At 67.2% G+C, this 55324-nt stretch carries 55 protein-coding genes (2 of these 55 running past the window's edge); 32 read left to right on the top strand and 23 right to left on the bottom strand.

The annotated features are described in order from the left end of the window. On the bottom strand, window positions 1–1173 hold the 5' portion of the coding sequence (locus ACX40Y_RS03460; RefSeq protein ID WP_459118134.1) for an ATP-binding protein. The gene continues 762 nt to the left of window position 1, outside the view; 1173 of the gene's 1935 nt are visible here — the first part of the coding sequence; the start codon lies at window positions 1171–1173; the stop codon falls past the left edge of the window. A 310-nt stretch (window positions 1174–1483) separates the two neighbouring features. Here ACX40Y_RS03460 and ACX40Y_RS03455 point away from each other — a divergent pair, with 310 nt between their 5' ends. The 5 genes from ACX40Y_RS03455 to ACX40Y_RS03435 all read left to right on the top strand — a co-directional run bounded on the left by ACX40Y_RS03455 (window position 1484) and on the right by ACX40Y_RS03435 (window position 8320). Continuing rightward, window positions 1484–2668, top strand: coding sequence for a hypothetical protein (locus ACX40Y_RS03455; RefSeq protein ID WP_459118133.1), 1185 nt, complete (start codon window positions 1484–1486; stop codon window positions 2666–2668). Further along, window positions 2665–3660: a KpsF/GutQ family sugar-phosphate isomerase gene (locus ACX40Y_RS03450; RefSeq protein WP_459118132.1), complete on the top strand. Its 996-nt coding sequence runs from the start codon at window positions 2665–2667 to the stop codon at window positions 3658–3660. The genes ACX40Y_RS03455 and ACX40Y_RS03450 overlap by 4 nt, the downstream gene beginning before the upstream one ends. After that, entirely contained in the window at window positions 3653–4981 is a 1329-nt protein-coding gene (locus ACX40Y_RS03445) for an RraA family protein (RefSeq protein WP_459118131.1), read from the top strand. Before ACX40Y_RS03450 ends, ACX40Y_RS03445 begins: the two co-directional genes overlap by 8 nt. Before the next feature lie 82 nt (window positions 4982–5063). After that, window positions 5064–7787, top strand: a complete 2724-nt coding sequence (locus ACX40Y_RS03440) for an ATP-dependent DNA helicase (RefSeq protein ID WP_459118130.1) — start codon at window positions 5064–5066, stop codon at window positions 7785–7787. Next, entirely contained in the window at window positions 7784–8320 is a 537-nt protein-coding gene (locus ACX40Y_RS03435) for a SixA phosphatase family protein (protein ID WP_459118129.1), read from the top strand. Before ACX40Y_RS03440 ends, ACX40Y_RS03435 begins: the two co-directional genes overlap by 4 nt. A 15-nt stretch (window positions 8321–8335) precedes the next feature. On the opposite strand, the gene ACX40Y_RS03430 is transcribed toward ACX40Y_RS03435, so the two are convergent. From ACX40Y_RS03430 to rpmF, 5 genes are all read right to left on the bottom strand, one after another. Next, window positions 8336–8671, bottom strand: coding sequence for a MerR family transcriptional regulator (locus ACX40Y_RS03430; RefSeq protein ID WP_459118128.1), 336 nt, complete (start codon window positions 8669–8671; stop codon window positions 8336–8338). Between the two features lie 5 nt (window positions 8672–8676). Further along, window positions 8677–8976, bottom strand: a complete 300-nt coding sequence (locus tag ACX40Y_RS03425; RefSeq protein WP_459118127.1) for an integration host factor subunit alpha — start codon at window positions 8974–8976, stop codon at window positions 8677–8679. Window positions 8977–9128: 152 nt separating this feature from the next. Then, window positions 9129–10100, bottom strand: coding sequence for a beta-ketoacyl-ACP synthase III (locus ACX40Y_RS03420; RefSeq protein WP_459118126.1), 972 nt, complete (start codon window positions 10098–10100; stop codon window positions 9129–9131). 39 nt (window positions 10101–10139) lie between these two features. Then, window positions 10140–11171, bottom strand: a complete 1032-nt coding sequence (gene plsX / locus ACX40Y_RS03415; RefSeq protein ID WP_459118125.1) for a phosphate acyltransferase PlsX — start codon at window positions 11169–11171, stop codon at window positions 10140–10142. Between the two features lie 29 nt (window positions 11172–11200). After that, complete coding sequence (gene rpmF / locus ACX40Y_RS03410; RefSeq protein ID WP_459118124.1) at window positions 11201–11380, bottom strand: 50S ribosomal protein L32; 180 nt, start codon at window positions 11378–11380, stop codon at window positions 11201–11203. Between the two features lie 204 nt (window positions 11381–11584). Here rpmF and ACX40Y_RS03405 point away from each other — a divergent pair, with 204 nt between their 5' ends. After that, complete coding sequence (locus ACX40Y_RS03405) at window positions 11585–11986, top strand: MAPEG family protein (RefSeq protein WP_459118123.1); 402 nt, start codon at window positions 11585–11587, stop codon at window positions 11984–11986. Window positions 11987–11995: 9 nt separating this feature from the next. Here the strand turns inward: ACX40Y_RS03405 and ACX40Y_RS03400 are convergent, their stop codons facing one another. After that, window positions 11996–12679 carry an MBL fold metallo-hydrolase gene (locus tag ACX40Y_RS03400; RefSeq protein ID WP_459118122.1) on the bottom strand — a complete coding sequence of 228 codons (684 nt, stop codon included), beginning with the start codon at window positions 12677–12679 and terminating at the stop codon, window positions 11996–11998. Between the two features lie 80 nt (window positions 12680–12759). Between ACX40Y_RS03400 and pabB the strand changes: the two genes are divergently transcribed. Genes pabB through msrA form a run of 3 tightly spaced genes read left to right on the top strand, consistent with a single transcriptional unit; the run spans window position 12760 to window position 16467 of the window. After that, window positions 12760–14526, top strand: a complete 1767-nt coding sequence (gene pabB / locus ACX40Y_RS03395) for an aminodeoxychorismate synthase component I (protein ID WP_459118391.1) — start codon at window positions 12760–12762, stop codon at window positions 14524–14526. A gap of 35 nt (window positions 14527–14561) precedes the next feature. Further along, window positions 14562–15761, top strand: a complete 1200-nt coding sequence (locus tag ACX40Y_RS03390; protein ID WP_459118121.1) for a pyridoxal phosphate-dependent aminotransferase — start codon at window positions 14562–14564, stop codon at window positions 15759–15761. A 40-nt stretch (window positions 15762–15801) separates the two neighbouring features. Then, entirely contained in the window at window positions 15802–16467 is a 666-nt protein-coding gene (msrA, locus tag ACX40Y_RS03385; protein ID WP_459118120.1) for a peptide-methionine (S)-S-oxide reductase MsrA, read from the top strand. A gap of 42 nt (window positions 16468–16509) precedes the next feature. Here the strand turns inward: msrA and ACX40Y_RS03380 are convergent, their stop codons facing one another. From ACX40Y_RS03380 to mgtE, 3 genes are all read right to left on the bottom strand, one after another. Next, entirely contained in the window at window positions 16510–17190 is a 681-nt protein-coding gene (locus ACX40Y_RS03380) for a PEPxxWA-CTERM sorting domain-containing protein (RefSeq protein ID WP_459118119.1), read from the bottom strand. Window positions 17191–17333: 143 nt separating this feature from the next. Then, window positions 17334–17735, bottom strand: coding sequence for a DUF1489 family protein (locus tag ACX40Y_RS03375; protein ID WP_459118118.1), 402 nt, complete (start codon window positions 17733–17735; stop codon window positions 17334–17336). 36 nt (window positions 17736–17771) lie between these two features. Beyond that, window positions 17772–19175: a magnesium transporter gene (mgtE, locus tag ACX40Y_RS03370; RefSeq protein ID WP_459118117.1), complete on the bottom strand. Its 1404-nt coding sequence runs from the start codon at window positions 19173–19175 to the stop codon at window positions 17772–17774. A 158-nt stretch (window positions 19176–19333) separates the two neighbouring features. On the opposite strand from mgtE, the gene ACX40Y_RS03365 reads away from it, so the two are divergent. Further along, entirely contained in the window at window positions 19334–19789 is a 456-nt protein-coding gene (locus ACX40Y_RS03365; protein ID WP_459118116.1) for a peptidylprolyl isomerase, read from the top strand. 43 nt (window positions 19790–19832) lie between these two features. On the opposite strand, the gene ACX40Y_RS03360 is transcribed toward ACX40Y_RS03365, so the two are convergent. Then, complete coding sequence (locus tag ACX40Y_RS03360) at window positions 19833–20723, bottom strand: LysR substrate-binding domain-containing protein (protein ID WP_459118115.1); 891 nt, start codon at window positions 20721–20723, stop codon at window positions 19833–19835. Window positions 20724–21022: 299 nt separating this feature from the next. Here ACX40Y_RS03360 and ACX40Y_RS03355 point away from each other — a divergent pair, with 299 nt between their 5' ends. Next, on the top strand, window positions 21023–23308 hold the full coding sequence (locus ACX40Y_RS03355; RefSeq protein ID WP_459118114.1) for a CDC48 family AAA ATPase: 2286 nt from the start codon (window positions 21023–21025) through the stop codon (window positions 23306–23308). A gap of 17 nt (window positions 23309–23325) precedes the next feature. Here the strand turns inward: ACX40Y_RS03355 and ACX40Y_RS03350 are convergent, their stop codons facing one another. Together ACX40Y_RS03350 and ACX40Y_RS03345 are read right to left on the bottom strand one after the other, a co-directional pair. Next, window positions 23326–24606 (bottom strand): MFS transporter, encoded by a 1281-nt coding sequence (locus ACX40Y_RS03350; RefSeq protein ID WP_459118113.1) that lies wholly within the window; start codon window positions 24604–24606, stop codon window positions 23326–23328. Continuing rightward, on the bottom strand, window positions 24603–24926 hold the full coding sequence (locus tag ACX40Y_RS03345) for an antibiotic biosynthesis monooxygenase family protein (protein ID WP_459118112.1): 324 nt from the start codon (window positions 24924–24926) through the stop codon (window positions 24603–24605). The genes ACX40Y_RS03350 and ACX40Y_RS03345 overlap by 4 nt, the downstream gene beginning before the upstream one ends. A gap of 85 nt (window positions 24927–25011) precedes the next feature. On the opposite strand from ACX40Y_RS03345, the gene ACX40Y_RS03340 reads away from it, so the two are divergent. Continuing rightward, window positions 25012–25764, top strand: a complete 753-nt coding sequence (locus ACX40Y_RS03340) for a sulfite exporter TauE/SafE family protein (RefSeq protein ID WP_459118111.1) — start codon at window positions 25012–25014, stop codon at window positions 25762–25764. A 29-nt stretch (window positions 25765–25793) separates the two neighbouring features. Here the strand turns inward: ACX40Y_RS03340 and ACX40Y_RS03335 are convergent, their stop codons facing one another. Further along, window positions 25794–26729 carry a ribose-phosphate pyrophosphokinase gene (locus ACX40Y_RS03335; protein WP_459118110.1) on the bottom strand — a complete coding sequence of 312 codons (936 nt, stop codon included), beginning with the start codon at window positions 26727–26729 and terminating at the stop codon, window positions 25794–25796. Between the two features lie 114 nt (window positions 26730–26843). On the opposite strand from ACX40Y_RS03335, the gene gltX reads away from it, so the two are divergent. From gltX to ACX40Y_RS03295, 8 genes are all read left to right on the top strand, one after another. After that, on the top strand, window positions 26844–28178 hold the full coding sequence (gene gltX, locus ACX40Y_RS03330; protein WP_459118109.1) for a glutamate--tRNA ligase: 1335 nt from the start codon (window positions 26844–26846) through the stop codon (window positions 28176–28178). Window positions 28179–28286: 108 nt separating this feature from the next. Next, window positions 28287–28952 (top strand): energy transducer TonB, encoded by a 666-nt coding sequence (locus ACX40Y_RS03325; RefSeq protein WP_459118108.1) that lies wholly within the window; start codon window positions 28287–28289, stop codon window positions 28950–28952. A 59-nt stretch (window positions 28953–29011) separates the two neighbouring features. Further along, the gene (locus tag ACX40Y_RS03320; RefSeq protein WP_459118107.1) at window positions 29012–29359 is read left to right on the top strand and encodes a hypothetical protein; all 348 of its coding nucleotides are present in this window, start codon (window positions 29012–29014) and stop codon (window positions 29357–29359) included. Between the two features lie 14 nt (window positions 29360–29373). Further along, window positions 29374–30321: a bifunctional diaminohydroxyphosphoribosylaminopyrimidine deaminase/5-amino-6-(5-phosphoribosylamino)uracil reductase RibD gene (ribD, locus tag ACX40Y_RS03315; RefSeq protein WP_459118390.1), complete on the top strand. Its 948-nt coding sequence runs from the start codon at window positions 29374–29376 to the stop codon at window positions 30319–30321. Continuing rightward, the gene (locus tag ACX40Y_RS03310) at window positions 30321–30929 is read left to right on the top strand and encodes a riboflavin synthase (protein WP_459118106.1); all 609 of its coding nucleotides are present in this window, start codon (window positions 30321–30323) and stop codon (window positions 30927–30929) included. The genes ribD and ACX40Y_RS03310 overlap by 1 nt, the downstream gene beginning before the upstream one ends. Next, window positions 30916–32052 (top strand): 3,4-dihydroxy-2-butanone-4-phosphate synthase, encoded by a 1137-nt coding sequence (gene ribB, locus ACX40Y_RS03305; RefSeq protein ID WP_459118105.1) that lies wholly within the window; start codon window positions 30916–30918, stop codon window positions 32050–32052. The genes ACX40Y_RS03310 and ribB overlap by 14 nt, the downstream gene beginning before the upstream one ends. Then, complete coding sequence (gene ribH, locus ACX40Y_RS03300; protein WP_459118104.1) at window positions 32052–32471, top strand: 6,7-dimethyl-8-ribityllumazine synthase; 420 nt, start codon at window positions 32052–32054, stop codon at window positions 32469–32471. The genes ribB and ribH overlap by 1 nt, the downstream gene beginning before the upstream one ends. Window positions 32472–32481: 10 nt before the next feature. Beyond that, window positions 32482–32937, top strand: coding sequence for a hypothetical protein (locus ACX40Y_RS03295; RefSeq protein WP_459118103.1), 456 nt, complete (start codon window positions 32482–32484; stop codon window positions 32935–32937). Here the strand turns inward: ACX40Y_RS03295 and ACX40Y_RS03290 are convergent. After that, a complete protein-coding gene (locus ACX40Y_RS03290) occupies window positions 32925–34040 on the bottom strand; it encodes an alkene reductase (protein WP_459118102.1) in 1116 nt (371 codons plus the stop codon). The two genes, ACX40Y_RS03295 and ACX40Y_RS03290, sit on opposite strands and share 13 nt — an antisense overlap. 54 nt (window positions 34041–34094) lie before the next feature. Between ACX40Y_RS03290 and ACX40Y_RS03285 the strand changes: the two genes are divergently transcribed. The 4 genes from ACX40Y_RS03285 to feoB all read left to right on the top strand — a co-directional run bounded on the left by ACX40Y_RS03285 (window position 34095) and on the right by feoB (window position 37947). After that, entirely contained in the window at window positions 34095–35033 is a 939-nt protein-coding gene (locus ACX40Y_RS03285) for a DMT family transporter (protein ID WP_459118101.1), read from the top strand. Window positions 35034–35083: 50 nt separating this feature from the next. Next, window positions 35084–35743, top strand: a complete 660-nt coding sequence (locus tag ACX40Y_RS03280; RefSeq protein WP_459118100.1) for a COQ9 family protein — start codon at window positions 35084–35086, stop codon at window positions 35741–35743. Between the two features lie 72 nt (window positions 35744–35815). Then, window positions 35816–36094, top strand: a complete 279-nt coding sequence (locus ACX40Y_RS03275) for a FeoA family protein (RefSeq protein WP_459118099.1) — start codon at window positions 35816–35818, stop codon at window positions 36092–36094. Further along, on the top strand, window positions 36091–37947 hold the full coding sequence (gene feoB, locus ACX40Y_RS03270; RefSeq protein WP_459118098.1) for a ferrous iron transporter B: 1857 nt from the start codon (window positions 36091–36093) through the stop codon (window positions 37945–37947). Before ACX40Y_RS03275 ends, feoB begins: the two co-directional genes overlap by 4 nt. A gap of 4 nt (window positions 37948–37951) precedes the next feature. On the opposite strand, the gene ACX40Y_RS03265 is transcribed toward feoB, so the two are convergent. Continuing rightward, a complete protein-coding gene (locus ACX40Y_RS03265) occupies window positions 37952–38140 on the bottom strand; it encodes a DUF4169 family protein (protein WP_459118097.1) in 189 nt (62 codons plus the stop codon). Window positions 38141–38197: 57 nt separating this feature from the next. Here ACX40Y_RS03265 and ssb point away from each other — a divergent pair, with 57 nt between their 5' ends. Further along, window positions 38198–38752 (top strand): single-stranded DNA-binding protein, encoded by a 555-nt coding sequence (ssb, locus tag ACX40Y_RS03260; RefSeq protein ID WP_459118096.1) that lies wholly within the window; start codon window positions 38198–38200, stop codon window positions 38750–38752. 27 nt (window positions 38753–38779) lie between these two features. Here ssb and ACX40Y_RS03255 read toward each other — a convergent pair whose 3' ends face one another. From ACX40Y_RS03255 to ACX40Y_RS03245, 3 genes are read right to left on the bottom strand one after another with little or no spacing between them, the layout of a single operon-like run. Continuing rightward, window positions 38780–39328, bottom strand: coding sequence for a chemotaxis protein CheB (locus ACX40Y_RS03255; protein WP_459118095.1), 549 nt, complete (start codon window positions 39326–39328; stop codon window positions 38780–38782). Between the two features lie 5 nt (window positions 39329–39333). After that, window positions 39334–40173 (bottom strand): CheR family methyltransferase, encoded by an 840-nt coding sequence (locus tag ACX40Y_RS03250; protein WP_459118094.1) that lies wholly within the window; start codon window positions 40171–40173, stop codon window positions 39334–39336. After that, entirely contained in the window at window positions 40170–43613 is a 3444-nt protein-coding gene (locus tag ACX40Y_RS03245) for a response regulator (RefSeq protein ID WP_459118093.1), read from the bottom strand. Before ACX40Y_RS03245 ends, ACX40Y_RS03250 begins: the two co-directional genes overlap by 4 nt. A gap of 261 nt (window positions 43614–43874) precedes the next feature. Here ACX40Y_RS03245 and ACX40Y_RS03240 point away from each other — a divergent pair, with 261 nt between their 5' ends. From ACX40Y_RS03240 to ACX40Y_RS03230, 3 genes are all read left to right on the top strand, one after another. Continuing rightward, window positions 43875–46631, top strand: a complete 2757-nt coding sequence (locus ACX40Y_RS03240) for a TonB-dependent receptor (protein WP_459118092.1) — start codon at window positions 43875–43877, stop codon at window positions 46629–46631. Further along, complete coding sequence (locus tag ACX40Y_RS03235; RefSeq protein ID WP_459118091.1) at window positions 46631–47710, top strand: phytase; 1080 nt, start codon at window positions 46631–46633, stop codon at window positions 47708–47710. Before ACX40Y_RS03240 ends, ACX40Y_RS03235 begins: the two co-directional genes overlap by 1 nt. A gap of 78 nt (window positions 47711–47788) precedes the next feature. Then, complete coding sequence (locus ACX40Y_RS03230) at window positions 47789–48274, top strand: hypothetical protein (RefSeq protein ID WP_459118090.1); 486 nt, start codon at window positions 47789–47791, stop codon at window positions 48272–48274. Here ACX40Y_RS03230 and ACX40Y_RS03225 read toward each other — a convergent pair. Genes ACX40Y_RS03225 through metX form a run of 3 tightly spaced genes read right to left on the bottom strand, consistent with a single transcriptional unit; the run spans window position 48271 to window position 50884 of the window. Beyond that, entirely contained in the window at window positions 48271–49134 is an 864-nt protein-coding gene (locus ACX40Y_RS03225) for a pirin family protein (RefSeq protein ID WP_459118089.1), read from the bottom strand. The genes ACX40Y_RS03230 and ACX40Y_RS03225 overlap by 4 nt on opposite strands. Further along, on the bottom strand, window positions 49131–49766 hold the full coding sequence (metW, locus tag ACX40Y_RS03220) for a methionine biosynthesis protein MetW (protein ID WP_459118088.1): 636 nt from the start codon (window positions 49764–49766) through the stop codon (window positions 49131–49133). Before metW ends, ACX40Y_RS03225 begins: the two co-directional genes overlap by 4 nt. Continuing rightward, window positions 49763–50884: a homoserine O-acetyltransferase MetX gene (gene metX / locus ACX40Y_RS03215; RefSeq protein WP_459118087.1), complete on the bottom strand. Its 1122-nt coding sequence runs from the start codon at window positions 50882–50884 to the stop codon at window positions 49763–49765. Before metX ends, metW begins: the two co-directional genes overlap by 4 nt. Window positions 50885–50974: 90 nt before the next feature. Here metX and hisC point away from each other — a divergent pair, with 90 nt between their 5' ends. Together hisC and ACX40Y_RS03205 are read left to right on the top strand one after the other, a co-directional pair. Next, on the top strand, window positions 50975–52069 hold the full coding sequence (gene hisC, locus ACX40Y_RS03210; protein ID WP_459118086.1) for a histidinol-phosphate transaminase: 1095 nt from the start codon (window positions 50975–50977) through the stop codon (window positions 52067–52069). Beyond that, window positions 52069–52977 carry a prephenate/arogenate dehydrogenase family protein gene (locus ACX40Y_RS03205; protein WP_459118085.1) on the top strand — a complete coding sequence of 303 codons (909 nt, stop codon included), beginning with the start codon at window positions 52069–52071 and terminating at the stop codon, window positions 52975–52977. The genes hisC and ACX40Y_RS03205 overlap by 1 nt, the downstream gene beginning before the upstream one ends. Before the next feature lie 3 nt (window positions 52978–52980). Here the strand turns inward: ACX40Y_RS03205 and ACX40Y_RS03200 are convergent, their stop codons facing one another. Continuing rightward, window positions 52981–53217 carry a hypothetical protein gene (locus ACX40Y_RS03200; RefSeq protein ID WP_459118084.1) on the bottom strand — a complete coding sequence of 79 codons (237 nt, stop codon included), beginning with the start codon at window positions 53215–53217 and terminating at the stop codon, window positions 52981–52983. Between the two features lie 89 nt (window positions 53218–53306). On the opposite strand from ACX40Y_RS03200, the gene ACX40Y_RS03195 reads away from it, so the two are divergent. Further along, complete coding sequence (locus ACX40Y_RS03195; RefSeq protein WP_459118083.1) at window positions 53307–55127, top strand: ABCB family ABC transporter ATP-binding protein/permease; 1821 nt, start codon at window positions 53307–53309, stop codon at window positions 55125–55127. 125 nt (window positions 55128–55252) lie between these two features. Next, a protein-coding gene (locus ACX40Y_RS03190) for a hypothetical protein (protein ID WP_459118082.1) crosses the window boundary here: on the top strand, window positions 55253–55324 show its start. It continues 822 nt past the right edge of the window; the window shows 72 of its 894 coding nt (coding positions 1–72); it begins with the start codon at window positions 55253–55255; its stop codon lies off the right edge, out of view.

The following is a 55324-nucleotide window of genomic DNA, read 5'->3' as shown; positions in this document are numbered from 1 at the left end:
GGCGAGAATGGGCGGCGCGGGATTCAGCGTGACGATGCACGGGATCGCCGCGCCGGCGGATCGCTCGAGAAGGTCGCGTAGATCGTCGAACATTATCGCTGGATCGATCGCCTCGGGCGCGAGCGTCTGGCGCCGCGAATAGGCGAGCAGCCGCGCCACCAGACTGCGCGCACGCTCCGCGCTCACCACCGCGTTGTCGATGTATCGAAGGGCCTTGGTGTCGTCCGGGCATCGCTTGCGGAGCAGATCGAGCCCGCCCAAGATCGGTGTCAACAGATTGTTCAGGTCATGCGCCACGCCGCCCGTCAGCCGCCCCAGCGCCTCCAGCCGCTGCGCCTGCACGGTCGCCGCCTGTCTGTCACGATAGCGCCCCAGCTCGCGCCGAAGCAGCAAGACCAGCGCCACGAACAACAGCAGCGCGATCAGTGCGCCCAGGATCAGCACCATGCGTGCCTGCCGCGTCAGCGCGGCGAACGCGCCGCCGGGCACCGCGAACTCCACCCGCCAGGCGGTTCCCGGCACGACACTCGTCGCCGAACGGAGCGGCCCCGGGCCGCCGCTGCCGACCGCCGCGACAAGCGCCCCACGATCATCGAACAGCCGAACGCGGCTAGCACCGGGGATCGCCTCAGCGAGCAGAAGCTGCGCCATCCCTCGCGCCGGCAGGACGGCGGAAACGACATAGCGCGCCGTGCCATCCCGCATCGCCGGCGCGCGGATCGCGAACACATATTCGTCCAGCGGCCCGCGCACGACATGGCCCACCTGCGGCTTGCCCGTTTCAAAGGCCGCGATCAGGCTCTGACGATCGATAACCTTACCGGCGAGCACCGCATCGACCGGCGGGACGACGAGCAGGCGATTGCCCGCACGATCGCTGACGCCAAGACGCCGCCATGTCGGGCGAACGTCGATCAGCCGCTTTGCCAGGACGTTGAATCGATCGCGGTCGAGTGTGCCATCGAAGGAGGGCGATTGGGCGAGCATCGCCACTGCATCGATATTGGCGGAAAGCTCGCGGCCGATCAGCCGGGCCGAGGCGCGGCTTGCGATCAGCGCCTGGCGATCGAGCGCCGCGCGCTGCTCCTGCAACGACACATAGCCATAGGCCGCGCCGAGGACCACGATCGGCAAAATGCCCGTGAGGCCCATGAGGATCAGCGAACGTTTCAAAGCGGGGTGCCCCTGCTGTCACCCGGACCGATCGAAGGTCCGGTAACAAAGTGCAATTATTTCAATGCGAAAGTCAAACGACAATCGCTCAGCGGCCACTAGCGCAGAGGCCCGGCCGAGTCTGCCGCCGCCCGCGACTAGGCAAGATTTTCCCAGCGTGCGCCGCCGTCCACAACCGGCCCATCCTATAAGGGGTTGGTAAAGGCGAGCAATTCGCCCCGCCAATCCGTGGAGCAGTCATGGCCACAATCGACGCTGTCCGCCCATCGCACGGTGTCCGCGCAGCGAATCCCCAGCCTGGGTCGCGCGCGTGAAGATATTGTTCTACCTGCCGGCGGTGACGCCCTGGTGGTTCGAAAACATCATCGAACCGCTGATCCGCCGAATCGTCGACATTGCCGAGGTGCATGTGCTGGCGCCGCCGATGTGGCGCAACACGGGTATCGGGCCGGACCAGCTCGCTCTTTGTGCCGATCTGCCGCAGCTGCAATGGGCGATTGCCGATGGCGGCGACCATCCGACCCTGCGGACAGCCCCTGCCGACCCGGCCGGGTTGATCGACTATGTCCGCGGGTTGTCGCCGGACATCGTGCTGTGCCGGAGCGCCGACTTCGAAACGCCCCGTCATTTTCCCGGCGTCGTGCGCCACATCATGGAAGCGGTGACCAGCCCGTTCGACGTCGCATCCGCGGCGGCGACGGTCTATTTCACTGATGCGCCTTATGCCAATGGCGTCATGCCGCCGCTCGATGCCGCCGCCACGGCGCGGATCGACGCCGCAATCGCGCCGCTATGGGAAGACATGAAAGCGTTCTGGGCGGCGCAGCCTTTCGAGCGCGGGCATCTGTTCGATCATCTCGGCATCCCGGGTGATCGGCCGATCATCATGTTGCCGCTCGAATATGCACATGAAGAGAATTTCTTCCCGCAGCACCGCCCGGGCCAGCGCGACAATGCAGCGTTGATTGCCCATGCCGCGCGGCACGTGACGCCGCGCTGCACGCTGGTCATCACCGATCATCCGCTGAACGCGCTGCACCTTGACGAGAAAGATCTTCTCGCGACCATCGCGGGGCTGGGCTCCCGGGTCGTCTATGCCGGGAGCAGCGTTTACGGCCAGTCGGCGACGATGGCGCTGCTGCCATTCACCGATGGCGTGTTGCTCAACGATTCGAAGACATTCGCGTCGGTGGCCGCATTGGGCCGGCCGATGCTGCGGGACACCCGCTTTGCGAGCGGCGAATGGCTGAATGCGGAAACCGATATCGCCCGCTTCGTCGAGGCGGTGCGTACCTGTCGGGCCGCGGGTCCGGATGCGGAAGGCGCGCGGCGCTGGTTCGGCTATCATTTCGCCAACGAAGCCTTTTGCGCCGGCGATCCCGCGCTGACCGGCGCGATGGTGATCGATCGGGCCTGCAACGCAATCAACATGGATCGCTGGGATGCGGGTATCGCGCGTGTCCGGCCGCGCCTGACGCTGGAGCAAGCCGCATGAAGATGGGTGCGATCCGGCGGGCCATGCCGCATGCGACGCCCGCGCTCGAATGGGCGGGCGAGGTGATCGCCAGCGAACGCCGCGCGCTTGCCCGGTTCGAAGCCGACCTGCCGCTTTCGATCAGCGATGCCGTGGCCGCGATCGTTGGGCAGACGAGCCCGCTGACGTGCCTCGGCATGGGCAAGTCGGGGCTGATCGCGGCGAAAGTGGCGGCGACCTTCTCCAGCCTGGGTACGCCCGCCTTTGCGCTCAATGCCGCCGAGGCGGCGCATGGCGATCTGGGCGCGGTGCAGGATGGCAATGTCGTGCTGCTTTTCTCGAACAGCGGCACCACCGACGAGATCCTGCGGATCCTGCCGCTGCTCAAGGCGCGGGCCTGCATTCTGATCGGCGTGGTCGGCCGCGCCGATTCGCCGCTGGGCCGGGCCGTGGACGTGCTGATCCCGGCGACGATCACCGGCGAGGCCGATCATATCGGCATGGCGCCGACCGCGAGCACGACGTTGCAGGTGGCGATCGGCGATGCGCTGGCGGTGGCGGTCAGCCGCGCTCGCGGCTTCACGCGCGAGGATTTCCTGCGGCACCATCCGGCGGGCCTGCTAGGCCGGCAATGCATTCCGGTTCGCACGCTGATGCGCATGGGTGACGAACTGCCCAGGGTGCTGCCCAATGCCCCGGTGGCCGAGCTGCTGGCGGTGATGTCGTCGTGCCGGATGGGCGCGGCGTGCGTCGTCGATGCTGCCGGCGGGCTGATGGGACTGGTGGTGGATGGCGATGTCCGCCGTCACTTCCAGTCGCGTCATGACGTCTACGACACCCCGGCGAGCAGCCTGATGCAGGCGCATCCGCAGGTGATCGATGTCGATGCGACGCTGGGAGATGCGCTGCTGATGCTGCGCGAACGCGAAGGGGGATTGCTCGTACTGCCCGTGACCGACGGCGAGGGACGTCTGCACGGCATGCTCCATGCCAAGGACATGATGAATGCCTGAACCGCTCAAGATCGTCGCCTTCGTGCCTGCCAAGGGGCAGAGCGAGCGCGTTTCCGAAAAGAACACCCGCGTGCTCGACGGCGAGCATCTGTTCCGGCGCAAGCTGATCCAGGCGCTCGACTGCCCGGCGATCGGCGAGGTCTGCCTCGACACCGAAAGCGATCTGCTCGCCTCGCTGGCCAGCGATCTGGCGATCACGCACCTTAAGCGTCCGGCCGCACTGGCGACCAACGCCACCGATGGCCACGGCATGTTCGCCTGGGAATGCGCCCAGCGGCCCGATGCCGATATCTGGGTCCAGCTGTTGTGCACCGCACCGTTCGTGACGGCCGACACGATCAGCCGCGCCATTGCCGCGCTGCTCGCCGATCCGACGGCGGACAGCCTGGTGGCGGTGACGCGGGCCAAACAATATTGCTGGGACGGGCAGGTGCCTGCCTATGGCACCGGGCGCATCCCGAACAGCGTCGAGCTGCCGGAAACGGTGGTCGAGGCGATGAGCCTCTATATCGTCCGGCGCACCGGCGACGGCCCGGCGACGCGACGGTTCGGTACCCGGCCGATCCTGTTCGATCTTGATCCGATCGAACAGATCGACATCAACCAGCATCACGATCTGGTGATCGCCGAAACCGTCGCGGCCGGTTTTCGCCAGGCGGAGGTGACGCGATTCCGCGCGATGCTGCCGCATCTTTCCTCGCCCGTTCTCTCCGACATTCTCAAGGAGCGCGGCCATCGCGCCGTCCTGCCCAAGGTGCTGCGCCCGACCAGCGGCGGCAAGTTCCTGGGCCGCGCCAAGACGATCGAGTTGTGTGCGCTGCCCGAGCGGCCGGACCGCTCGCCCGACGGGCCGTGGCACGGCATCTATGGCGCGCTGCAATCCTATCGCTTCGTCCGCCCCGGCGACGTCATCATGGTGGCGACCGACGTGCCCGAATATGCCTATTTCGGTGATCTCAACGCCAATCTGGCGATCCGGTCGGGCGCGGTGGGCGCGGTGATCGACGGTGCGACGCGCGACACGGCCGATGTGCGCGCGCTGGGCTTGCCCGTCTATGCGCGCGGCCAGACCTGCGACGACATCAAATATGAGGGCACGCTCAAGGCGATGAACCGGCCGATCGTGATGGGGGACGTGACGATCGCGAATGGCGACGTCGTGTTCGCCGATGCCGACGGCATCGTCGCGATCCCGCGCGCGCTGTGGCCGGAGATCGAAGAGGCGGCATGGAACGTGCTGTCGAACGAGGCACGCATTCGCATGCAGGCCGCGCGCGGCCGCGACGTCGAGGCGATCCTGGCTGAATGCGGCGCGTTCTGATGCGCCGCTGACCGGCAGGGCAGGGGGCGGCACGACTGCCCCCTGTTCAATCGGAACACAGCGTGTACAACGCCCGGTGCCGATGCCGCCGCTCCCGTATCCCGCGCTGCACGCCAGCCATTCGGGCGTCTGGATCGCCACCGCTGATCAGACGCGCGCGATCGGGCGGGGCGAGGCGATCCGCATCGCCGCCGACACGCCCGTGATCCTGCTCAACGCACCGCTGATCGGGCAACGGCTGGGCCATCCCGAACTGAACGGGCTCGATCTGCTCGAGCTGTTCGCGTTTCTCTATCCCGCCCGTTTCATGGTGCCGACGCCCAAGGGCGTGGCCCGCGCCTGTGGGCTGACGCCGCCGGGCGAGGAATCGGCGATCGCCGGCTTCCTTCGCGATGCGGCGGAGACGATGCTGGCGGCAGCCGAGGGCGATTGGCCCGAGCGCGAGGGCGCGTGGCATGGGCTGCAATCGCTCGGCCGCCTGCGCTGGCCCTGGGTGGCGGCGCTCGGCCAGCGGATCGTCAAGCCCGAACGGGCCGAACGTTGGCTGTTTGCCCGGCTACCCGAATGGGAGGAGGGTGTTCCGCGTCCCGCGCCGCGTACCGTTACCATCGAGGGCGAAGCGGTGGCCGATCGACTCGCGCGGTTGACCGGATCCGGCGCCGAGCGGCGGCAGGGCCAGCGCGACTATGCGGCGGCCGCAGCACAGGCCTTCGCGCCGCGCAGCGTGGCGGACAGCCCCAATCTGGTGCTGGCGGAAGCTGGGACGGGAATCGGCAAGACGCTCGGCTATTTGGCACCCGCGTCGCTCTGGGCCGAGCGATCGGGCGGCGCAGTGTGGGTTTCGACCTTCACCAAGGCGTTGCAGCGGCAGCTGGGCAATGAAGGCGAACGGCTGTTCCCCGATGCGGCCGAGCGGCGCCGGCGGATCGTGACGCGCAAGGGGCGCGAGAATTATGCGTGCCTGCTCAACCTCGAGGACGCATTGCAGGGGGGATTTGCCGGGCGGGCGGCGATCCTGGCGCAGCTGGTCGCGCGCTGGGCGGCCTATACCGCCGACGGCGACATGGTGGGGGGCGATCTGCCAGGCTGGCTGCCGACGCTGTTTCGACGCAACGGATCGACCGCGCTGACCGACCGGCGCGGCGAGTGCATCTATGCCGGCTGCCCGCATTACCGCAAATGCTTCATCGAACGCGCCGCCAGGGCGAGCGTCGACGCCGATATCGTCATCGCCAACCATGCGCTGGTGATGGTCAATGCCGCGCGCGGACGCGAGGCGCAGGCGCGGCCGACCCGTTATGTGTTCGACGAGGGGCATCATCTGTTCGATGCCGCCGATGCGATGTTCTCGGTCGCGCTCACCGGGCAGGAGGCGATCGAGCTGCGGCGCTGGGTCACCGGCCCCGATTCGGGATCGCGCGGGCGCCGGCGCGGCCTCGCGGCGCGGCTGTCCGACGTGGCGAGCTATGACGATGCGGGCGCGGCAGCGATCGCCGAAACGGTCGACGCGGCGCGTGCGCTGCCGAGCGACGGCTGGCTGCAGCGACTGCACGAGGGCGAACCGTTCGGCCCGATCGAGGCGCTGCTCGCGGCGGTGCGCGGCCTCGTCTACGCACGCGACAGCCAGGGCGCGGCGGATGCCGGCTACGGGCTCGAGACCGAACTGACCGCGCCCGACCCGGCCCTGGTCGACGCCGCGGGCGCGGCCGGCGAGGCGCTGGATGCGCTGCTGCGGCCGATGGTGGCACTCGGGCGGCGGCTGGAAGCCGTGCTCAACGACGCACCCGACTGGATGGACGGGCCGGCACGGGCGCGGATCGAAGGCGCGATCGCCTCGCTCGGCTGGCGCGCGGAGACGGTGGGGGCATGGCTCGCGCTGATCGCGCGGGTGGGCGGGCCGGCCGATGCCGCGTTCGTCGACTGGCTGGCGGTCGAGCGGGTCGAGGGGCGCGAATATGATGTCGGGCTGCACCGCCACTGGCTCGATCCGGCGCAGCCGCTGGCGGAAGTGGTGCTGAAGCCTGCGCACGGCGTGCTCGTCACCTCGGCAACGCTGCGCGCCGGTGGCGACTGGGCCGTGGCGGAGGCGCGATCGGGCGCCAGGCACCTGATGCGCCCGGCGCACCGCTTCGAGGCGGCGAGCCCGTTCGACTATGCCGCCCAGGCCGAGGCGCTGATCGTCACCGATGTCAAGCGCGGTGACGTGGCGGCGCTGGCCAATGCCTATGCCCGGCTAATCGTCGCGGCGGGCGGCGGCACGCTGGGGCTGTTCACGGCGATCCGCCGGCTGCGCGCGGTGCATGCGCGGATCGCCGACCGGCTGGCGCGCGAAGGGCTGCCGCTGCTCGCACAGCATGTGGATCCGGTCGATACCGGCACGCTGGTCGACATCTTCCGCGACGATCCGCGCGCCTCGCTGATCGGCACCGATGCACTGCGCGACGGGGTGGACGTGCCTGGCGAATCGCTGCGGCTGGTGGTGATGGAGGGTGTGCCCTGGCCCAAGCCGAGCGTGCTGCACGCGGCGCGGCGGCTGGCGGGCGGCGGCAGCGCCTATGACGACCGGATCGTGCGCGCGCGGCTCGCGCAGGCGTTCGGCCGCCTGATCCGCCGCGCCGACGATCGCGGCTGCTTCGTGCTGCTGTCGGCGGCGAGCCCGTCGCGGCTGCTCGATGCCTTTCCTCCCGGCACGCGGATCAGCCGGGTGCCGCTCGACGAGGCGGTGGCACGGGTGCGGCTTTCCTTGGCGCCGCGCATCGGGCATGACGTAGCGGCAACCGTCGGCACCACCCCAGGAACCCCATGAAGACGCTGCTCGTGCTCCGCCACGCCAAATCGGGATGGGACGATCCTGTTGCGCGCGATTTCGATCGATCGCTGAACGCCAAGGGGCATCGCGCGGCGCGGACGGTCGGCCGCTATCTGCGCGACGAGGCGCTTGATTTCGGCCTCGTCGCGGCATCGCCGGCGCAGCGGGTCAAGGAAACGCTGGATGAGGTCGCCAGTGGCTATGGCGCCCGGATGATGCCGCAATGGGACCAGCGCATCTATCTCGCCTCGGCGGCGACGCTGCTCGACCTGATCCAGGAATGGCCCGACAGCGTCGATACGGTGCTGCTGGCCGGCCACAATCCCGGTCTGGAGGAACTGGTGCTCGCGCTCAGCGCCGAAGGCGGATCGCTTCGCGATGCCGTCGAGCAGAAATTCCCGACCGCTGCGCTCGCCGAACTTCATCTCGCGATCGACCATTGGGCCGATGCGTCCGAGTCATGTGCCACGCTCATCCGGTTCGTGCGGCCGCGCGACCTCGATCCCAGCCTTGGGCCCGACGGTCACTGAATCGGCTGCTATTGATCAGGCAGGCGTGTCCTGGGTCAGCGCGTCGGCAAGATCGTCGCGGATCGCCTGGAGCGCGGCCGACCGGCCCTTGCCCCGCGCGGCCTTTTCCGCGGCAAGCAGCCGCTGGACGCCGCGGATCGTATAGCCTTCATCGCTGAGAAGATGGTGGATTCGCCGCACCAGCGCGACGTCGTCCGGCCGGTAATAGCGTCGATTGCCCGCCCGGGTGAGGGGCTTGAGCTGGGGAAAGCGGGTTTCCCAGTATCGCAGAATGTGCTGGGGCCGGCCGATCTCTTCGGCAAGCTCGCCGATCGTACGCAACGCGCCAGCGGCCTTTTCGGTCGCCGGCATGGGACTTACCTCGCCTCGACGATGCGGTCGCGCATCATCTGGCTGGCGCGGAAGGTGAGCACCCGCCGCGGTGCGATCGGCACTTCGACGCCGGTCTTGGGATTGCGGCCGATCCGCTCGCCCTTGTCGCGAAGCACGAAGCTGCCGAAGCCGGAAATCTTCACATTCTCGCCACGCCCCAGCGCTTCGCACATATGCTTCAGGATTTGCTCGACGATCCGCGACGCATCGGCGCGCGACAGCCCGACTTCGCGGTGAAGCGACTCGGCAAGATCAGCACGTGTGAGCGTTCCGGCTTCACTCATCTCAGCAAGTCCCTTCGTTATCGGCATGTACCAAAACTAGCATTTGGGTGCGGACTAGCAAGACACATCTTGAAGCGCCAGTAATGCGATAGAAACATTCTGGAAAACTACGTAGGTCGCGGCGGCGCCATCTCGCGCGCCTCGCGCTCGTATCAGAAGCGAACCACCGCTGCGCCCCAGGTGAAGCCTCCGCCCATCGCTTCCAGCACGAGCAACTGTCCGCGCCGGATACGGCCGTCGCGAACCGCCGTGTCGAGCGCGAGCGGGACCGACGCGGCCGACGTGTTGGCGTGCCGGTCGACCGTCACCACCACCTGTTCGGGTGCGAGATCGAGCTTGCGCGCGGTGGCGTCGAGGATGCGGGCATTGGCCTGATGCGGCACGACCCAGTCGACATCGCTCGTCTCCAGGCCGGCAGCGCCCAGCGCTTCCTGCATCACGGCGGCGAGGTTGACGACGGCGTGGCGAAATACCTCCCGGCCCTTCATTCTCAGCTTGCCGACCGTTCCCGTGGTCGACGGGCCACCATCGACATAGAGAAGCTCGTTGTGACGGCCATCGGCATGGAGCCGCGTGGCAAGAATGCCACGCGGCGCGTCATCCGGGCTGTCCTGCGCCTCGAGCACCACCGCGCCGGCGCCATCGCCGAATAGCACACAGGTGGCGCGATCCTCCCAGTCGAGGATACGGCTGAACGTCTCGGCGCCGATCACCAGCGCGCGACGATGGGCGCCCGCGCGCAGCATCGAATCGGCGACCTGGAGCGCGTAGAGAAAGCCCGAGCAGACCGCCGCGACGTCGAACGCAACGCAATCGTCGATGCCCAGCGCATGCTGGACGCGCGTTGCCGTTGCCGGAAAGGTCTGGTCCGGGGTCGCGGTGGCGAGCACGATCAGATCGATCGCCCCCGCCTCGATCCCCGCCGCATCGAGCGCGGCACGCGCGGCGCCGGTCGCCAGCGTGCTCGTGGTTTCGTCAGGCCCGGCGATGTGGCGAAAGCGGATTCCGGTCCGTTCGACGATCCATTCGTCGCTGGTGTCAACCTGAGCGGCAAGCTCGGCGTTCGACATGCGTCGCGCCGGGAGCGCCGAGCCCGTGCCGAGAATCACCGAACGCACGGTCATGCAACGCTATCCATTCTTGTCACCAGGCCATTCTCGTCATCAGGCCGCCTTGGCCTCGAAATTTCCAAGATCATCGGCGATCCGGCGGGTGAGATCGTCGCGCACCATCTTCGCGGCAAAGCCGATCGCAGTGTCGACACCCACTTCGTTGGCACCGCCGTGACTTTTCACGACGATTCCGTTGAGCCCGAGAAAAACCGCGCCATTGTGGTTGTTCGGATCGAGGTGGTGCCGCAGCAGATCGGTTGCCGGCTTCGAAATCAGGAAGCCGAGCTTTGACCGGGTCGAGCTCTGAAAGGCGCGGCGCAGCAGATCGGCGACGAACCGGGCGGTCCCCTCCGCCGTCTTGAGCGCGATATTGCCCGAGAATCCGTCGCACACGATCACATCGACATCGCCGCGCGACAATCGGTTGCCCTCGATGAAGCCGGTGAAGCGGAGCGGCAGGTGCGATGCGGCGCGCAGCTGGGCCGCGGCATCGCGGATGCTGTCGGTGCCCTTCATCTCTTCGGTGCCGATATTGAGCAGCGCAACGCGCGGTCGATCGAGATCGAGCGCGGTGCGCGCATAGGCGGCTCCCATCACCGCGAACTGCACCAAATTGCGGGTATCGACTTCGGTGTTGGCGCCCAGATCGAGCATCACCGAATCATTGTCGCCCAGCGTCGGCATCAGCGCGGCCAGCGCCGGCCGATCGATGCCGGGCATGGTGCGCAGCGACAATTTGGCCATCGCCATCAGTGCGCCGGTGTTGCCCGACGAAACGGCGGCACCGGCACGGCCCTGCTTCACCTGATCGATGGCGATTCCCATCGAGGTGGTTTTGGCCCGGCGAATCGCCTGGCTCGGCTTGGCGTCGGCCGCAACGACCTCGGCCGCGTGGACGATCTCTGACGCAGCAGCAAGGTTGGGATGAGCCGCCAGGCCCTCCCGCAATCGCGTTTCATCACCGACGAGGATGAATTCCATCCCCTCGAAGCGACTCCGGGCACGCGCGGCACCGGCCAGCATGACGGCAACCCCCTCGTCGCCGCCCATCGCATCGACGGCGATTCGCGAGGGCATGGTCATGCCGGTCGTCCCCCGTGTCGGTTCGCGGCTCAGCCCTCGACCGAAACGATCTCGCGGCCGTTATAGTGGCCGCAGGCATTGCAGAGGTTGTGCGGGCGCTTCAGCTCGCCGCAGTTCGGGCATTCCTGGAATGCCTGGACGGTGAGCGCATCGTGCGACCGGCGCATGCCACGCCGCGACGGCGAAGTCTTTCTCTTGGGAACGGCCATTTCGGCACCTTACAAATAACGGACAGAATCAAAAGTCGCGATACGCCCACAGGCCTAATCGGGCAAGCGACGGCTGAGCCGGCCGCTCGCCGGACCAGCGGACAGGTCACGAAGCGAGCCCGCGCGTATAGCGATTCTTCTCCGCGTTGCAAGCGTCGGCCGCACATGCCAGTGGTGCAAGGCGAAGGATTTGTGGGGGTGGCGATGTTCTTTCTTCCGGTGACGCTGGTTAGTGCCGGTGCCGCGGCATTGATCAACCTGTGGTTGGCCGTGCGCGTGATTCAGATGCGATTCGCCGGCAACGTGCTGATGGGCGATGGCGGCAACCCGCGACTGGTGGCGCGGATGCGCGCCCAGATGAATTTCATCGAATATACGCCGATCGTGCTGATCCTGATCGGCCTGATCGAACTCGCGCGCGGCAGCCAGCTGATCCTGTGGATCGCGTCGACCGCCTATCTGATCGGCCGCCTGCTGCATCCGTTCGGCATGGACGGCTGGCTGATCGGCCGGCAGATCGGCACCGCCACCACCCTGATCGTGATGACCGGCCTGGGCCTCTATGCGGTGTGGCTCGGCTATGCCGGGCTGAATCCGCTGCATTGACGCGCGCGATCAGGCGCGGGCGAGCACCGAATCGGCGACGAACGGATTGGTGCGTCGTTCGTGGCCGAAATTGCTCGCCGGGCCGTGTCCGGGCACGAACACCGTGTCGTTGCCCAGCGGCCAGAGATTGCGCGTGATCGAATCGATCAGGTCCTGATGATTGCCCAGCGGGAAATCGGTGCGCCCGATCGAGCCCTGGAACAGCACGTCGCCGACGATCGCGAGGCGCGACGGCGCGTGGTGGAACACGACATGGCCCGGCGTGTGGCCGGGGCAGTGATAGACGTCGAGCACGAGTTCGCCCACGGTCACCTGGTCGCCGCCCACCAGCCAGCGGTTCGGCTCGAACGGCGCGCCGCGCACGCCATAGCGGCGGCCGTCATCTTCCAGCCGGGCGATCCAGAAGCGATCATCCTCGTGCGGGCCTTCGATCGGCACGCCCAGCGACTTGGCGAATTCGCCGGCGCTGCCGCAATGATCGATATGGCCGTGCGTAATCAGCAGTTTCTCGATCGTCACGCCATGCTGCTCGGCAGCGGCGCGGAGCCGATCGAGATCGCCGCCGGGATCGACAAAGGCGCCCCGCATCGTTTTGGTGCACCAGATCAGCGAACAATTCTGCTGGAGCGGGGTGACGGGCACGATCGCCGCACGCAGCGGCATCGCCTCGGGCGCAGGGGGCGTGGTGGACATGCCCAAGAGCTAGTCGTCCGCGTCCCCCGTCGCAACACGGGGTTGCTGCGCAACGGTGCCGGCGGCAGACGGGCGTGGTGATGTTGCCCACGACACCGTTCGTCCTGTTCGATGATGCCCGCGCAGACGGCCGTCCGGCCCGGCTCTATGCCGATCCGGTCGCGATCGTCACCGCCGATACGCACGATGCCGTTGCCCCGGCGCTCGAACGCCTGCGCAAAGCGACGGCCGATGGCCTCGATGCGGCGGGCTATCTTGCGTATGAAGCCGGGGCCGCATTCGAACCGGCCGTGCCGGTGCGCGCTGGCGGGCCGCTGCTCTGGTTCGGCCTGTTCCGCGGCTTTCGCGAGATCGAGCAGGCCCGGTTGCCTGGCCTTTTACCCGATCCGGCGGGCGCCTGGGCGGGACGGCCGCGTCCCCAGATTGGCCGCGACACCTATGAACGGGCGATGCGCCGCGTGCTCGACTATATTGCCGCGGGCGATCTCTATCAGGCGAACCTCACCTTCGCCGCGACGGTGCCGATCGCCGGCCATCCGGCTGCGCTCTATGCGTTGTTGCGCGCGCGCGCGCAGGCGGGGCATGGCGCGCTGGTATCGACCGGGACGCGGTGGTTGCTCAGCCTCTCGCCCGAGCTGTTCTTCACGCTCGATGACGGGCGGCTGACGGCGCGGCCGATGAAGGGCACCGCGGCGCGCGAGGCCGATCCGCTGCATGACGCAGCGGCGGCAGCGGCACTGCGCGACGATCCCAAGCAGCGCGCGGAAAATCTGATGATCGTCGATCTGATGCGCAACGATCTTGGCCGTGTGGCGAAGCCCGGCAGCGTCGCGGTGCCGGCGCTGTTCGATATCGAGCGCTATCCGACGGTGCATCAGATGACGTCGACGGTGACCGCCGACCTGATTGACGGAGCGGGACCGGTCGATGCGTTGGCGGCACTGTTTCCCTGTGGCTCGGTGACCGGTGCGCCGAAGATTCGCGCGATGCAGGTGATCGATCAGGTCGAATCGGGGCTGCGCGGCGTCTATACGGGCTCGATCGGATGGATCGGGGCCGATCGCGATGCACGCTTCAACGTCGCGATCCGCACGCTCGCAATCGATTCGGCCGAGCAGGCGCTCATGGGGCTTGGATCGGGCGTGGTCGCCGATTCGCAGGTCGACTCGGAATGGCGCGAATGCCTTGCCAAGGGCGCCTTCGTGACGGTTGGCGAGCGCGGCTTCGACCTGATCGAGACGATGCGCTTCGATCCCGAAGAGGGGATTTTGCTGCTCGATCGCCATATCGATCGTATCCGGACGAGTGCGCTCCAGTTCGGCTTTCCGTTCGATCGGCACATCGTCCGCAACGAGCTTCAGGCCGCGACCTTCCGGCTGCGCTTGCCCGCGCGGGTGCGGCTGGTGGTGGGGCCATCGGGTGCCATCGCGATCGGCATCGCGCCGCTGCCCGATGCGCCCTCCGGGCCGGTTGCGGTGCGCGTGGTGAAGCGCGAAGTCGCGCGAGACGACTTCCGGCTCGCGCACAAGACCAGCCGGCGGCGGCTTTACGATGCACCGCGGCGTGCGGCGGGAAGCTGGGAGGTGGTGTTCACCGATAACGACGGATTCCTGACCGAGGGCAGCTTCACATCGATCTTTGTCGAGCGTGATGGCGTGCTGGTGACGCCGCCGCGTTCGCGCGGGCTGCTGCCGGGCGTGTTGCGGGCGGAACTGATGGCGCAGGGCCGCGCGGTCGAGGGCGATCTGCGCCCGGATGACCTGGCAGGGGGATTCTTCGTCGGGAACGCGCTTCGCGGACTGGTTTCAGCCGTTACAGTTGCGGAAGACGCGGGCGGCGACCTATAGGCGCCGGCGTCCCTCCCGGAAAAGGCGCCAGACCCATGCAGACTTCCGCCGCGCTCCAGCGCATCCAGCCCTCCGCCACGCTCGCCATGACCAGCCGCGTGTTCGAGCTGAAGCGTCAGGGCGTCGACGTGATCGGGCTGGGTGCGGGCGAGCCCGATTTCGACACGCCCGATTTCGTCAAGGAAGCCGCGATCGAGGCGATCCGCGGGGGCAAGACCAAATACACCAATGTCGATGGCACGCCCGAGCTGAAGGACGCGATTGCGCAGAAGTTCAAGCGCGACAACGGCCTGGACTATACGCCCGCCGAGATCACCGTGAATGTCGGCGGCAAGCACACGCTGTTCAACGCGATCGTCGCGACGGTCGAGGCCGGCGACGAGGTGATCGTGCCGGCGCCCTATTGGGTAAGCTATCCCGACGTCGTCCAATTTGCAGGCGGCACCCCCGTCTTCATCGCCGCGGGCGCCGATCAGAACTACAAGATCACGCCAGCCCAGCTCGAGGCGGCGATCACGCCCAAGACCAAGTGGGTAATTCTCAACTCGCCGTCCAACCCCACGGGCGCTGCCTATTCGGCTGCCGAGCTTCAGGCGCTGGGCGAGGTGATCGAGCGCCACCCGCAGGTCTGGGTGTTCGCCGACGACATGTATGAGCACATCCTGTACGATGGTTTCGAATTCGCGACGATTGCGCAGGCCTGCCCGGCGCTGTTCGACCGCACGCTTACTGTCAATGGCTGCTCCAAGGCCTATGCGATGACCGGCTGGCGCATCGGCTTCGCCGGCGGCCCCGCGCCGCTGATCAAGGCGATCGCCAAGCTCCAGTCGCAGTCGACGTCGAACCCCTGCTCGATCGCGCAGGCGGCCGCCGTCGCCGCGTTGACCGGCGATCAGGGCTTCCTCAAGGACCGGGCCGCCGCCTTCCAGACGCGCCGCGACCTAGTGGTCGGCATGCTCAACGAGATTGACGGCATGACCTGCCCGACGCCGGAGGGGGCGTTCTACGTCTATCCCGAGTTCAGCGGGCTGATCGGCAAGACCACGCCCAAGGGCAAGACGATCGCCACCGACGAGGACATGATCGGCTATCTGCTCGACGACGCGCGCGTCGCGGCGGTGCATGGTGCGGCGTTCGGCCTGTCGCCGGCGATGCGGATCAGCTATGCCACGTCGGAGGCGCTGCTGCGCGAGGCCTGCACCCGGATCCAGGCGGCCTGCGCCGACCTGCGCTGACGCACAGGGCGCGCGGCGGACGGGCTCGAGAGCGAGGACGATGGCGATGCGCGCGCTGATTGTGACTACTCTGATCGTCGCCGCCGGCGGTGCATCGCTGCTGGCGGCGACCCCGGCGCCGGCCGACAAGGCGGTGGCGATTCCGGCACCGGCGCTCGATTCGACCAAGACGCGGGGCGAGCAGGTCGCGGTGCTCGCCGGCGGCTGCTTCTGGGGCATGGAGGCGGTCTTCCAGTCGGTGAAGGGCGTCCATTCGGTGACCAGCGGCTATGCCGGCGGCACCGCCGAAACCGCCAGCTATTCGCGGGTTTCGACCGAGAAGACCGGCCATGCCGAGGCGGTACGGATCGTTTATGACCCCGCTCGGATCAGCTATGGCACGCTGCTGCGCATCTATTTCGCGGTGGCGCACGATCCGACCCAGCTCAACCGGCAGGGCCCCGACCGCGGTCCCAGCTATCGATCGGCGATCTTTCCGCAAACGTCCGAGCAGCGACGGATTGCGACTGCCTATATCGCGCAGCTCGGCCGCGCCAAGGCATTCGCCCGGCCGATCGTGACCAGGATCGAGCAGGGCGCCTTCTATCCGGCCGAGGAAAGCCATCAGGACTTTTTCTGGCGGCACCCGACGCACCCTTATATCGTGCGCTGGGACAAGCCGAAGGTGGCGGCGTTCCGCGCCGCCTTCCCGCAACTCGCCAATTGAGGCGGCCGGCGGCGGCAGCACCGCCGCCGGCCGGCCCGCGGATCAGGCGAACGACACCGCGCGGCGCCGCGTCCGCAGGCTTGCGCCGGCAAAGCCGAAACCGCCGATCAGCAAGCCCCAGGCTGCGGGCTCGGGCACGCCGGTCGGGTTCGGCGCAGCTCCGTTGAAGCTGAAATTGTCGGCGCTGCCGAGGCGATTGAGCCCGAAGCCGATCGCGCCCGTGGCAGGGCCGAAGCCATAGTCATAGCTGAAGCTCTGCGTTCCCCAGCCCATGTCGATCGATAACGTCGCGACCGATCCCTCGTAGCTGGCGGTGACGCGGCCGTTGAAGAAGGGGTTGAGATCCTTGAGCCCGTTCAGGAAGCCATTGTTCCCGGTGTAGAAACCATAGGAATCGAACGCGCCATCGCCATTATTGTCCTGCACCTTGATGAAGAAGCTGTCCGCCGAAGGGTAGCCGAACGAAAGCGCGACATAGCTGCCCGAATCAGCGCCGCGCAGCGCCACGTCGATCGACGCGCTGGTCGCGGTCTGATCATTGTAGACGGCGAGGCCGGTGAAGGTGCTGACGGCAGCGCCATCGAGAATCGAGACATTGCCATAGCTGGTATAGTTGGGCCCGAGATTGGCGCCGATCGGCCGATCGAAATCGTCGGTGATCTGCGCATGGGCGGTACCGCAGGCGCATGCCAGCGCCGCGGCGAAGAGGACGGTCTTGAACATGTTTTCCTTCCAGAATTGGGCGACCGCCGATGTGCAGGTCGCTTCTGGCGCGGCCCTGTGGTGAAGGAAGGTTCAAGCGTCACGCACCGCGCGACGGGGGCGACGAACGCGCGACGAGGCGTTGGCCCCGTCCAGGCTCGCGGTCAGATCAGGCCAAGCCCGGCAAGTTCGCCAATCAGCGACGGCGGCATCGAATCGACGCCGGCCTCGCCGCGGTCGAGATCGGCGGGCGAATCGGCATCTTCGAGATAGCGCCAGCCCTGATGCGCGCGCTTCGGCCGCGCCTGGACGAGGATCAGCCGCGGCTCGAGCAGGATCGCGGTGCGCCCGCCCTCCGCCTCGCCAAAGCCGAGGATCGGCGAGCGACCGACCAGCTGATGCTTGAGGATCCAGAACAAGGATCCGCCCGCAATCTCGGCGTGGCGCTTGGGCAGATAGCGCGTGGTGAGCGCGACGCCGCCGGTCTCAGCGCGGGCCTCCAGTCGCGAGCGGAGGAAATCGACGCTGTCGCAGGCAAAGGCGACCTTGGTGAGATGAAGCGGCACGTCGCCGATCTGGGCGCGCGCGCGCCCGCGATCAAGTCAGCCTGCGACGTTGAACAGCATTGCCAAGCCCAAAAACGAGAAGAAGCCCATGCAGTCGGTACAGGTGGTGACGAACACCGACGAGGCGACTGCCGGATCGACGCGGAACCGGTCGAGCGCCACCGGCACGAACACGCCGGCCAGCCCCGCCACGAGATTGTTGATCAGGATCGCCAGGCCGAACACCGTCGCCAGGTCACTCCGCCCGAACATGAAATAGGTGCCCACGCCGATCAGCACGCCCAGCGCCAGGCCGTTCGACGCGGCGATGCGCAGTTCGCGCCAGATCATCCGGCCGGTATTGGTGTCGGTCAGCTGGTTGGTCGCGATCGCGCGGACGACGACGGCGAGCGTTTGCGTGCCGGCATTGCCGCCCATCCCCGATACAATCCCCATCAGCGCCGAGAGCACCGCATATTTGGCGATCTCCGCATCGAACAAGCTGACCACCGACGCCGCCAGCATCGCCGTGGGCAGGTTGACCAGCAGCCACATCAGCCGTGTCCGCACGGTGAGCAGCACGGGCTCGTTGATGTCGCCTTCGCCGGCCCCCGACAGGCGAAGGATATCTTCGCCGGCTTCCTGCGAAATGATGTGGACGACGTCGTCCACGGTGATCATGCCGACCAGCCGACCATTGGTATCGACCACCGCCGCCGAGATCAGCGCGTATTTCTGGAAGCGCAGCGCCACTTCCTCCTGGTCCATATCGACCGGGATCAGCGTCTGTTCGCGCTTCATGACGTCGCTGACCAGAATCGTGCGCGGCGTGCGCAGGATCCACGAAAGCTCGCAGGTGCCTATCGGCTTGTGTGCCGGATCGACGACGAAGATTTCCCAGAAATCGGTGGTCAGCGCATCGTCGCCGCGCAGATAATCGAGCACATCGCCGACGGTCCAATGCTCGGGTACCGCGATCAGCTCGCGCTGCATCAGGCGGCCGGCGGATTCCTCCGGATAGGACAGCGCCTCCTCGATCGCGGCGCGATCGTCGGGGTCGAGCGCGCGCAGCACCTCGCGCTGGTCCTCGACGTCCATGTCCTCGATGATCGCGACCGCGTCGTCGGTATCGAGTTCGGCGGCGATGTCGGCCACCTGGTGTGGCTCGAGCGCGTCGACCAGTGCCTCGCGCACCCAGTCGTTCATTTCCGCCAGCACGTCGCCGTCGATCAGATCGGAGATCGCGGTGACCAGCGCGGCGCGCTGATCGGCGGGCGTCAGTTCGACCAGATCGGCGATGTCGGCGGGATGCAGCGGCGCGACCAGCGCATGGGCGGTCTCGTTCTCGCCGTCCTCGACCGCGGCGAGCACCGAGTAGACGAATTCGGGCTTGAGCCGATCGTCCTCGTCGAGCTGGCTTTCGGGCGCGGCCTCGTCTTCTTGCAGTTCGGTCTCGCTCATCGTCCGACCTCCCACGCTGCGGCCACGATAGGCGCCGCTGCCACTCCGCGGGCCGATTTGCAACCCGGTGCGGTGCCATCGTCGTGCCTGGCGACATTGCCGATTTCGGAACGAAGCCCTAGGGCGGGGATTGAAACCGCTTTTGCAGGAGTAGCCCGATGGCCGAACCCAATATGCTCGTGATGACGCTCGAAACCGGCGATGTGCGCATTCGCCTTCGCCCCGATCTTGCCCCGAACCATGTCGAGCGTATCACCGGCCTGGCCGAAGAAGGCTTTTACGACGGCGTCGTGTTCCACCGCGTGATCGACGGGTTCATGGCGCAGGGCGGTGATCCCACCGGCACCGGCATGAGCGGTTCGGACAAGCCGGATCTGGCGCAGGAGTTCAGCAAGGCGCCGCATTCGCGTGGCGTATGTTCGATGGCGCGGACGATGAATCCGAACAGCGCCAACTCGCAGTTCTTCATCTGCCTCGACGACGCCAACTTCCTCGATGGCCAGTACACCGTCTGGGGCGAGGTGGTCGAAGGCATGGAGCATGTCGACGCGCTGCCCAAGGGCGAGCCGCCCGCGAACCCGGGCAAGATCGTCAAGATGCGCGTCGAAGCCTGAGACGCCCGCCGCCATTCGCCCCGGTAGCCGGGGCGGGTGGCGATCAGGCCGGTTCGGGGCCGAGCGCTTCGACCAGCCAGTCGTGGAACAGCCGCACCGGGCGCAGCGTCAGCGCGCGCGGGCGGCACACGAACCAGTAGCTGTAATGGCTCTCGACCGTCAGGTCGAACAGCCGGACGAGGCGATCGTCGCGTGCCGACTGGTAATGCGCCTCCAGCATGAAGGCGACGCCGAGTCCCTGGGCCGCCGCCTCGAGCATCAGATTGCCCGAATCGAACAGGTCGATCGCCGCGGGTTCGAGGTCGGGATAGCCGGCCGCGACGCGCCATGCGGTGAACGTCTCCGGCATTTCGCGATGGACCAGCGCCGTGAGCCGCGAAAGATCGGCCGGATCGCGAACCGGATTCGGCCCTTCCACCAGGCTGCGCGCGCCGATCACGTGCACGCGGTTGCGATCGAGCCGGCGCGAATAGAAGCCGGGATCGATATCTCGCGCGATGACGATTGCCGCGTCGAGCCCGTCGCCCAGCCGCGCCACGCCGTGGCTGGCGGTATCGACGTCGAGATGCAGTTCGGGATGGCGGCGCTTGAGTTCGGGCAGGCGGGGCAGCAACTGCTGTGTGGCGTAGAGCGGCAGCACGCCGAGGCGTAGCCGGAGCAGTTCGCTGCCGCTCGTCATCGTCTCGATTGCATCGGCCATCGTGTCGAGTGCCGGCGCGATCAGGCCCAGCAGACGATCGCCATCATCATTCAGCCTCAGCGACTGGTGACGCCGTTCGAACAGCGGCTTGCCGATGAAGCGTTCGAGCGCCTGGACCCGCCGGCTGAGCGCCGGCGATGACAATGCAAGCTCTTCAGCCGCGGCCTTGATCGAGCCGAGGCGGGCAACCTGGACAAAGGCTTCGATCGCCGTGAGCGGCGGGAGGCGGCGCATGGGTGGTTACTTTCATTGTGCGATGCAGCATTAGCCAGGGCGCGCGTGGCAAACCTTTGCAACCGCCACGAATCCCTCCGGCGTCTCCCCGCTACTATCGTTCGGGTAATTCGTGATTGCAAGCGGTGCACGCAATACCGGTAATTTTCGCACTTGCACAAGATCATGCCGCGGTGCACACAGGACGGGCCTTTCAGGCATCCTCTCCTAAAACTTTTCAAAGGCCGCCCCGATGGGCGGCCCTTTTTTTTGCCTTCGCCGTTCTTAGCTTTCGGGGCCAAGCCACGAAGGAATCCAGAATGGCCGATGACGAAACCCGCAATCGCCGGCTCCAGGTCGCCAATGCGCGGCCCGAGGACAGCGGCCGCGGGCTTGCCCATATTCCGCGCAGCCTGATGGGTGCACTGGGCATTACCGAAGGCGATGTGATCGAAATTGTCGGCAAGCGTGCGACGCCCGCGCGTGCCGTGCTGCCTTATCCGGAGGATGAGGGGCTGGAGCTGCTGCGCATCGACGGGCTTCAGCGCGCCAATGCCGGCGTCGGCTCGGGCGACTTTGTCGAGGTACGCCGGGTCGAATCGAAGCCGGCCACGCGCGTGGTGTTCGCCCCCGCGCAGGCCAATCTGCGGTTGCGCGGGACGGGCGAGGCGCTGAAGCGGACGTTCTTCGCGCGGCCGCTCACGGCCGGCGACACGATTGCGACGGTGGGCCATCAGCGCGCCGATGTGCCGCCCAACGTCGCCCAGTTCGTCCGCGCGCCCGCCTATGCGTTGCAGGAGATCCGGCTGGCGGTGCTGTCCACCGTGCCCCGGGGTGTGGTGCATATCGATGAGAATACCGAAGTCGAGCTGCGCCCCGAATATGAGGAGGCGAAGGAAAGCCGCCGCGCCGATGTGACCTATGACGATATCGGCGGCATGGCCGGGACGATCGACCAGCTGCGCGAGATGGTCGAGCTGCCGCTGCGCTACCCTGAATTGTTCCAGCGGCTGGGCGTCGATCCGCCCAAGGGCGTGCTGCTGCATGGGCCGCCCGGCACCGGCAAGACGCGGCTCGCCCGCGCAGTCGCGAACGAGAGCGATGCCAGCTTCCACCTGATCAACGGGCCCGAGATCATGGGTTCGGCGTACGGCGAATCGGAGCAGCGGCTGCGCCAGGTGTTCGAGGAGGCGGCGAAGAACGCGCCGTCGATCGTGTTCATCGACGAGATCGATTCGATCGCGCCGAAGCGCGGCCAGGTGACCGGCGAGGCGGAAAAGCGCCTCGTCGCCCAGCTGCTGACGTTGATGGACGGGCTGGAGGCGCGGGCGAACATCGTCGTCATCGCCGCCACGAATCGCCCGGAGGCGATCGACGAGGCGCTGCGGCGGCCGGGCCGGTTCGATCGCGAGATCGTCGTCGGCGTGCCGGACGATCGCGGGCGGCGCGAAATCCTGGGCATCCATACCCGCGGCATGCCGCTGGCCGACGATGTCGACCTGGCCGAGCTGTCGCGCACCACCTATGGCTTTGTTGGCGCCGATCTCGCCGCGCTCACTCGCGAGGCGGCAATCGAGGCGGTGCGGCGGCTGATGCCGAAGCTCAACCTCGAGGAAGGGACGATCCCGCCCGAGGTGCTCGACACGCTGTCGGTGATCCGCGACGATTTCCTGGAGGCGCTCAAGCGCGTCCAACCTTCGGCGATGCGCGAGGTGATGGTGCAGGCGCCCACGATCCGCTGGGACGATGTTGGCGGGCTCGACGACGCGCAGATGCGGCTGAAGGAAGGCGTCGAGCTGCCGCTCAAGGATCCGGACGCATTCCGGCGGCTGGGCATCCGGCCGGCCAAGGGTTTCCTGCTCTATGGTCCCCCCGGCACCGGCAAGACGCTGCTCGCCAAGGCCGTCGCGCGTGAGGCGGAGGCGAACTTCATCGCCACCAAGTCGAGCGACCTCTTGTCCAAATGGTATGGCGAGAGCGAGCAGCAGATCGCCCGGCTGTTTGCCCGAGCGCGGCAGGTCGCGCCGTGCGTGATCTTCATCGACGAGCTCGATTCGCTGGTGCCGGCGCGTGGCGGCGCGATGGGCGAGCCGCAGGTGACCGAGCGCGTGGTCAACACCATTCTTGCCGAAATGGACGGGCTGGAGGAGCTTCAGTCGGTGGTGGTGATCGGGGCGACCAATCGGCCGAACCTGATCGATCCCGCGCTGCTCCGCCCGGGCCGGTTCGACGAACTCGTCTATGTCGGTGTGCCCGACAAGGCCGGGCGCGAGCGCATCCTGCGTATCCAGACGGCGAAGATGCCGCTGGCTGCCGATGTCGACCTCGGCTCGATCGCCGAGCAGACCCAGCGCTATACCGGCGCCGATCTGGAAGACGTCGTCCGCCGCGCGGGCCTCGTCGCGCTGCGCCAGTCGCTGGCCACGCGCGAAGTGACGATGGCGCATTTCGAGGAAGCGCTGAAGGACTCGCGCGCCACCGTCACGCCGGAGATGGAGAACGAGTACGAAGCGATGTCGGGCAAGCTGAAGCAGCAGGCCTCGTCGATCCAGCCGATCGGCTTCATTGCGCCGGGGATGCTCGAAGGCCGCGGGCCGAAGGGTTGAGGCGGAGCGGGCGGGGGTCAGGCCTCCGCCCGCGTCGCTGCCCATGCATAAGCGAGCAGCAACGCAAGCCCCGCTGCCGCGACCAGGAAGGGGAGCGCCCCCCAGACTTCGTACATGCCGACGCCGATCGAGGGGCCGAGCACGAATGCTGCCCCGTTTATCGAAGTGACGCGGCCGGCGACCGAGCCTTGCGCATGCGGGCCGACCGCGAGCGACGCGCCGGCGGTGAAGCCCGGCCGCGCGAAGCCCATGCCGAGCGCGATCGTCGCATAGCCGAGCGCGATGCCGTACAGGCTGGTCGCCCCCGCCGTGGCGATGCAGCCGGCGGCGGCGAGCGCCGCACCGATCAGGATCAGCGCCCGGGGCCGCAAGTCGAGCAACGGGATCAGCCCCCATTGCACGAGCAGCGATGCACCTGCGCCCATCATCAGCACCAGCCCGGTCGGTTCCAGTGCGTCGACCGGTGCGAGCCGAAGCCGATCGATGATCAGGAAGCCGATCGCCTGGCCGGTCATCGCCTGGGCATGGCCGGTGACGAGTCCGGCGATCATCCACGCCCGCACGCGCGGATCGAAGGTGCCGACATGTTCGACATGCTCGCCGGTTGCCGCCGCCACCGTGGCGCCTGTGCCCTGGCCGCCGATCGACGGATAGCTCGCCATCGCGCCGTGGCCGTCGCCTTCGTCGGCAGGAAGCAGCCGAAAGACCGCGACGAGCAGCACCAGGCCGATCGCGCTCGCTGCGAAGGCCGGCCCCGACAATCCGATCAGCGGCCCGCCGGGCCAGAGATGGCCCATCACCAGATAGGGCGCGATCGCTGGCCCGAGAATCGTACCGAGCCCGAAGGCGGAGGCGAGCAGGGTGAGCGCGCGCGTACGCTCGTCACGGCTGGTGCGGCTCGCGACGATCGCCTGCACCGCCGGCGGCGCGGCCGAACCGAACCCGCCATAGATCATGCGCCCGACGACGAACGCGGCGAAGGTGGCAAAGGGACCGAGCACGCCGTTGATGCCGAGCGCGAGGCACAGGCCGCACAGCGCCAGCGAGGCGGTGAAGCCGGTGACGCCGAGCAGCACCATCGCCCGCCGGCCGGCATGTTCCGATCGCGTGGCCCAGACCGGCGCGGTGAGCATCCAGAGCAGCGCGGAAACCGAAAACACCGCCGCCACGGCGCTGTCGGGCGCGTGCAGCGAACGGCCGAGCGCCGGCAGCACCGATTGCAGCGCGGTGTTTCCCGCAGCGATCACGAGCATCACCGCGAACATCAGCGCGAAATCGCGGTCGATTGCCCGTTTCACGGGCGATGCCAGCGATAGCCGCGCTCGACGCGGGTGACGACCACTTCATACCATTCGTACCAGCGTTCGCGGCCGAGCGCGCGAATCCGTTCATGCTCGGGATGAGCGCGCCACGCGCGCGCGCTGTCGTCATCCGCCCAATAGCTGATCGTGATGCCGACGCCGTCGTCACCGCGGCGCGATTCCATGCCGCAATAGCCCGGCTGCGTCAGCGCGAGCGACTCCATCGCCGTCGCCGCTGCCGCGTAGCCGGCGTCATCGGCATCGGTGCGTTTCGATATGAACAGCACCGCGATCTGGCCTGCGCGCGCCTCTCCCATGCCTGTCTTCTAGATGGGCAGGCCGGGCTTGCAAATCGCGCCCGTGACTTTCCAACGCCGCCGCCGCCTGCGAAAGCGGCCAGCGATGATCACCGACTGGCATTTCTATGCGCTCGCCGTTCCTGCCGTGCTGCTGCTCGGCCTGTCCAAGGGCGGGTTCGCGGGCATGGGGGCGCTCTCGCTGCCGATGCTGGCGCTGGCGATCGATCCGGTGCGTGCCGCCGCGATCACGCTGCCGATCCTGATCCTGCAGGATGTGGTGAGCGTCTGGGCGTTCCGCCGCACGGTGGACTGGCGGCTGATCGGTTGGATGCTGCCCGGATCGATGGCGGGAATCGCGCTCGGCTATGGCTTTGCTGCCAGTGTCGAGCCGGTGCTGGTGCTCGCGGCGGTCGGCGCGATCTCGATCCTGTTCGGCATCTATCGGCTCTGGGCAAGCGGGCGCAGCGTGCCGGCGCTGGCCGCGCGCTGGCCCGACTGGGTGGGCAGCCTGTTCGGGGTGGCCTCGGGCTTCACCAGCCAGATCGCCCATGCGGGGCAGCCACCGTTTCAGCTATGGGTGCTGCCGCGCGGGCTTGCCCGCGACCGGCTGGTGGGAACGACCGCAATCTTCTTCGCCGCGACCAACTGGATCAAGGTGCCGGCCTATGCCGCGCTCGGCCAGTTCACGGCCGCCAATCTGCTGACGTCGGCGGCGCTGTTTCCGCTTGCGCTGGTGTCGACGCTGGCGGGGGTATGGCTCGTCCGCCGCGTATCGCCCGAGCGATTCTACACCGCGATCTACATGCTGATGATCGCGGTGGGTGCGGCGCTGATCTGGGAAGCGGTGGCCAAATAGATACTCCCCGGCACGGGGAGTACCAAAACTCAATCGAACAGGCTGGAGACCGAGCTTTCGTCGGCGATGCGGCGAATCGCTTCGGCGAGGAGCGGTGCGATCGTCAGGTGGCGGGTCTTCTCGCTGCCGGCGATCACCGCATGGTTGCCGATCGAATCGGTGATGACCAGTTCGCGCAGCGCCGAGCTTTCGACGCGCGCCACCGCGCCGCCCGACAGCACGCCGTGGGTACAATAGGCGACGACATCTTCGGCGCCCGCGGCCTTGAGCGCGGCGGCGGCGTTGCACAGCGTGCCGGCCGAATCGACGATGTCGTCGATCAGGATGCAGAAACGCCCTTCGACATTGCCGATGATGTTCATCACTTCCGATTCGCCGGGGCGTTCACGACGCTTGTCGACGATCGCGAGCGGCGCATTGTCGAGCCGCTTGGCCAGCGCGCGCGCACGGACCACGCCGCCGACGTCGGGCGAGACGACCATCCACTGCTTGTCGATGAAGCGCGTCTGGATATCGGCCGACATCACCGGTGCGGCGAACAGATTGTCGGTCGGAATGTCAAAAAAGCCCTGAATCTGCCCGGCATGGAGATCGGCCGAGAGCACGCGATTGGCGCCGGCGGTGGTGATCAGATTGGCGACCAGCTTGGCCGAAATCGGCGTGCGCGGGCCGGGCTTCCGGTCCTGGCGGGCGTAGCCGAAATAGGGGAGCACCGCCGTGATCCGCTTGGCCGACGCGCGGCGCAGCGCGTCGATCATGATCAGCAACTCCATCAGATTGTCGTTCGCCGGATAGCTGGTCGACTGGAGCACGAACACGTCCTCGCCGCGGACATTTTCGAGAATCTCGACGAAAATCTCTTCATCGGCGAAGCGGCGCACGTTCGCCTGGGTGAGCGGGATCTCCAGATATTCGGCGATCGCCTGTGCCAGCGGCATGTTCGAATTGCCGGCCATGAGTTTCATTGGTTCGTGGCCTCCTATGCCCCGCTGCGCTGTCCCGTGCGCCCCCTTAGTGCGACGTTTCCGTGACGCAAAGGGGGCATTGCGGCGGGCAGCGTGCCAGCTTAGGCCGCAGGCATGACCGTGATCACCCGTTTCGCCCCGAGCCCGACCGGTACGCTCCATGTCGGCAACCTGCGGACAGCGCTGCATAACTGGCTGTTTGCGCGCCGGCATGGCGGGCAATTTCTGCTGCGGATCGACGATACCGACGGCGTCCGTTCCGAGGAACGCTTTGTCGAGGCGATCCGCGCCGATCTCGCCTGGATGGGGATGCAGCCGGACGATGAGGCGCGCCAGTCGGCGCGATTCGCCCGCTACGAGGCGCGGTTTGCCGAACTCGTCGCGTCGGGCCGCGTCTATCCGGCCTATGAGACGGCACAGGAACTCGAGCTCAAGCGCAAGGTGCTGCTCGGGCGCGGGCTGCCGCCGGTCTATGACCGCGCCGCGCTGGCACTGAGCGATGCCGATCGCGCGCGACTGGAGGCGGACGGCGTTCGGCCGCACTGGCGGTTCCGGCTCGATCACGCTGCGCCGATCGAATGGGACGATCTGGTGCGCGGGCCGCAGCGATTCGACCCCAGGCTGATGAGCGATCCGGTGGTACGGCGGGCCGACGGGTCGTGGCTCTATCTGCTGCCGAGCGTGATCGACGATATCGACATGGGAATCACCCACGTCGTTCGCGGCGAGGATCACGTGTCGAACACCGCGACGCAGATCCAGATGTTCGATGCGCTGTCCGGCGCGGTGCCGCAGTTCGCGCATGAGGCGCTGCTGACGGGTGCCGAGGGCAAGCTCTCCAAGCGGCTCGGATCGCTGGGGGTCGCCCATTTCCGTGAGGCCGGCATCGAACCACAGACATTGGCCGCGCTGCTTGCGCGGCTGGGCACCAGCGATCCGGTGGAGGCGTTCGCCGATCCGGCGCCGCTGATCGCCGGTTTCGATTTCGGCCGGTTCGGCCGTGCCCCGGCAAGGTTCGACGAGGCCGAACTGGCCCAGCTCAATGCGCGCATCGTTCACCAGCTCAATCACGCTGCGGTTGCCGATCGGCTGCCGGCCGGCATGGGGCCGAAGGCCTGGGCGGCGATTCGGCCCAACCTGTCGACTGTGGCCGAGGTGGTGGACTGGTGGGGAGTGATCGAAGGGCCGATCGAGTCGGCGACTCCGGGCAGCGAGGATCGCGACTATCTAGCGCGGGCGCATGCGGTGGCTTCGGCGTTGAACTGGTCAGGCGATCCGTGGCGCGCGCTGACCGACGCGCTGAAGGCCGAGACAGGACGCAAGGGCAAGGCGCTGTTCCTGCCGCTTCGCCGTGCGCTCACCGGCCGGGATCACGGGCCGGACATGGCCGCGCTGCTGCCCCTGATCGGCAAGGATCGTGCGCTCGAGCGGCTTGCCGCAACGGGATGAGCGATTTGCCGGCCAAAGCGATGATATATTGCATCTTGTAATGACATGTTGCATCATCTCATTCAGTCGGCGTTCACAGACCGGCGATGGAGAAGGAGTGCAAAGGCCATGCATGCCGATCGTTATCAGTCGAAGGCGCCACGCTCCCTGGGGGCCGGCGGCGCACTGCTCATCAATGGCGTCATCATCACGGGCATGATCTTCGCCGCGCCGAACATCCTGGTGGTCGAGCATCCGGAGAAGTTCATCACGACGGATATTCCGCTCGACATGACGGAGCCGCCGCCGATCGATGAGCCCCCGGTCGCCAAGGTGCAGCCGCGAACGATGCCAGTGCCGACCGCGCCCAAACCAGAAATCGCGCCGACCACCGAAAACACCTCGACGGCGACCGATGTAATCCCGGATGTGCCGGTGGTGACGAAGACCGTGCTCGATCCCGGACCGCCGATCGCGATCGATCCGCCCAAGCCGGTGGCGGTTCTGGTCGGTGCGACGCAGGACCCGCGCTATGCCCGCGATTTCCAGCCCGACTATCCGACGCAGGAGCTCCGCGCCCAGCGCGACGGGCTGGTCAAGATCCGCGTGCTGATCGGCATCGACGGACGGGTGAAGGCGGTTGAACCGGTGAGCGCGACCAGCGATGCTTTCTTCGCGGTCACCCAGCGCCAAGCGCTCGGCAAATGGCGCTTCAAGCCGGCGACGCGCGGCGGCGTGCCCGAAGAGAGCTGGAAAACGATGGCGGTGCGGTTCCGGCTCGCCGATATGCGCTAACACGATCGGGGACGCGGGGGCTGGCCCTCGGCTGCTCGCGTCCCTATCTTGCCGGCGCGATGACGTTCCTCAAATATATCTCGCCGCTTCGTGCGCTTCGCGATCTGCGCGGCTATCTGGCGACACGCAAGAAGCACGAACTCTGGTTCATGATCCTCGCGCTCGTGGTGACGTTCGTCGTCATCGTCGCGTTCGTGAAGGATTCGCACGTGCCGGTCCCGTACGAAAAGAACATCATCTATGTGGACAGCTGGCCGATCACGCGCACCCAGGCGGAAATCCGCGCGCAGCAGCGAGTGGATGAGGCGAAGCGTCAGGAAGAGGAAGCGGCCTTCCAGGCGCGGCTGAAAAAGCGCCAGGCCGAATTCAAGAAATATGACGACTGGCTAGAGAAGCACGGGATTTGAACGACGCGCGGTGGATGGACGCGGCGCTGGCGCTGGCCGGGCGCGGGCGGGGCCGCACGGCGCCGAATCCCAATGTCGGATGCGTGATCGTTCGCGACGGCATCGTCGTCGGGCGCGGCTGGACCCAACCTGGGGGGCGGCCGCATGCCGAGGCCATGGCGTTGGCGCAGGCGGGCGAGGCCGCGCGGGGGGCGACCGTCTATGTCACGCTGGAGCCGTGCGCGCATGTCTCGCCGCGCGGACCGGCCTGTGTCGATCTGCTGATTGCGGCCGGCGTCGGCGCAGTGGTGGTGGCGATGCGCGATCCCGATCCGCGCACCGACGGTAAGGGGCTCGCCCGGCTGGCCGAAGCGGGCATCGCCGTTCGCACGGGCACCGGCGAGTCGGCTGCGCGGCGCGGCATCGCCGGGTTCCTCACCCGATTGCGGCAGGGGCGGCCGCACGTCACGCTCAAGCTCGCCACCTCGCTCGACGGGCGGATCGCGCTTGCGTCGGGCGAGAGCAAGTGGATCACCGGTCCGGAAGCGCGGGCGCATGCCCATCTTGAACGAGCACGCCATGACGCCATCCTGGTCGGGCACGGCACGTTTCTGGCGGATTCGCCGCGACTCGATGTGCGGCTGGCGGGGCTTGGCGATCGCTCGCCGCAGCGCATTCTGCTGTCGGCGACCGGCCCGACGCCGCCAGACTGGGAGCGGATCGCCGATCCCGGCGACATTCGGCGGCTGCGCGGCATCGACCACCTGATGATCGAGGGCGGGGCGCGAACCGCGACGACATTCCTGCGCGCCGGGCTGGTCGACCGGCTGCTGCTCTATCGTGCGCCGCTGCTGATCGGCGGGGGGCGGCCGGCGATCGACTCGTTCGGGCTGGCCGCACTGGCCGACGCACATGGGCATTGGCAGCTGCGCGATTCGCGTATGCTTGGCAGCGACCGGATGGAGGTCTACGAGCGCGGTTGATGTTCACGGGAATCGTAAGCGATATCGGCACGATCGAAACGGTGGCGAAGCAGGGCGACCTGCGCGTGCGCGTGACGACGTGCTATGAGACAGGCGAGATCGATCTGGGCGCATCGGTCGCCTGTTCGGGCGTGTGCCTGACGGTGGTCGACAAGGGGGCTGGCTGGCTCGATTTCGACGTCTCGGGCGAAACCGTGTCGCGCACCGCCGAGGGGCAATGGACCGCCGGACGCCGGCTCAACCTTGAACGCGCGCTGCGGCTCGGCGACGAACTGGGCGGCCATATCGTCACCGGCCATGTCGATGGGATCGGCCGGGTCAAATCGGTCGAAGCGGTCGAAGGCTCGCACCATGTCGTGATTGCGGCGGGGCCGGAACTCGCGCCCTATGTCGCGCCCAAGGGTTCGATCACTGTCGACGGCGTGTCGCTGACCGTCAATGCGGTGAGCGACACGCCCGAGGGCGTCGAATTCCATCTCAACATCATCCCGCACACCGCCCAGGTCACGACCTTTGCCACGCTGGCGACTGGCCAGGCGGTCAATCTGGAGATCGACGTGCTCGCGCGCTATCTCCAGCGCATGGAGGCATTGCGTGCCAAAGGCTGAACTCGCGCATCTGAAGCATGGCTTCCTCTCCTCGCCCGAGGAACTGATCGACGAGGCCCGCAACGGTCGCATGTTCATCCTGGTCGATGACGAGGATCGCGAAAATGAAGGCGATCTGGTCATCCCGGCGCAGATGGCGACGCCCGACGCGATCAACTTCATGGCGAAATATGGTCGCGGGCTGATCTGCCTGGCGATGGCCAAGGCGCGTGTCGATCAGCTGGGGCTCGAACTGATGAGCCGTGCCAACGGCACGCGGCACGAAACCGCCTTCACCGTCTCGATCGAGGCCAAGGAAGGCGTGACCACCGGCATCTCCGCCGCCGATCGCGCGCGCACCATCTCGGTCGCGATTGATGCGTCGAAGGGGCGCGACGACATTGTTACGCCGGGCCATGTCTTCCCGCTGGTCGCCCGCGACGGCGGCGTGCTGGTCCGCGCCGGTCATACCGAGGCGGCGGTCGACGTCGCCCGGCTGGCGGGCCTGAACCCCGCGGGCGTGATCTGCGAGATCATGAAGGACGACGGGACGATGGCGCGGCTCGACGATCTTGTCGGCTTCGCGCAGCTCCACAACCTCAAGATCGGTACGATCCGCGACCTGATCGCCTATCGCCGCCGCTATGACCATCTGGTAGAGCAGCGCGCCGAGGCGAGTTTCACCAGCCCGTGGGGCGGCGATTGGCGGGTGCTCACCTTCTGGAACAAGGCCACCGGCACCGAGCAGATCGCGCTGGTGAAGGGCCGGATCGATCCCGACAAGCCGACGCTGGTCCGCATGCACTCGCTTTCGCCGTTCAGCGATCTGTTCGGCGAAGGCGGCCCGCGCGGCGGGCTGCTCCGGCGCTCGATGGAGATCATCGGGGCCGAGGGATCAGGCGTGATCGTGGTGATCAACAAGCCGCGCCCGGACCATTTCACGCTCGCGCTTCAGGCACGCAGCGGCACCATCGAGCCCAAGGACATGGATGAGCTGCGCGACTATGGCGTCGGCGCGACGATCCTCACTGAGCTCGGCGTGCAGGACATGATCCTGCTCACCAACACCCATCACACGCTGATCGGGCTTGACGGCTATGGCCTGTCGATCGTCGGCGAGCGTGCCATCGATCCGGAGCAGTAATGGCCAATATCCTCATTGTCGAAGCGCGCTTCTACGAACATCTGAACGACATGCTGATCGCCGGCGCCAAGGCCGTGATCGAGGCAGCCGGTCACAAGGCCGAGGTGATCACCGTGCCGGGTGCGCTGGAGATCCCGGGCGCGGTGGCGCTGGCGGCGGACAGCGGGCGCTATGACGCCTTCGTCGCGATCGGCGTGGTGATCCGCGGCGAGACCTATCATTTCGAGATCGTCGCGGGTGAAAGCGCGCGTGGGCTGATGGCGCTGTCGATGGACGGTGTCGCGATCGGCAACGGCATCCTGACGGTGGAGAATGAGGCGCAAGCGCTGGTCCGCGCGAACCCTGCGCAGAAGGACAAGGGCGGCGAGGCCGCCAAGGCTGCGCTGGCGATGCTGGCGCTCAAGGCCAAGTTCGGCTGAGATCATGGACATGCCGCCCTCCCGCTATCGCGTCGAGGAGCGGGGCAGGCGGCTGATCGTGATAGACCGCGCGAGCGGGCGCGAGGTTTCGGGCCGCGATCCAGTGCCACCGGCCGCGCCGGGCGAGGGCGGCCCGCTTCGTCGGGAACCGCCAGCCGAAGTGCTGGCGCGACGCTGGCGGCTCGGCCCGCCGCGGCGATCCGCGACGCCCGATCATTTCGTCACGCGCGGATGGTTTGATGACAAGGCTCCGCGCGCAATCCGGCTGAATCGGCGCAACCACGCGCAGTTCGACCTATTCCGCATCGGTGGCGCGATCGTCATTGCGATCACGGTCGCGCTCAGTTTTCTGTTCTGGCCCCTTTTTCTGATCCTGATGATCGGCCTGCTGGCGCCGCAAAATGCGCGTTCGCAACTTCGCAGCGCCTTTACGCGCTGGCTCGACCAACTCGATCAGGCCGGTTGAAGCCCGGCCCGATCGACCGTCGGATAATCGGTATAGCCTTCGGCGCCGCCGATATAGAAAAGCGCCTCGCGCTGCGGGTTGAGCGGTAGACCGTCGCGTAGACGTCGCGGTAGATCGGGGTTAGCTAGGAAAGTTCGGCCGAAGGCAATCGCATCGGACTCGCCTGCATCGAGTGCGGCCTGGGCGCTGGCCGCATCATAGTCCGAGTTGAGCGCGAGCACGCCGCGATAGACCTTGCGCATCAACGGATGGATCGGCGGCTGGTCGGGCTCGCCGCGCGTGCCGCCCGGCCGGGGCTCGCGCATTTCGAGAAACGCCACGCCGATATCGTCGAGCGCGGCCGCCGCGGCTTCGAACAGCGGCGCCGGGTTGCTGTCGTTGACGCCCTGCACCTCGCCATTGGGCGAGAGGCGCACGCCGGTGCGATCGGCACCGATCGTGTCGACCACCCGCTGGCTCACTTCGCGCAGAAGACGAATGCGGTTCTCGATCGAGCCGCCATAGGCGTCGTCGCGGAAGTTCGTATTGTCGCGCAGGAATTGGTCGATCAGATAGCCATTGGCGGCATGGACCTGCACCCCGTCGAACCCGGCGCGGATCGCATTGTGCGCGGCGCGGGCATAATCGTCGAGAATGCCCGGAATCTCCTCGGCGCGCAGCGGCCGCGCCTGGGTATATGGCCGCTTGATCTCGCCCGACTGCTCGGCAGGATAGGTGCGTACGCTGCCCGGCGCGGTCGTGGCCGACGACGAAACCGGGGCTTCGCCCCCCAGAAAGTCCGAATGGACCAGCCGCCCCATATGCCAGAGCTGCGACACGATCCGGCCGCCTGCTTCGTGCACCGCAGCGGTGATCGGCTGCCACGCCTCGACCTGCTCGTCGCTCCAGATGCCGGGGGCATAGGCCCAGCCGAGCCCTTGCTGGCTGATACCGGTCGCTTCGGAAATGATCAGTCCGGCACCGGCGCGCTGGCGATAATAGTCGACCATGATTGGCGTCGGCACATGGCCGCGCGTGGCGCGTCCGCGGGTGAGCGGCGCCATCCAGACGCGGTTGGGGGCGCGGATCGCGCCGATTTCGATCGGATCGAACAGACTGGGCATCGATGTTCCATTCAGAGCTTGTGACTCGGCCGAGATAGGGCGCTAGAGGGCGGCATGCACCGAGCCGCCCCGACAAGAAAAACTAGCCCCGCCGCAAGCCCCGTCGCACGCCATGTCGCGCTGGCACTCGCCGCGGCGCTGATCGCCAATGTCGCACTGGCGACGGGGCCGATGTTCGTCCGCATGGCCGATGTCGGGCCGGTGGCGGCGGCGTTCTGGCGGCTCACAATGGCCACGCCGGTGCTGTTCGCCGCATCGGTGGCGATGGCACAGCGCCCGATCGAAGCGTCGCGCGGCCGCTGGGGGTTGCTGGCGATGGCCGGGCTGGTGTTCGCCGCTGATCTGGCGAGCTGGCACATCGGCATCGTGCGGACGACGCTGGCCAATTCGACGCTGTTCGGCAATTCGGCGTCGCTGCTGTTCCCGATCTATGGCTTCCTCGTCGCGCGAGCATGGCCGACGCGGACGCAAGGGGCGGCGCTGCTTCTCGCGGCGCTGGGCGGTGCGCTGCTGCTCGGGCGATCGGCCGAGCTGTCGTCGCGCAACCTGGTGGGCGATCTGTTCTGCCTGCTCGCGGGCGTCTGTTACGCCGGCTACTTCATCCTGATGTCGCGCGTTCGCATGACGCTGGCGCCGGTGCCGGCGCTGGCCATGTCGTCGCTGGCGACGGCGCCGCCGCTGCTCCTGCTGGCACTGGCCCTGGGTGAGACGGTGACGCCGCATCTGTGGTGGCCGCTGATCGCGCTCGCCGTCGTCAGCCAGCTGATCGGGCAGGGGTGCATGATCTACGCGCTTGGCCATCTCTCGCCGCTGGCGATCGGCATTGCGTTGCTGGTGCAACCGGCGGTGGCGGCGGCGCTCGGCTGGATCATCTTCGACGAGCGGCTGGCCACGGCCGACCTGATCGGTGCAGTGCTGGTGGCAGCGGCGCTGGTGCTGGTGCGGCAGGGGGCGGCGCCGCGGGTACGGCCAAAGGGGCAGGCAGAGGGCTGAGCGGCGGCGCCGTGGTTGCCCGCGCGCCGCATCGCGTCTAGATCAAGCCCATGGACAATCTGGCCGACGCAACCCTTGACGAACTACGCGCCGCGCTCGCGCCGACGCTCGCCGCCAATGCGGCGTTCGACGGCTGGAATCGACGCGCGCTGGAGGCGACGGCCGATGGGATGGGCGTCGACCGTGACGTAGCGGCTCTTGCCCTCCACGGCGGGCCGATCGCGATGATCGACGCCTGGTTTGCGCATATCGATGATGCGATGCTCGCCGATCTGTCGCCCGAGACGCTGGCGGCCATGAAGATTCGCGCGCGGATCACCGCGCTGGTGGAGGCGCGGCTGGCGCTGCTCGCCCCCTATCGCGATGCGCTGCGCCGTGCGCTGGCGATCCTGGCGATGCCGCAAAACGCGGCGCGCGCGGCGAGGCTGGGGTGGCGCGCGGCCGACGCGATGTGGCGCGCGGCGGGCGACACCGCCACCGACTATAACCATTACACCAAGCGCATGACGCTGGCCGGCGTCTATGCCGCGACAATCGCGGTGTTCGTTCAGGACGAGAGTGAGGACTGGGCGGACACCCGCGCCTTCCTCGCGCGCCGGATCGAGGACATCATGCGGTTCGAAAAGGCCAAGGCCGGATTTCTTGGCCGTACATCGAACCGGCCGAGCCTGTCGCGCTTCATCGGCCGGCTGCGCTACCCGGCGATCTGACCCCGACGCAATCCGCCCGGCGCGACGATCGGTACTAGCATCTTGCGCGGGCAATTGATAATCACTCGCAGCATGAACGCCACCGCTGCGATTCGCGTACCCATCCGCCTCGCCGAACTGCGCCGCAACGCGCCCGGAACCATTGCCGATGTCGACTGGGATCGGCTTGCCGAACCCGAGGCGCGACGGCTGCGTGAACTCGGCCTCGACGAGGGCGTGGAGGTTGAACTTCTCCAGCGATCGGGGCTGCTGGGCGGGCCGATCGCCTGCCGGATCGGCCGCATGACGGTGGCGCTGCGCCGTCACGTCGCCGCCGCGATCCATGTGATTCCGCTGGCCGACAAAGAATGAACGCCGCACCGCTGGTCGCGCTGGTCGGCAATCCCAATGCCGGCAAGAGCGCGCTATTCAACGCACTGACCGGGGCACGGCAAAAGGTCGGCAACTATCCGGGCGTCACGGTGGAGCGCCACGCCGGCCGCATGGCGCTGCCCGACGGTCGTCCGATCGAACTGATCGATCTGCCCGGCGCCTATAGTCTTGAGCCGTCGAGCCCCGATGAACAGGTGACGCGCGACGTGCTGCTCGGGCGCCAGGCGGGCGAGCGATTGCCCGACATGATCCTGACGGTGGTCGACGCCTCGAATCTCGACAATCACCTTCGCTTCACGCTCCAGCTGATTGCATTGGGCCTGCCGATCGTCGTCGCGCTCAACATGGTCGATCTTGCCGAGCGCGACGGGCTGACGCTCGATCCGGCGGCGCTCGAGCGCGAACTGGGTGTGCCGGTCGTTGCGACGGTTGCGGTGCGACGGCGCGGACTTGATGCGCTTCGCGAACGGCTGGCCGAAGTGGCGAAGGGCCCGCACACGCTGCGCCCGGGCAGCGGCGTCGAGCAGGACATCGTCGTGCTCCAGCGCCGCGCCCGCCAGATTGCGGCGGCGGTGACGGTTTCCGAGACCGCCGCGCGGCGCTGGACGCACCGGCTGGATGCGATTGCGCTCCACCCGGTGTCCGGTCCGATCCTGCTGCTGGCGACGATGTTCCTGATGTTCCAGGCGGTGTTCGCCTGGTCCGAGGCGCCGATCGCGTTGATCGAGGACGGCATGGGCTGGCTCGGCGGCGCGGTGGGCGACGCGCTGCCGCAGGGCGTGCTCCGATCGCTGATCGTCGACGGCGTTATTGCCGGCGTGGGTGCCGTCGTGGTGTTCCTGCCGCAGATCCTGATCCTGTTCGCATTCATCCTGGTGCTCGAGGCATCGGGCTATATGGTCCGCGCGGCGTTCCTGATGGACCGGGTGATGGCGAGTGTCGGCCTTTCGGGCCGCGCGTTCATCCCGCTGCTCTCCAGCTTTGCCTGCGCGGTGCCGGGGATCATGGCGACGCGTACCATTTCCGACGAGAAGGACCGGCTGACGACGATCCTGATCGCGCCGCTGATGACCTGCTCGGCGCGCCTGCCGGTCTATACGATCATCATCGGCGCGCTGATCCCTGACCGCGCGGTGGGGCCTGGCGTGGGATTGCAGGGGCTGGTGCTGTTCTGTCTTTACATCCTGGGCATCGTCGGTGCGTTCGGCGCGGCGCTGGTGCTGCGACGAACGGTGACCAAGGGGGCAACCTCCGGCTTCATGATGGAAATGCCCAAATATCAGTGGCCTCGCGTGCGCGACGTGCTGATCGGGCTGTGGCAGCGCGCGGCGATCTTCCTCAAGCGTGCGGGCACGATCATCCTCTATACCACCGTCGTGCTCTGGGCGCTGCTTAGCTTTCCGACGCCGCCGGCGGGCAGCGGGATTTCCAAGGTCGATTATTCGATCGCCGGGCGGATCGGCCACGGACTGGAAAAGGTGGTTGCCCCGATCGGCTTCAACCGCGACATGGCGCTGGCGCTGATCCCGGCGATGGCCGCGCGCGAGGTGGCGGTGGCGGCGATCGGCACCGTCTATGCCGTCGACAATCCCGACGATGCGGCAGGCGAGGCATCGATCCGCGACCAGTTGCAGGCGCACTGGACGCTGCCGAGTGCGCTCGCCTTCCTGATGTGGTTCGTGTTCGCCCCCCAGTGCATCTCGACGATCGCGGTGACTCGGCGCGAAACCAATGGCTGGAAATGGCCGGCGTTCATGGTCGGCTATCTGTTCGCGCTCGCCTATGTCGCGGCCGGGCTGACCTATTGGAGCGCGATGGGGCTGGGGCTTTAGGGGCTCAATCGGTTCCAGGCGGATCGCGGCGGGCATCGTCGATCGTCCGGGCCGCGCGCTCGCGTTCGGCCTCGTCGCGGGCCTTCTCGGCGCGGGTGCGGCCAAAGCGAACGCGGTTCGCCTCGGCCTCAGCCTTGGCGGACGCTTTCGCTCTCGCTTTTCGCGCTTTGTTCAGGTTAATGATCTCAGCCATCGGATCAATCTAGCGCCGCGCGCCGCGCGCGCTCAATCGCAATATCGGAGTTTTTGCATGGCGGGCAGCGTCAACAAGGTCATTCTCGTCGGCAATCTCGGGCGCGACCCCGAGTCGCGTTCGTTCCAGAACGGCGGCAAGGTGGTCGAACTGCGCATCGCGACGTCGGAAAGCTGGAAGGATCGCAGCACCGGCGAAAAGCGCGAAAAGACCGAATGGCACACGGTGAAGATCTTCTCCGACGGCCTCGCCAACGTGGCCGAGCGCTATCTGCGCAAGGGCAGCAAGGTCTATATCGAGGGCCAGCTCCAGACCCGCAAATGGCAGGATCAGAGCGGCGCCGATCGCTACTCGACCGAGATCGTTCTGCAGGGCTTCAATGCGCAGATGGTGCTGCTCGACGGCCAGGGCGGCGGTCAGGGTGCCGGCGGTGGCCGTGTCAGCAGCGGCGGTGACGACTGGGGCGCCGATGATTCGTTCGGCGGCGGTGCGCCCGCATCGCGCGGCGGCGGCAACTTCAACGGCGGCGGCCAGCGCAGCGGCGGTGCCGCCGCGACGGGCGGCTTCGGCGGTGGCTTCCCCGACGATCTGGACGACGACGTCCCGTTCTGAGCCTGTCGGCTCGCCGCTTGCGGCGGTTCAGGCCAGGCGGCGGAGGTGCGGGGCGATCGCCTCCAGCGGCAGGCGCAGCGCATCGGGGCATGCCGCCAGCCCGGCGGCGGGCATCGTCGGCACTTGCGCGGTCTCGGGGTCTTCGACGATCGGGGTGCCGCCCGTACGCGCGACGGCGGCCAGCCCCGCTGCGCCGTCCGGGTTCGCGCCGGTCAGCAGCACCGCGGTCAGCTGGCTGCGCAGCGCATCTGCCGCGCTCTCGAACAGCAGGTCGATCGACGGGCGGCTGTGGTTGATCGGATCGTCGGCGGACAGCGCCATGCTGCCATCGCGTTCGACGAGCAGGTGATAATTGGCCGGCGCGAAATAGATGCTTCCGGGTTCCGGCCGCTGCTTGTCCTCGGCCTCGCACACGCGCATTGCGCAATGCTGTGCAAAGAGTGGGGCCAGCATGTGATCATGGTCGGGTGGCACATGCACCACGATCAGGATGGCGCCGGGAAAATTCGCCGGCAACGCGGGCAGCAGCGTCAGCAGCGCCTGGATCGCCCCCGCCGACCCCCCGATGACCACCATGCCGTTCACCGGTCGCCCCGCTGGTAGATTTTCTCCTCGCGCACGAAATCGGCGAAGTTGGCGGCGTGGTCGGAGAAGCGCAGGCTTTCCTTGCGACCAAGGCCGAGAAAGCCACGCCGGACGAGCGATGCATCGAACAGCCCGACCGCGCGATCCTGCAAGCCGCGATCGAAATAGATGAGCACGTTTCGACAGGACACCAGATGCACCTCCGCGAACACCGAATCGGTGGCGAGGCTGTGATCGGAAAAAACGACGTTGGCGCGCAGGCTGCTGTCGAAGATCGCGCGGTCGTAATCGGCGGTGTAGTAATCGGAGAGCGAGGTGCGGGCACCCGATTTCTGATGATTTTCAGTAAACTTGCGGATCTGGTCGAGCGGATAGACGCCGGCCTCGGCGGCGCGCAGTGCCTTGGGATTGATGTCGGTCGCGTAGAAGATCGTGCGATGCTCGAGTCCCTCTTCGCGAAGCAGGATCGCCAACGAATACAGCTCCTCGCCGTTGCTGCACCCCGCCACCCAGATCTTGAGCGAGGGATAGGTGCGCAGATGCGGCACCACCTTTTCACGCAGCGCCCGGAAATAGCTGGGATCGCGGAACATCTCGCTCACCTGGACGGTGAGGTAGTTGAGCAGCCGCGGCAGCATCTCCGGATCGCGCAGCAGCTGTTCCTGGATTGCCGAGAAGCTGCCCATCCCCAGGCGGGTCCGCGCCTGGATCAGCCGCCGCTTGATCGACGCGCGGGCATAATGGCGGAAATCATAGTGATAGCGACGAAACAGCGCTTCGAGCAGCAGCTCGATTTCGATGTCGTCGATATCGGGTTCGAGGTCGGCGTCGTTCATCGCGGCATCCATACCCGCACGAGCGAGAGCAGTTTGTCGACATCGATCGGCTTGGCCATATAGTCGTTCGCGCCGGCTTCGATGCAGCGTTCCTGATCGTCGGGCATCGCCTTGGCGGTGAGCATGATGATCGGCAGTTTGGCCCAGGCCGGATCGGCACGGATCGCCCGGGTGGCGGCGAGGCCGTCCATCACCGGCATCATCACGTCCATCAGCGCGAGATCGATCCGCCGGGCCGGCTCTCCCGCCGCATGGGCGAGCGCGTCGAGGGCCTCCTGCCCGTTGCGGGCGATCTGGACGATCACGCCGCGCGGCTCGAGCACGCTGGTCAGCGAATAGACGTTGCGGACATCATCCTCGACGATCAGCACGCGCCGCCCTTCCAGCACCGCGTCGCGGCGGCGGGCGTTCTGGATCATCGCCTGCTGCTCGCTCGGCAGCTCGGCAACGACCTGATGGAGGAACAGCGAGACCTCGTCGAGCAGCCGTTCGGGCGACTTGGCGCCCTTGATGATGATCGAGCTGGAGTAACGGCGCAGCTTCTGCTCGTCGTCGGCGCTCAGATCATGGCCCGTATAGACGATCACCGGCGGGAAGCCCTGGGCGCCATCCTCCTGGCTGAGCGTCTCGAGCAGCGAATAGCCCGAGGCATCGGGCAGCGACAGATCGAGGACCATGCAATCGAACGTCTGCTCGCGCAGCTTTTCGAGACATTCGACGGCGGTGCCCACCCCCACGGTCTCAACATCGTCGGTCTGGAGCAGCCGGGCGACGGCGTCGCGCTGGACGGGGTCGTCCTCGACGATCAGCACGCGGCGAACCCGGCTCGCGGTGCGGGCCTGCAGATCCTCCAGCACCTCGGCCAGCAGCTCGCGCTTGATCGGCTTGATGTGATAGCCGACCGCCCCGAGCGACAAGGCGGTCTGGCTCTGATCGGCGGCGGAAATCACGTGGATCGGGATGTGCCGGGTGGCGTCTTCCTGCTTGAGCTGGTCGAGCACGATCAGCCCCGACTGATCGGGCAGGCCGAGATCGAGCACGACGGCGGCGGGGCGATAGGTGCGCGCCAGATGCAGCGCTTCGTCCGCCGTGCCGGCAATCAGGCACTGGAAGCCGAGTGCGCGGGACAGATCGCAGACGATCGACGCGAACACGGGATCGTCCTCGATCACCAGCAGCTGGCGGGCGCCGGGGGTCAGTGCGCCGCGGTCATCCTCCAGCATCCAGCCGTCCGGCGCGGCGACCCGGCGGGGCCGGGCCGGCGCCGGTGCTTCGGCAGGGGCCGGGGCGGGCGCTGCTGCGGATGCACGCGGCGCCGGCCGCGGCGCAATCGCTGCGGGATCATAGGCGCTTGGCAGCGTGAGCGTGAAGCTGCTGCCTTCGCCCGGGCGGCTGTCGAGCGAGATGGTGCCGCCGAGCAGCCGCGCCAGCTCGCGCGAGATCGACAGGCCGAGGCCGGTGCCGCCATAGCGCCGGTTGATCGTGCCGTCGGCCTGATGAAACGCCTCGAAGATCTGGCGCTGCTGCTCCGCCGGGATGCCGATGCCGGTATCCCGCACGATGAAGGCGACGCGGTGATCGTCGGCGGCGGCGATTTCGAGGCTGACCGAACCGCGATCGGTGAATTTGAGGGCGTTCGACAGCAGGTTCTTGAGGATCTGCTCGAGCCGCAGGCGATCGGTTTCCAGCCCGCGCGGCGCCGCATCGTCGAGCGTGACGGCGAAATCGAGCGAGCGCTGCACCGCAACCGGCTCGAAAAGCTGGCGCAGATCGCTGCACAGCCGCGCGAGCCCGACGGGTTCGGGCTTGATGTCGACATGGCCCGCCTCGATCTTCGACAAATCGAGAATATCGTTGATCAGCGTAAGCAGGTCGTTGCCGGAGGACTCGATCGTGCGTGCGAACTTCACCTGCTCGGCATCGAGCGTACCGCTGGCGTTGTCGCCAAGGAGCTTCGCAAGGATCAGCAGCGAGTTGAGCGGCGTGCGCAGCTCGTGGCTCATATTGGCGAGGAAGTCGCTCTTGTAGCGGCTGGCCTGTTCGAGTTCCTGTGCCTTGGCGGCGAGCGCGGCGCTGCCGCGCGCCAGCTCGTCGCGCTGATCCTCCAGCACCTGCGCCTGCTCTTCGAGCTGGCTGTTGGTCTGTTCGAGCTCCACCTGCTGCTGTTCGAGCATCGCCTGCGATTCGCGCAGCGCCCGCGCCTGTTCCTCCAGTTCCTCGTTATTGACCTGGAGCTCCTCGCTCTGCGTCTGCAGTTCGGTGGCTTGGCGCTGGGTTTCCTCCAGCGCGTCCTGAAGCCGCGCGCGGAACCGGGCCGATCGCAGCGCGGTCCCGATCACCGGCGCCGCGCGGTCGAGCAATTCCAGCATCAACGGATCGGTCGGTGCGAAGAAGCCGAGTTCGAGGACCGCGTTGACATTGTCGTCGACCCGCGCCGGTGCGATCAGCAGGTGGCGCGGCTTGGCATGGCCGAACGCGGAGCCGAGCTGGAGATAATGGTCGGGCACGTCGTCGAGCACGATCGGCGTGCCTTCGGATGCGACCCGGCCGAGCAGGCCTTCGCGAACGCCGAACGCGGCAGGCACGTCCGCGTCGGCGGGCACGCCGAGCATCGCGGCGCGGCGGAACAGCCCGGCCTCACCCTTGAACAGTGCACCCGCCTGGAACCCGAGCTTGCCGGCGAGATAACCGAGCACCGCTTCACCGATCTCTTCGACCGAGCGTTCGCCGCGAACGGCCGCCGAGATGCCAAGCAGCCCGTCGTTCAGCCATTCTTCGCGCGTGCGCGCCGCGAGATTGCGGCGGATCAGGAGGAAGATGAGCAGCGTCAGCACCGCGCCGATCAGGCTGGAGACGAATGCACCCGCGACCGCCGTTCGCGACGCGGTCGCCATGTCGTCGAGCCGCTGCTGGCGAAGACGGCTTTCCTCGCGCGCCATCGTCGCGAGCTGGGCGCGGATCGCGTCCATGCTGTTCTTGCCGCGATCGGTGGCGACGATCGCCAGCGCCGCTTCCAGGCCGCGGCTGCGGCGCAGTTCGATGGTCTCGCGTAGCTCGGCGAGCTTGGCGTCGACCTGCCGGTTCAGCTGGTCCACGCTCGATTGCTGCACGGGATTGTCGGCCGTCAGCGTGCGCAGCTCGCCAAGACGCGCCGGCAACGCCGCGACCGCGCTTTCATAGGGGGCGAGGTAGCGGGGCGCACCGGTGAGCAGATAGCCGCGCTGGCCGGTCTCCGCGTCCTGCACGGTCGACAGCAATTCATCGAGCGCGATCAGCACGGTGTGGCTGTGGCGGATCGCGGCGTCGCTTTCGCGAAGCTCGCGGACATTGTGATAGGCGAGCATGCCGCTGGCCAGAAAGAAGACGAGGCCCAGGAACAGGCCAAGCGTCATCCAGGCGCCACGGCCGCCGGCTTCACGCAAAATATTCCGACGTTTCATCAACTTCATCCTGATCGGGCACCTGCAAGGCCGCTTATCGCATGCGGGCGACAGGGCAAGCGCCGATCCGCTTCGCTCCAGTTCCGGGGACGGCGCTTTGTTCCATACGCAGATGCCCGAATCGCCGGGCCGAACGATCGCATTTGCATGCCGCAGAAGCGCAACCGCAGTGCCACAAATTCTTCATCAACATGCAATTGCCCCGTCACGCATGCACCCTAGGGGGGCGGACGACGACGTACCGAACGGGGGTTCTCCATCATGAAGACTTCGACGCGCCTCCTCGCGGGGCTGCTTTGCACGACCGCATTTGCAGGCGCCGCCCATGCCAGCGACATCGCCGGCAATGTCCATGATGCCACCGAGACGCGCGCGTTGCAGTCCGCCAGCGTCACGATCGAGGAACTGGGCCGCACGCTCGTCACCGATCGGGAAGGGCGCTTCATTTTCGCCGATGTGCCTGCCGGCACCTACACGCTGGTCGCAAGCTATGTCGGCGCGGAAACGCAGCGCCAGACCGTCACCGTCGGTGAGACTGGCGTAGTCAGCATCGACTTCGCGCTCGCCGCCACGGGCGGTAACGAACAGATCCTCGTCGTCGGTCAGGCCGCCAGCCAGGCCAGCGCGCTGTCGCGCGAGCGTGGCGCCGACGGCGTCGTCAGCGCGCTCACCCGCGACGCTATCGGTCAGTTCCCCGACCAGAACGTCGCCGAATCGCTGCGCCGCCTGCCCGGCGTCAACATCCTCAACGATCAAGGCGAGGGCCGCTTCGTCTCGGTCCGCGGCCTCGATCCCGAACTCAATTCGAGCTCGCTGAACGGCGTGCGCCTGCCCGCGCCCGAATCGGACGTCCGTTCGGTCGCGCTCGACGTGGTCAGCTCGGACACGATCGAATCGATCGAGGTCAAGAAGTCCTTTACCCCCGACATGGACGGCGATTTCATCGGCGCCTCGGTTGAGATCAACACGGTGAGCGCGTTCGATCGCAAGAAGCCCTTCTATGCCGCGCATGTCGAGGGCAGCTGGAACGACTATTCGGGCGTGGTGACGCCGAAGGGCGGGGTCGATTTCTCGACGCGCCTGACCGATAATTTCGGCGTGGCCGGATCGGCCAGCTATTATCGCCGCAAGTTCGAGACCGACAATGTCGAAAGCGACTTCTGGAAGCTGGACGGCAATGACAACGCCTATACCGACAGCCTGGAATATCGCGATTACGACGTGACGCGCACCCGCATCAACGGCTCGCTCTCGTTCGACTGGCGGGCGTCGCCGAGCACCAAGGCGTTTCTGCGCGGCACCTGGGCGCAGTTCGACGACCAGGAATATCGCCGGCGCACCACGTTCGTGCTGGGCGATCCAAGCGAGAGCAGCGCCGATGGCGCGACGTTCGACGATGCCGACGAGCGGATCGAGATTCGCCGCGACCTGAAGGACCGGTTCGAGCGCCAGCGCATCCGCACGGTCTCCATCGGTTCGGACACCGATACGGGCACCTGGAAGTTCAACTGGGTGGCGAGCTATGCCAAGTCGAGCGAGAAGGAGGATTTCTCGATCGACCCGACCCGGTTCCGCGCGCGGTTCGCGGACAAGGGCGTCGCGCTCGATTTCGATTATTCCAACCCCTATTACCCCACCTATAGCGTGACGAGCGGGGCGTCGCTGGTCGCCGATCCCGAACAATATTCGTTCAACCGCACCGAACTCACCACCAATTCGGACAGCCAGGACGAGGAATGGGCGCTCAAAGCCGATCTGGCGCGCACCTTTGCCGGCAGCACCGGCGACCTGACCGTCCAGGCCGGCGTGAAGAGCCGCTGGCGTGACAAGCGCTACAATTTCGACTTCATCTATTACGGCGATTATGACGGCGACTATACGCTCGCCGATGTGCTGGGCAGCCAGACCTATCGCCTGCTCGACATGGGACCGGTGAGTTCCAAGACCGGCCCGGCCGATTTCTATCTGGCGAACAAGGACGGGTTCGAGGTCGACGAGTATGAAACCGCCCTGGGATCGGCAACCAACGACTATTCGGTGAAGGAAGACATACTCGCCGGCTATGGTCTTGTGCGATGGGACAGCACCAAGCTGCGCGTGATCGCGGGCGTGCGCATGGAACACACGCACAATGATCTGAACGGCAATCTCGTCACCGATAGCGGCGATGCGGTCTCCGTCGAGCCGGTGCGCTACACGCGAAACTATACCGACTGGCTGCCGAGCCTGACGATCCGCTATGCGCCGGAAAGCGACATCGTCGCCCGCGCGGCCTTTTCGCGGACGATCGTGCGGCCGAAGCTGTCGCAGCTGGCGCCGCGCTATACCGTGAACGAGGATAATGAGGCGGAGTTCGGCAATCCCGATCTCAAGCCCTATCGCGCCTGGAACCTCGACGCCGGGATCGCCTGGTATATGTCGAGCAACGGATCGCTCTCGATCGACGGCTTCTACAAGTCAGTCGATGATTATACCGTGAGCGCGATCTTTGCCGATTATACCGTCGACGGCGTGCTCTATGACCAGGTCACCATCCCGGTGAACGGCGACAAGGCGACGATTGCCGGGTTCGAGGCGAGCTTCAACCAGGCCTATACGATGCTGCCGGCGCCGTTCGACGGCCTGCTGACCCAGTTCAACTACACTTACACCGACGCCAAGGGTAAGCTGTTCGACGGGCGTGAGATTTCGCTGCCCGCTTCGGCCAAGAACACGTTCAACGCGGTGCTCGGCTATCAGAAGGGCCGGATCGAACTGCGTGCCGCGGGCACCTATCGCGACAAATATCTCGACGAGATCGGCGATGCCGCGGACACCGACCGGTTCGTCCAGCAACATTTCCAGCTCGACCTTTCGGCCAAGTTCAAGGTCAACAATTCGATCCGCCTCACCGCCGACTGGGTGAACGTCAACAACGCGCGCTATTTCGCCTATCAGAACTTCGCCGGCGCACGCCGCCTGCTTCAGTTCGAACAATATGGTTCGACGGTGAAGTTCGGCGCGCGGGTGACGTTCTGATGCGCGCGTCCGTCACCGCCGCAGCGCTGATGCTGGCGCTTCAGGGCTGCGCGGCACCGGGCGGCGCGGGGCCGGGGAACGCGGGGAGGGCGGCGGTGATGCTGCCCGCCGTCGACGTTTACGCCACGGGCGAGACGGCGCCGGTGGGTACCGGCAATGCCGATGCCGCCGACGATCCCGCGATCTGGCGCAACCCGGCCGATCCCGCGGCAAGCTTGATCCTGGGGACCGACAAGAAGGCCGGGCTGTATGTCTATGGCCTGGACGGGGTGGTGCGCGATTTCGCGCCGGCCGGGGCACTCAACAATGTCGATCTGCGCGACGTGACGCGTGCCGATGGCGGGTCCATGATCCTGGTGGGCGCGAGCGACCGGACCGACAGGGCAAAGCCGCGTATCGCGCTGTTCGTGCTCGACGGCCGCATGGGCAAGCTGACGCCGCTGGGCTCGGATCTGTTCCTGCCGGCCAGCCACGCGCCGGCCGAAGCCTATGGCTTTTGCATGGGCGCCGCCCGCAGCCCCGGCGAGCTTGCCCGCGCCTTCGTGATCATGAAGGACGGCGAAGTGGCCGAGGCCCGGCTGGTGGAACAGGGCGGGGCGATCCGCCCGGTCTATCTCCGCTCGATGAAGCTGGGCACCCAGTCCGAAGGCTGTGTCGTCGACGATGCGACCGGCATGCTCTATGTCGCGGAGGAAGACGTCGCGATCTGGCGCTTCGCGCTCGACGATGCACAGCCCGCTGCCGAACGGTTCGCATCGGTTGGCGCGAAGGACGGGCTGGTCGACGATATCGAGGGACTGGCGGTCGCCGGCGACATGCTGGTCGCTTCCAGCCAGGGCGACAATGCCTATGCGGTGTTCGACAAGGCGAGCGGCGCGCTGCGTGGCCGGTTCCGCATCGCCGACGGCGCGATCGGCGGAACCAGCGATACCGACGGGATCGAGCTGATGCTCGGCGATTTCGGGCCGCGCTTCCCCAGGGGCCTGTTCGTCGCGCAGGATGGCAACAACGCGCCCCGTGCCCAGAACTTCAAGCTGGTCGGGTGGGACGCGATCGAGTCGGCGCTCGCGGCGCAGTGAGGCTGAGCGGAAACGGCGGATGACGGCGTGGCGAAGCTTCGATACGCTGGGACTTTGCGTTTCCAGGAGTTTCGCGCCTTGGCATCAGGCCCCCGCTTTTCGTTCCCGGCCGCACGGTTTCGTCGCGCCTGGATCCTGACCTCGGGGCTGGCGCTGCTCGCCGCCTGTGGCTCGCGCGAACCGCAAACCACCGGCGAGGTTGGCGAGAATGTCGCCGCCGCGGCGGCGGAGGGCGTGCCGGCGAACGTCGCGGCGGCGATCGATTGCGGCAATCGGCCCGACTTCGTGCCGGTCTATCGCGACGCCGAGATCACGACATGCGTCGCCGGCCCGGACGGCCTCGGCCGCCATGTCAGCGGGACGATCGTCTATTTGACCGATGCCGCCCCCGATGAGGTGCTCGGCTGGTCGCGCGCGCAATCGGACGCGTCGGGCCTCCGCTTTCGCAGCGCGAGCGAGAGCCGCTATTCGGCGGGCGAGGAGCGCCGGCGCAGCCTGATGGTGGTGGTCGAACCGGTTGGCGGCCGCACCCGCGTCACCGTCAACTGGGGCAAGCCGGCCTAGCCCGAGACGATTTCGGCGACGCCGAACCGCCCGGCCTGATAATCGGCATAGGCCTGACGGATCTCGTCGACCGAGTTCATCACGAACGGGCCATGCGCGACCACGGGCTCCGCGATGGGCGCAGCATGGCCGAACAGGATCAGCGCGGACTGGTCGGCGGCGATGGTGAGCGTGTCACCGGCCGAAAGCCTTGCCAGATGCCATTGCGGCAGCGGGCGGCCGTCCACCGCAACCTCGCCGCGCACGGCGTAGAGGAACAGGTCACGCCCGGCGAGGCCGTCGAAGCTGAGCGTGGCGCCGGCCGCCAGTTCGGCCCAGCAAAGAAACACGCCGGTCAGCGATTCGATCGGGCCGGTCCGGCCGTCGAACGCGCCCGAGACGAGGTGCACCGTCGCGCCGTCGCCTGCCGAAACGCCGGGAAAAGCATCGTCCTGCAGCCCGACATAACGCGGCGGCGTCATCTTGAATCGGCCGGGCAGGTTCACCCAGAGTTGAAGGATTTCCATCGGGCCGCCGTCGCGCTTGAACTCGGCAGGTGAAACCTCGGCATGGATCAAGCCGCTGCCTGCGGTCATCCACTGCACGCCGCCGGCACGGATAATGCTTTCATGCCCAGCCGAATCGGTGTGCGCGAGCGAGCCTTCGAGGATGAACGTCACCGTCTCGAAGCCGCGATGCGGGTGCGGGCCGAAGGGCAGGCCGCGATTGTTCGGTGCGTAGGTCTGCGGCCCGTGATGGTTGAGGAACAGGAAGGCGCCGATCTGGTCGAGCCCCGGCCCCGGCACCGGGCGACGGGTGACGAGATCGCCGATATCGTCGCGGTACGCGGCGTGCGTGGCGAGCAGGGTGACAGCAGTCATCGATCGTGCCTCAACAGGAAGACGGCGTGTTCGGCGAGCAGATTGGCCATGCCGGAGCCGGTCTGCTGGTCTCCCGAGAGGAACCAGGCGCCTTCGATTCCGATCCCGCGTTCCTTCACCAGCGCGCGGAAATCGTCGATCGTGACGTGGTGGATGTTGGGGGTGGCATACCAGGCGATCGGCAGCAGCCGGGTGACGGGCATGCGGCCGCCGAACAGCAACGAGGCGCGCACCCGCCAATGCGCGAAATTGGGGAAGGAAACGAAGGCGCGGCGGCCGATCCGCAGCAGCTGCTCCAGCACCCAGTCGGGCCGCATCGTCGTTTGCAGCGTCTGGCTGAGGATAGCGTAGTCAAAGCTGTCGTCGGGATAGTCGGCAAGGTCGCTATCGGCGTCGCCCTGGATCACCGACAGGCCGCGCCCAACCGCTGCCGCGACGTTGGTGGGCTCCAGCTCCAGCCCGCGCGCGGCGCAGCCGCGATGGTCGCGCAGCGCTGCCATCAACGCGCCGTCGCCGCACCCGACATCGAGTACACGCGCACCCTGATCGACATGAGCCGCGATCATCGCCAGGTCGGGACGCAGGGCGGAGAGCCACGACGGGGTCATGCTCGAATAGTCCGTACGCTTCATACGTCCCCCGCCGCAAGGAAGCCGCCGATCACGCGGTCCAGCTCGGGGCTTTCCAGCAGGAAGGCGTCGTGGCCGAAGGGCGAGCTCAGTTCGACGAAGCTGGCCGGCGCGCCGGCGGCGTTGAGCGCATGGGCGATGCTGCGCGATTCTGCGGTGGGATAAAGCCAGTCGGTGTCGAAACTCACGACGCAGAACCGCGCCTGCGATTGCCGGAAGGCGTTGGCGAGCAGGCCGCCATGCTCCTCGGCAAGGTCGAAGTAATCCAGGGCGCGTGTGATGTAGAGATAGGAGTTGGCGTCGAACCGGTCGACAAAGGCAAGGCCCTGGTGGCGCAGATAGCTTTCCACCTGGAAATCGGCGTCGAAGCCGAAGGTCTTGGTTTCACGACCTTGCAGCTTGCGGCCGAACTTGGCGGTGAGGCCTGCTTCGGAAAGATAGGTGATGTGCGCCGCCATCCGCGCGACGGCGAGGCCCGCGGCGGGCGGGTCCTGTGCCTCGTAATAGGCACCGCCGCGCCACTTGGGGTCGGCCATGATCGCCTGGCGGCCGACTTCGTGGAAGGCGATGTTCTGCGCCGAGTGCCGCGCGGCCGACGCGATCACCACGGCGGCGCGGACGCGCTCGGGGAAGCTGGCCGCCCAGCTGAGCGCCTGCATGCCACCCATCGATCCGCCGACCACCGCGAACAGGCGGTCGATGCCGAGATGGTCGAGCAGCATCGCCTGCGCGCGCACCATGTCGCGGATGGTGATGACCGGGAAGTGCATGGCCCAGGGCCGGCCGGTCGCGGGGTTGATCGTCGCGGGCCCGGAGGAGCCTAGGCAGCTGCCGAGCACGTTCGAGCAGATCACGAACCAGCGGTTCGTATCGATCGGCTTGCCGGGGCCTACCATCCGCGCCCACCAGCCCGGCTTGCCGGTGACGGGATGCTCGGAGGCGAGGTGCTGGTCGCCGGTCAGCGCATGGCAGACGAGGATGGCGTTGCTCGCTTGCGGGTTCAGCGCGCCATAGGTCTCGTAGGCGATGTCGACCGGCGAGAACAGCACGCCGCCGTCGAGGCGCAGCGGCCCCGGCAGCGTTACCGAGCGGCGAAGGCCGAAACGCGGATCATCGGACATATCCGGCGGTTAGGCGCTGGCGCCCGCGCGTTCAAGCATCCCCGCCGTACTGCTTGCCAATCGGCCGCCATTCCGCCAATCCCCGGCCCCATGAACGCACCCGTCCCCAAGCCCTGGGTGATGGCCATCGCCCCCTATGTCCCGGGCCGCGCCACCACCGATTCGGGCAAGCCCGCCGCCAAGCTCTCGTCGAACGAGAATCCATTCGGCACGCCCCAGGCCGCGCGCGACGCCTATGCCGGTGCCGCGACCGAGCTGGAGCGCTATCCCGATGCCGGCGCGGTCGCGCTGCGCGAGGCGCTGGGCGCGCATTACGGGGTGGAGCCCGAGCGGATCGTCTATGGCACCGGATCGGACGAGGTGCTGCACCTCGCCGCCGGGGCCTTCGCGGGCGTGGGCGACGAGATCATCTATGTCCGCTACGGCTTCGCGGTGTACGACATCGCCGCCCGCCGCGTCGGCGCGACGCCGGTGGTGGCCCCGGACCGCGACTATGCGACCGATGTCGACGCGATCCTTGCCTGCGTGACCGAAAAGACCAAGGTCGTCTTCCTCGCGAATCCGAACAATCCGACCGGCACCTACACGGCGCGCGAAGAAATCGCGCGGCTGCACGCGGCACTGCCCAAGAGCGTGCTGCTGGTGCTCGACCAGGCCTACACCGAGTATCTGGAGCCCGAGGACGATGACGGCGGGCTGGAGCTTGCCCGCACCCAGCCCAACGTGCTGGTGACGCGCACCTTCTCCAAGATCTTCGGCCTCGCCTCGGAGCGGGTGGGCTGGGGCTATGCGCACCCCGACATCATCGCCGCGATGCACCGCATCCGCGCGCCGTTTGCGTTCAGCATCGGCGCCGGCCGTGCGGCGATCGCGGCGCTGGGCGACAAGGCATTCGTGGCGCACAGCCGCGCCCATAACGCCAAGTGGCGCGCCTGGTTTGCCGAGCAGATCGCCAGCATGGGCAACAAGGGCGTCCGCGCCGTGCCGTCCAAGGCCAATTTCCAGCTCGTCCTGTTCGAAGGCGAAGTGACCGGCGAGCAGGCGTACAAGCACCTCATGGAGGACGGCTATATCGTCCGCTGGCTGCCGGGCCAGGGCCTGCCGCACGGCCTGCGCATCACCATCGGCACCGAGGACGAGATCAAGGGCGTGGCCGCATCGCTGCGCCGCTTGCTCGGCGCCTGATGCTGCCCTTCGCCCGCGTTACCATCCTCGGCCTCGGGCTGATCGGCTCCTCGATCGCCCGCGGCATCCGCCAGCACATGCCGAGCGTGCGCGTCACCGGATATGACGCCGATCCTGCCGTGCGCGAGACGGCGGTGGCGATCGAGTTGTGCGACGATGTGGCGGACAGCGCCGGAGCGTCGGTGATCGACGCCGACCTCGTGATCCTGTGCGTGCCGGTGGGCGCAATGGGCGCGGTGGCAGCCGAGATCGCCGCCGACCTGCCGGCCGAGGCGATCGTCAGCGACGTCGGCTCGTCAAAGGGCACCGTGATCGAGGCGGTGCGCGCGGCGTTGCCGGACGCAACCTTCATCCCGGCGCACCCGGTGGCGGGTACCGAGAATAGCGGCCCCACCGCCGGCTTCGCCTCGCTGTTCCAGAAGCGCTGGTGCATCGTCACCCCGCCCGAGGGCAGCGATCCGCTCGCGGTCGAGCGGGTGAGCGAATTCTGGCGGCGGCTGGGCGCGATGGTCGAGACGATGGAGCCGGGGCATCACGACCGCGTGCTAGCGGTGACCAGCCATCTGCCGCACCTCATTGCCTATACGATCGTCGGCACCGCCTCGGACCTCGAGGAAGTCACCCAGTCCGAAGTGATCAAATATTCGGCGGGCGGCTTCCGCGACTTTACCCGCATCGCCGCATCCGATCCGACCATGTGGCGCGACGTGTTCCTGAGCAACCGCGAGGCGGTGCTCGACATGCTCCAGCGCTTCACCGAGGACCTGACCGCGCTGCAACGCGCGATCCGCTGGGGCAAGGGCGAGGAGCTGTTCGAGCTGTTCAGCCGCACCCGCGCCATCCGCCGCTCGATCATCGACCAGGGGCAGGACGATGCGCGGCCGGACTTCGGCCGCTCGCACGAATAACGTTCAGCTGCCGCGCGTCCGGCGTGCCTCGTCGCGAGCGACCATCTGCTCGCTCTGCCGCTGGCAGGTGGCGGTCACAACGGGGTAGTCGACATCGCTGTTGCGACGAAGCGCGTCGCCCATGGCTTCCTGACACGCGACCTGCGAGGTATATTGTACGGGTTCGAGACGAACCTGGCGGCAGGCGAGATTGTCGTCGCTGCAGCCCATGATTGCCATCACATATAGCAGTTGGTCCATGACTGGCCTCCTGCAAAACCAACGTGCGTTGGGACGAGGCGTTCCGTAACGCCGTTGCATCGCCTGCGCGCGCGCCCCAGATGGGGACGATGCCTCCCGAAACTTCGTCCCCCGCGACCGAGCGGCCGATGCTCGCCACGATGCGCCGCTTCCTGCCCTATCTCTGGCCGAAGGACTCGCCCGGGTTGCGCGTGCGGATCGTGATCGCGCTGTTGCTCGTGCTCTGTTCGAAGCTGGTGCAGGTCTATGGCGCGCCGTTCGCGCTCCAGGGGGCGATCGATCGCATGGCCTCGGGATCGCGCGACGCCGTCTGGCTCGTCGTTGCGCTGGTGGTTGGCTATGCCGCCGCGCGGCTGGGCACCGTGCTGTTCGACAATCTGCGCAACGCGGTGTTCGAGCGGGTGGGGCAGGATGCGACCCGGCGACTGGCATCGGACGTGTTCCGCCATCTCCACCAGCTGTCGCTCCGCTTCCATCTGGAGCGGCGCACCGGCGCGGTGACCAAGGTGATCGAGCGCGGCACCAAGAGCATCGATACGATGCTCTATTTCCTGCTGTTCAACATCGCGCCGACGATCCTTGAGCTCGCGATGGTGCTGGGCATTTTCGGCACGCGCTTCGGCATGTGGCTGGTTGCCGGCACCTGCGCGATGGTGGTGATCTACATCGCCTTCACCCGCTGGGTGACCGACTGGCGATCCAAGCTGCGCGAGCGGATGAACGATCTTGATACCGGCGCCGTCGCGCACGCCGTCGATTCGCTGCTCAACTTCGAAACGGTCAAATATTTCAATGCCGAAGCGCGCGAGAGCGCCCGCTACGACAAGGCGATGACCGCCTATATGAAGGCAGCGGTCACCAGCGAGAATTCGCTTGCCTGGCTGAACATCGGCCAAGCCGTAATCACCAACACGATGCTGGCGGCCGGCATGGCGCTGGTCGTGTTCGGCTGGTCGAGCGGGCGATTCACGCCGGGCGACGTGGTGCTGGTGTCGACGCTGCTAAGCCAGCTGTTCCGTCCGCTCGACATGCTCGGCTGGGTCTATCGCACGATCCGCCAGGGCGTGATCGACATGGCCGCGATGTTCGACCTGATCGACACCAACGCCGAAGTCGTCGATGCGCCGGGCGCGGCACCGCTGGTGATCGCGCGCGGCCATGTGCGCTTCGAGAGCGTGGTGTTCGGCTATGATCCGGAGCGCCCGATCCTGAAGGGCATCGATCTCGACGTGCCGGCGGGCAGCTCGCTGGCGGTGGTCGGGCCGTCGGGGGCGGGCAAGTCGACGCTCGCGCGGCTGATGTACCGCTTCTACGACGTGACCGGCGGGCGCATCACCATCGACGGGCAGGATATTCGCGACGTCACCCAGACCAGCCTTCGCGCCGCAATCGGTATCGTGCCCCAGGACACGGTGCTGTTCAACGAGACGATCGGCTACAACATCGCCTATGGCCGCGAGGGCGCGACGCCCGAACAGATCGCCGAGGCGGTGCGCGGCGCCTCGATCGCGAACTTCATCCAGGCGCTGCCCGACGGGCTCGACACGCGGGTGGGCGAGCGCGGGCTGAAACTGTCCGGTGGCGAGAAGCAGCGCGTGGCGATCGCCCGCACGCTGGTGAAGAACCCGCCGATCCTGATCCTCGACGAAGCGACCAGCGCGCTCGACAGCCGCACCGAGGCCGACATCCAGGCGACGCTAGAATCGATCGAGCAGGGCCGCACCACCATCGTCATCGCCCATCGCCTGTCGACGGTGGTGCATGCCGACCGCATCATCGTGCTGGAGGCGGGCCGCGTGGTAGAACAAGGCACCCATGCCGAGCTGCTGCGCGCGGGCGGCGTCTATGCCGAAATGTGGGCGCGACAGGCGCAGGAACGTGAGGAGGGCGAGGCGCCGGTCGAGGGGTAAGCCCGCGACGAAGCGTTGCTCCATGTCGATGGACGGAGCGTTTGCCGGGCATTAGTCTGGCGCAGTTCCTCGAATCGGAGCCCCGCCCTTTGCGCGTCTCGTTGCCCGTTCTGGTGCTCTGCGCGTTGTCGCTTGTCTCCCCCGCTTTCGCCCAGACGGCCTCTGAACAGGTGCCGGCCGGCACCTTCCGCTTCTGG

The organism is Sphingomonas sp. RS6, from assembly GCF_054489705.1.
This window is presented reverse-complemented; position numbering and strand designations above follow the sequence as displayed.

Coding starts and splice junctions, on each gene's coding strand:
- ACX40Y_RS03335 (WP_459118110.1), bottom strand. CDS start 26,729: ATGAAACTCATGGCCGGCAATTCGAACATGCCGCTGGCACAGGCGATC.
- ACX40Y_RS03255 (WP_459118095.1), bottom strand. CDS start 39,328: ATGGTGGTCATCGGGGGGTCGGCGGGGGCGATCCAGGCGCTGCTGACG.
- ACX40Y_RS03265 (WP_459118097.1), bottom strand. CDS start 38,140: ATGGCTGAGATCATTAACCTGAACAAAGCGCGAAAAGCGAGAGCGAAA.
- ACX40Y_RS03445 (WP_459118131.1), top strand. CDS start 3,653: ATGCCTGAACCGCTCAAGATCGTCGCCTTCGTGCCTGCCAAGGGGCAG.
- ACX40Y_RS03250 (WP_459118094.1), bottom strand. CDS start 40,173: ATGAACGACGCCGACCTCGAACCCGATATCGACGACATCGAAATCGAG.
- ACX40Y_RS03380 (WP_459118119.1), bottom strand. CDS start 17,190: ATGTTCAAGACCGTCCTCTTCGCCGCGGCGCTGGCATGCGCCTGCGGT.
- ribH (WP_459118104.1), top strand. CDS start 32,052: ATGGCCAATATCCTCATTGTCGAAGCGCGCTTCTACGAACATCTGAAC.
- ACX40Y_RS03405 (WP_459118123.1), top strand. CDS start 11,585: ATGTTCTTTCTTCCGGTGACGCTGGTTAGTGCCGGTGCCGCGGCATTG.
- ACX40Y_RS03440 (WP_459118130.1), top strand. CDS start 5,064: ATGCCGCCGCTCCCGTATCCCGCGCTGCACGCCAGCCATTCGGGCGTC.
- mgtE (WP_459118117.1), bottom strand. CDS start 19,175: ATGAGCGAGACCGAACTGCAAGAAGACGAGGCCGCGCCCGAAAGCCAG.
- ACX40Y_RS03450 (WP_459118132.1), top strand. CDS start 2,665: ATGAAGATGGGTGCGATCCGGCGGGCCATGCCGCATGCGACGCCCGCG.
- ACX40Y_RS03225 (WP_459118089.1), bottom strand. CDS start 49,134: ATGACTGCTGTCACCCTGCTCGCCACGCACGCCGCGTACCGCGACGAT.
- ACX40Y_RS03430 (WP_459118128.1), bottom strand. CDS start 8,671: ATGCCGGCGACCGAAAAGGCCGCTGGCGCGTTGCGTACGATCGGCGAG.
- pabB (WP_459118391.1), top strand. CDS start 12,760: ATGTTGCCCACGACACCGTTCGTCCTGTTCGATGATGCCCGCGCAGAC.
- ACX40Y_RS03390 (WP_459118121.1), top strand. CDS start 14,562: ATGCAGACTTCCGCCGCGCTCCAGCGCATCCAGCCCTCCGCCACGCTC.
- plsX (WP_459118125.1), bottom strand. CDS start 11,171: ATGACCATGCCCTCGCGAATCGCCGTCGATGCGATGGGCGGCGACGAG.
- ACX40Y_RS03195 (WP_459118083.1), top strand. CDS start 53,307: ATGCCTCCCGAAACTTCGTCCCCCGCGACCGAGCGGCCGATGCTCGCC.
- ssb (WP_459118096.1), top strand. CDS start 38,198: ATGGCGGGCAGCGTCAACAAGGTCATTCTCGTCGGCAATCTCGGGCGC.
- ACX40Y_RS03345 (WP_459118112.1), bottom strand. CDS start 24,926: ATGGGAGAGGCGCGCGCAGGCCAGATCGCGGTGCTGTTCATATCGAAA.
- ACX40Y_RS03280 (WP_459118100.1), top strand. CDS start 35,084: ATGGACAATCTGGCCGACGCAACCCTTGACGAACTACGCGCCGCGCTC.
- ACX40Y_RS03290 (WP_459118102.1), bottom strand. CDS start 34,040: ATGCCCAGTCTGTTCGATCCGATCGAAATCGGCGCGATCCGCGCCCCC.
- ACX40Y_RS03340 (WP_459118111.1), top strand. CDS start 25,012: ATGATCACCGACTGGCATTTCTATGCGCTCGCCGTTCCTGCCGTGCTG.
- gltX (WP_459118109.1), top strand. CDS start 26,844: ATGACCGTGATCACCCGTTTCGCCCCGAGCCCGACCGGTACGCTCCAT.
- metW (WP_459118088.1), bottom strand. CDS start 49,766: ATGAAGCGTACGGACTATTCGAGCATGACCCCGTCGTGGCTCTCCGCC.
- ACX40Y_RS03275 (WP_459118099.1), top strand. CDS start 35,816: ATGAACGCCACCGCTGCGATTCGCGTACCCATCCGCCTCGCCGAACTG.
- ACX40Y_RS03310 (WP_459118106.1), top strand. CDS start 30,321: ATGTTCACGGGAATCGTAAGCGATATCGGCACGATCGAAACGGTGGCG.
- ACX40Y_RS03240 (WP_459118092.1), top strand. CDS start 43,875: ATGAAGACTTCGACGCGCCTCCTCGCGGGGCTGCTTTGCACGACCGCA.
- ACX40Y_RS03360 (WP_459118115.1), bottom strand. CDS start 20,723: ATGCGCCGCCTCCCGCCGCTCACGGCGATCGAAGCCTTTGTCCAGGTT.
- ribD (WP_459118390.1), top strand. CDS start 29,374: ATGGACGCGGCGCTGGCGCTGGCCGGGCGCGGGCGGGGCCGCACGGCG.
- ACX40Y_RS03320 (WP_459118107.1), top strand. CDS start 29,012: ATGACGTTCCTCAAATATATCTCGCCGCTTCGTGCGCTTCGCGATCTG.
- hisC (WP_459118086.1), top strand. CDS start 50,975: ATGAACGCACCCGTCCCCAAGCCCTGGGTGATGGCCATCGCCCCCTAT.
- msrA (WP_459118120.1), top strand. CDS start 15,802: ATGGCGATGCGCGCGCTGATTGTGACTACTCTGATCGTCGCCGCCGGC.
- ACX40Y_RS03295 (WP_459118103.1), top strand. CDS start 32,482: ATGCCGCCCTCCCGCTATCGCGTCGAGGAGCGGGGCAGGCGGCTGATC.
- ACX40Y_RS03425 (WP_459118127.1), bottom strand. CDS start 8,976: ATGAGTGAAGCCGGAACGCTCACACGTGCTGATCTTGCCGAGTCGCTT.
- ACX40Y_RS03355 (WP_459118114.1), top strand. CDS start 21,023: ATGGCCGATGACGAAACCCGCAATCGCCGGCTCCAGGTCGCCAATGCG.
- rpmF (WP_459118124.1), bottom strand. CDS start 11,380: ATGGCCGTTCCCAAGAGAAAGACTTCGCCGTCGCGGCGTGGCATGCGC.
- ACX40Y_RS03285 (WP_459118101.1), top strand. CDS start 34,095: ATGCACCGAGCCGCCCCGACAAGAAAAACTAGCCCCGCCGCAAGCCCC.
- ACX40Y_RS03235 (WP_459118091.1), top strand. CDS start 46,631: ATGCGCGCGTCCGTCACCGCCGCAGCGCTGATGCTGGCGCTTCAGGGC.
- ACX40Y_RS03325 (WP_459118108.1), top strand. CDS start 28,287: ATGCATGCCGATCGTTATCAGTCGAAGGCGCCACGCTCCCTGGGGGCC.
- ACX40Y_RS03420 (WP_459118126.1), bottom strand. CDS start 10,100: ATGACCGTGCGTTCGGTGATTCTCGGCACGGGCTCGGCGCTCCCGGCG.
- ACX40Y_RS03200 (WP_459118084.1), bottom strand. CDS start 53,217: ATGGACCAACTGCTATATGTGATGGCAATCATGGGCTGCAGCGACGAC.
- ACX40Y_RS03205 (WP_459118085.1), top strand. CDS start 52,069: ATGCTGCCCTTCGCCCGCGTTACCATCCTCGGCCTCGGGCTGATCGGC.
- feoB (WP_459118098.1), top strand. CDS start 36,091: ATGAACGCCGCACCGCTGGTCGCGCTGGTCGGCAATCCCAATGCCGGC.
- ACX40Y_RS03365 (WP_459118116.1), top strand. CDS start 19,334: ATGGCCGAACCCAATATGCTCGTGATGACGCTCGAAACCGGCGATGTG.
- ACX40Y_RS03400 (WP_459118122.1), bottom strand. CDS start 12,679: ATGTCCACCACGCCCCCTGCGCCCGAGGCGATGCCGCTGCGTGCGGCG.
- metX (WP_459118087.1), bottom strand. CDS start 50,884: ATGTCCGATGATCCGCGTTTCGGCCTTCGCCGCTCGGTAACGCTGCCG.
- ACX40Y_RS03245 (WP_459118093.1), bottom strand. CDS start 43,613: ATGAAACGTCGGAATATTTTGCGTGAAGCCGGCGGCCGTGGCGCCTGG.
- ACX40Y_RS03435 (WP_459118129.1), top strand. CDS start 7,784: ATGAAGACGCTGCTCGTGCTCCGCCACGCCAAATCGGGATGGGACGAT.